The following is a 57,671-nucleotide window of genomic DNA, read 5'->3' on the forward strand; positions in this document are numbered from 1 at the left end:
TTAAAGTTGTTTTACCATGGTCAACGTGGCCGATTGTACCAACGTTAACGTGGGGTTTTGTACGTTCAAATTTTTCTTTAGACATTTATCGTCCCTCAAATGTAATACAAATCGGTGGTGAATCACCACATTAACCAAGTATCATATTTAATATCAATATAATACTAACTTAAAATTAGCTCTGAATGATAACAGATAAAGCCATCGAGTGACAAGCTTTAAAGCAGTCAAATTCGATATTTTTAGAAGTTTAGGAGATTAACAAGAATGGTGCTGATAGGCAGATTTGAACTGCCGACCTCACCCTTACCAAGGGTGCGCTCTACCAACTGAGCTATATCAGCAATTGGAGCGGGCAGCGGGAATCGAACCCGCATCATCAGCTTGGAAGGCTGAGGTAATAGCCATTATACGATGCCCGCATGTTCAAACTCGGCTACCTAAATGCTTCAATTAGCTATTGCTAATATTAGATATGTGGTGGTGGGGGAAGGATTCGAACCTTCGAAGTGTGACACGGCAGATTTACAGTCTGCTCCCTTTGGCCGCTCGGGAACCCCACCCCGAATCTTTATAATTTTGTTTACTTAGGAAAATGGTGCCGGCTGCCGGAATCGAACTGGCGACCTACTGATTACAAGTCAGTTGCTCTACCTACTGAGCTAAGCCGGCCTAAGTGCTGCGCATTATGGACTAGAACATTTAAGCTTGCAAGCAAAAAAATCAAATTTTATTTTGTTTGCTTAAAAAAAAATCAAAAACATAAAAAAAACCTGAAATTTAAGCTATTTCAGGTTTTTATTTAATCAAAAATAATATTTTAAATTATTTCTTCTTAGCGACTTTTTTCTTTGATTCAACTACTACACCTTTAGCGGCAGTATGCATTGCAACATCCTCGCTGATGTCACCTTTATCTTGATATGGACGTCCATAATAAGTATCAAGTAGAATTTGTTTTAATTCAGCAATTAAAGGATAACGTGGATTTGCTCCAGTACATTGGTCATCAAAGGCATCCACAGCAAGTTGATCAACTTGCGCTAAAAATGCTTTTTCATCTACACCAAATTCTTTAATAGAAAACGGTATATCAAGCTCTATTCTAAGTTGATCTAGCCAAGCGATCAGTTTTTCAACTTTCTTCTCATCTTTATCACTTGCGGATGTTAATCCTAAATGGTCGGCAATTTCTGCATAACGACTTACCGCTTTAGGATAACCGTATTGGCTAAACGTACCTTGTTTAGTTGGTTTATCGGTTGCATTAAATCGCACTACATTACTAATAAGCATTGCATTAGCAAAACCATGAGGAATATGGAAAGCAGCGCCAATTTTATGCGCCATTGAGTGACAAACACCTAAAAATGCTTGAGCAAAAGCGACACCCGCTAATGTTGCCGCACTATGCACTTTTTCACGCGCAACAGGGTTTTTCGCACCATCTTTATAACTTGCAGGTAAATAAGTTTTTAACAAACTTAATGCTTGTAATGCTTGACCATCAGAAAACTCACTCGCCATGATAGACACATAAGCTTCTAAAGCATGAGTTACTGCATCATAACCACCCGCAGCACAAAGTGATTTTGGCATATTCATTACTAAATTAGCATCAACAATTGCCATGTTAGGCGTAATGGCATAATCGGCTAATGGATATTTTTGACCAGTTGCATCATCTGTTACCACGGCAAATGGTGTTACTTCAGAACCGGTACCCGATGTAGTTGCTACACAAATTAATTTAGCTTTTTTACCCATGTTAGGGAAGTGACAAGTACGTTTACGAATATCCATAAAACGCAGCGCTAATTCATCAAATTTTGTTTCTGGGTGTTCATAAAGTACCCACATGATTTTAGCCGCATCCATTGGCGAACCACCACCCAAAGCAATAACAGTATCGGGTTGGAAGTCTGTCATTGATTGTGTTCCTTTACGAACAATACTTAAGGTTGGATCAGCTTCAACATCAAAGAAGGTTTCGCAAATTACGCCTTGTGCTTCTAATTGATCAGTAATTTGTTTTGAATAACCGTTATTAAATAAAAATTTATCAGTAACTAAAAAGACGCGTTTTGCTCCTTGCTCAATTATTTCATTTAAAGCAACAGGTAGTGAGCCACGTTTAAAATAGATAGAACTTGGTAATTTATGCCATAACATATTTTCTGCTCTCTTAGCGATGGTTTTCTTGTTAAGTAAGTGTTTCGGTCCAACATTTTCAGATACCGAGTTACCCCCCCAAGAACCACAACCCAATGTTAAAGATGGCGCTAAATCAAAGTTATATAAATCACCAATACCACCATGTGCAGCTGGTTGGTTAATTAAGATACGACACGTTTTCATTTTGCTGCCAAAATAAGCAATTCGCTCACGATTACTATCTTGATCAGTATAAAGAACAGAGGTATGACCCATACCACCCATTTCAACTAATTTTTCGGCTTTTTCGACAGCTTCATTAAAATCTTTTGCTTTGAACATAGCCAATGTTGGTGAAAGTTTTTCATGCGCAAAAGGTTCTGACAAATCAACTTTAGTCACTTCACCGACAAGGACTTTTGCACCTGCAGGGGCTTTAAAGCCAGCCATTTCAGCAATCTTGGTTGCTGGTTGACCAACAATGTTAGCATTTAAAGCACCCTTATCATTTAAAATAATGCCTTGAACGGCTTTAGTTTCTTTAGCATTTAAAACATATGCACCATATTGTGTTAATAAACGTTTAACTTCATCGTACACAGAATCAACAACAACAATCGCTTGTTCAGATGCACAGATCATGCCGTTATCAAACGTTTTAGACATAAGTACAGAGGCAACAGCACGTTTTAAATCAGCCGTTTCATCAATAATAACTGGCGTATTACCTGCCCCAACACCTAGTGCTGGTTTACCTGAGCTGTAAGCCGCTTTAACCATACCTGGACCACCGGTTGCCAAAATAGCAGCAACATCATCGTGATGCATTAATGCATTCGATAATTCAATAGAAGGTTCATCAATCCAGCCAATAATATCTTTCGGTGCACCAGCTTTAATTGCAGCATTTAAGACGATTCGAGCAGCTTCAATAGTTGATTTTTTAGCTCTAGGATGTGGAGAAAAAACAATGGCGTTACGAGTTTTTAAGCTGATTAAAGATTTGAAAATTGCGGTAGAAGTAGGGTTGGTTGTTGGAACGATACCACAAATAATACCTAAAGGTTCAGCTAAGGTTATTGTTCCGTATGGTTCATTTTCTGCAACAACACCACATGTTTTATCATGTCGGTATTTATTTAGAATGTACTCAGCAGCAAATAAATTTTTAATGACTTTATCTTCTACTATTCCCATGCCTGATTCTTCTACAGCTTGTTGAGCTAGTGGGATTCTAGCTGCTGCAGCTGCTGTCGCGGCTGCGACGAAGATTTTGTCGACTTGCTCTTGAGTATAAGTTGAATAAGTTTCCTGTGCTTTTTTAACACGGGCCATTAACTCATTTAACTCATTCATGTTGGTTACTGCCATAGATTTCTCCTTGAAATTAAAAAAATAAATCTGGATCGTTTGGCTTCTTCCTTGAATTTTAAATGCTTCAGCATAACAACTAAACGAAATTGTCGTTATCCTAAATCAGTTTTTTACTTTATACAATAATATTGCACAAAAAATAAATATAGCAGACAAAATGAAAGTGATTAACAGAATAAATAACAACAAATATCGGTTATTTTTTTGATAAAAAACCATTTTTAGACAAAAATGGTCATGAGTTAACAATTAATGTTTAATATTAATAATATAGAGGGGTGTATCGTTATATTTTAGACAATTTATTTAACACATAACTAACTGCAACAAAACCAAAGGTTGCTGTAACGGTTGTAATTGCCCCAAAACCCGATGCACAATCCATTTTTTTCGCGCCATCGGCATCACTTTTGGTAAAGCAAATTTGACCATTTTTAGCTGGATAAGTGAGTTGTTCGGTTGAGAAAACGCAAGGAATTGAATATTTACCTTTACTGTCTTTATTGAGTTTATAATCGTTTTTTAAGCGTTCGCGTAACTTAGCCGCTAATGGATCTTGAATCGTTTTGGCTAAATCAACGATCCTAATTTGGGTAGGATCTTTTTGACCGCCAGCCCCACCAATCGTGATCACCTTTAACTTCTGCCGTTTACAATATGCCAATACCGCAGCTTTATCACGGACACTATCAATTGCATCAATGATATAATCATAACGTGGTAACTGTTTGCTGCCTAAATAGTCGCTAACATTATCAACATTAATAAAATCATCGATCTCATTAACAATGCATTCAGGATTGATCTGCAAAATTCTATCAGCCATAACCGCTGTTTTGGCTTTGCCGATAGTTGTTGTTAAGGCATGAATTTGACGATTGGTATTGGTGACACAAACATCATCCATATCAATCAATGTAATTTGACCCACACCACTACGCGCTAGTGATTCAGCTACCCAAGAACCTACCCCACCTATGCCTATCACGCAGATATGGGCACGAGCAAAAGAAGCCAATGCAGATTCACCATATAACCGCGCAATTCCGCTAAAACGTTGAAAGTAACTATCAGAAAATGTGTTACGCATAATCACCATTGTTATATCGAAATTTTGCAATACTAGCAGTGCATAACGATTAACGCAACTAACGCTGCTATTCTTGTCATTGATGTTATCAGTATTAGACTGGTAAATTAACTATTTACGTCCTAATTTCAATATCTCTTGTACCATTTGTTTAGTATGGGTTTGCATATATTTTACTAAATGGTCATTTTTTTCATTAAGTAGAATGAGATAAAAACGATTACGAGCCAGATGGGTTGATTCATCATAAGTACTGACAATTAAATAACCTATACCATTTTTTGCATCAGTTCCTACGGCATAATAAACGTTACCTTCTTGAGTGACTTTCGGATCAGATGAACGCATTGCGATTTGCAATTTAAAGAGTTTTTGAGCATCTTGAGCATTGGCAACAATATCATCCATAATGATGAAATAATCTTCATAATAGGTTGCTGATTTAGGATCTTGCATGTACATAATTGCACGCTTATCATTAGGATTACCTGAACCACTATCACGACTTTGATTATATATATAATAGGTTTTATTGTGGAAATCTAATTTTTTGGGTAAATCATAAGTTGGTAATTTTTGATTAATTACCGTTAACATCGGACCATAATTGCTAGGTTGATAATTACTTTCTAAGGTCCCACAACCAAACAATAATATTGAGATAAAACTGATTATAACTTTTTTCATTTTGTTTCCTTCATGAGCTAAGTAAAAACACAATAAAATAATAAAATTTTACTACGACTTTACTTACTTGCTGATTTGCTATCCTTTTTTGTTATGGTTTAGAAAATTTGATTAATTCATCTATTAGCTTGGTGGTTTGAATTGGATTTATTGTTTGGTAAAAATCACTATTTTTTGCATCAATATGATACATTAAAGCCTTTATTACAACAAAGCCTTTTGCTTGGTCAAATTGTTGAGTATAGATATAGCGCCCATTTACTTTGAAATCAATACCTTCAACATATTTCACATTTTTGTAAGATTTAATTTCCGGATTTTCATTATCTCGTAGTTTTAATTGCGTTAAAAAAACTGTCATCGCATCTTGTTCATTATTGACAACTTCATACATAATAAAAATCCGAGCATTATCTACATCATTACTATAAAGTACGATCTGTCTTTCATTGGATTGCTGTGTTTTTTCTGTTTTATCTGTTTTTACTTTATTAAAATTCACATTGAAAAATTTTTTTGCTCAGATACTTGAATGGATGGCAATGCTTTATCGGAGCGAAGAATAAAAGTTTTATCTGATTGAGGTGCACTTAATACTTGATTAAATGATATGTTTAATACAAAGCATGCTGTAATAATAATTAAAAATCTTTTCATACACACCATCCTATTTGTTTGTTTAACAAACATACCTTTATGCTGATTATAAACTTTTTGAGTCTGTAAACAATTGATTATTCATTATCACTAAACGAAAGCATTTAACGTAAAATTAGCCGTTTTATTAGTTAACTTTATTTTTATTTTTATACTGAAATGCATATATTTCCTAAAACTTCTTTATAAAAGTACCATCATTGTTTTTACCAATTTGAAAATTGAAATCTTTCTCCCTATGATGAGCAATTGAACGGATATTATTTGCCATTTTACACCATTCAATCGGCGCTTTAACCCGGCTAAAAAATAAAAGGTTTAATCACATATTCGATATCGGTATGTGGCATAGCCACAACATAAGGTTCAGTCAGTAGTACGGTTGAATATAACGATTCTCGTTGCTTAATAGCGAGTAAAAAGGAGTCTTACCCATAGCTTTCTAGTTTTAAAATAGGAAACGTAAAATCAAAAAATTGATCGGCATTGTCGACGCGTTCATCTAACACAATGAAATTTTCAAAAAATAGTTGGTGGTTAGATTTATCTCCCATCTTATCCTCCATATTGTGAAAGCAAATTGCCAAACGCAGGCTTTACTGGTAACTACCTAAATTAAATCAACTTATTTTTTATATAGTTAATTTTAGAGAAGAAAAAATAAGGCTAATTGATTTGTTACCAAATAGTATCCATGTGATTGCTCGTCATAGGGATAACCATAAAAAAGAAAAACAAGAAAATCGCGTTTTAGATTATCAGATGGAAATAATAGACAGAAAGTTATGTGATACCTTGTCTTTTTCGATATACAAGGCATCACAAAATAATCGCTTAGTTTTTGAAGGAGTGAATTGGCGCAGGAATACGGCCGCCACGATTAATAAAATCGCATGAACTATATTTATTAACCGGCATAACGGGAGCATGACCAAGTAAACCACCAAATTCGATATTATCGCCAACCTTTAACCCAACAGCCGGAATAATTCTGACAGCGGTCGTTTTATGGTTGATAACACCAATTGCAGCCTCATCAGCAATGATTGCCGAAATAGTTTCGGCAGGCGTATCGCCTGGAATCGCAATCATATCAAGTCCTACCGAACAAACACACGTCATTGCCTCGAGTTTTTCTAAATTCAGTGCGCCATTATTAACTGCATCTATCATACCAGCATCTTCAGAAACCGGAATAAATGCACCACTTAAACCACCCACATGACCACAAGCCATAACACCGCCTTTTTTAACAGCATCATTAAGCATAGCGAGTGCTGCTGTAGTGCCATGTGTACCAACAACTTCCAATCCCATTTCTTCTAAGATATGAGCAACAGAATCACCAATAGCAGGCGTTGGTGCTAATGATAAATCAACAATCCCAAATTTTACGCCTAAACGCTCAGAAGCTTCTTTACCAACAAGTTGCCCCATGCGGGTAATTTTAAAAGCGGTTTTTTTAATCGTTTCGGCAACGACATCAAAAGATTGGCCTTTTACTTTTTCCAGTGCGCGTTTAACCACTCCTGGGCCACTGACGCCAACATTAATAACACAGTCAGCCTCACCAACGCCATGAAAAGCCCCAGCCATAAATGGGTTATCTTCAACCGCATTAGCAAAAACCACTAATTTTGCACAAGCCATACTGCTATTATTTGCAGTCAAACTAGCTGCTTGTTTGATAATTTGCCCCATCTGCTTAACTGCATCCATATTGATACCAGTTTGAGTTGAGCCCACATTAACCGATGAACATACACGTTCTGTTTGAGCTAATGCTTGCGGAATGGAGTTAATTAAAATTTCATCGCCTTTATGGTAACCTTTTTGCACTAAAGCCGAAAATCCACCAATAAAGTTAACCCCAACAGCTTTAGCTGCCGCATCAAGCGTTTTTGCAAACTCAACATAATCTTTATCGTCACTTGCACCTGCAATTAACGATATAGGTGTAACAGAGATGCGTTTATTGATAATAGGAATACCAAATTCTGAAGTGATCTCATCGCCAACTTTAACTAAATTTTTGGCAAGACGAGTAATTTTTTCAAAGATCTTTTGACGCGCTTTTTCACCATCACTATCAATGCAATCTAGTAGGGAAATACCCATGGTTATTGTGCGGATGTCAAGCTTCTCTTCCTCTATCATTTTAATGGTTTCGAGGATCTGTTTTGTTTCCATTAGTATTATCCTTCAGTAATGAGTATCAAATTTAGATTATAGGCGATGCATAGCATCAAAGATTTCTTCACGTTGAATATTGACTTTAACTTTCAGTTTTTCACCCGATTGAATTAATGCCGTTTTTACCTCATCAAAGCTCACTTTGATTTTAGATAAATCTAACAACATAATCATGGTAAAGTATTCATCCATAATAGTTTGGCTTACATCTAAAATATTAATATCCAATTCATAAAGCTTTTGACTAATACCTGCAATAATCCCTGTTTGATCTTTACCTATAACCGTTAAAATGGTTTTCATAACACTCTCCAGCACAATTTTTACACAGTTAAAAAATATTTATAGCGTTGATTATAATAACATCTTCAAAAATTATCGAAATAGGAGTAGATTGTTTTTTTAGAAATAATAAAGACGATTACAACAAATTGAAAGGGCTGCATTATGGTAAATTTTCAAAAATCAAATAAATTGGATCATGTTTGTTATGATATTAGAGGACCTATTCTCGATCATGCCAAACGTCTAGAAGAAGAAGGACAAACGATTCTTAAACTCAATATTGGAAATCCCGCCCCATTTGGTTTTAATGCGCCTGATGAACTCCTTGTTGATGTAATTCGTAATCTACCAACTTCGCAAGGATATTGTGATTCCAAAGGTCTTTACTCAGCCCGTAAAGCAGTTATGCAACATTATCAAGCAAGAGGGGTTTCAAATATTGATGTTGAGGATATCTATATTGGTAATGGTGTATCAGAATTAATCGTACAATCGATGCAAGCCTTACTAAATAGTGGCGATGAAGTGCTAGTACCTATGCCAGATTACCCATTATGGACAGCTGCAATTAGTCTATCTGGCGGAAATGCCATTCACTATTTATGCGATGAAGAGGCCAATTGGTCACCCGATTTAGAAGATATCAAACGAAAAATCACGCCAAAAACAAAAGGGATTGTTATCATCAATCCAAATAATCCAACAGGTGCGGTTTATAGCAAAGAAGTATTACTAGAAATTGCCGAAATTGCCCGTCAAAATAATTTGATTATTTTTGCTGACGAAATTTATGACAAAATTTTATATGATGATGCAGTCCATTATTCTATTGCTGCATTAGCCCCTGATTTATTTGTTGTCACCATGAGCGGCTTATCAAAAACTTACCGTGTTGCAGGCTTTAGACAAGGTTGGATGGCACTTTGTGGCCCTAAACAACATGTAAAAGGCTATATTGAAGGCTTAAATATGCTCGCTTCAATGCGACTATGTGCTAATGTACCATTACAACACGCTATTCAAGGTGCGCTTGGCGGCTACCAAAGTATTAATGAATTTATTGTTCCGGGTGGTCGACTTTATGACCAGTGCATGTTGGCATGGCGTTTACTTAATGATATACCCGGTGTTTCGTGCACTAAACCACAAGGCGCTTTATACTTATTTCCAAAACTTGATCAACAAAAATTCAATATCCATAATGATCAAAAATTAGTGTTAGACTTTTTATTGCAAGAAAAAGTATTGTTAGTACAAGGAACTGGATTTAACTGGCATAAACCCGATCATGTTAGAATTGTGGCTTTACCTCATACTGGTCAGCTTGAAGATGCTATTGGACGATTTGCTAAATTCTTATCTAGTTATAAACAATAAACAAAATTATCTACTTTAGGATTCTCCCCCCTCTTTTTGCTGCTTGAGAATTAGAGGGGTTAAACAAAAACACTACAATCATATTTAATTAACTTAAAATCGTTTATTAATAAATTTTAATCGACACAAATTATCACTAACTAAATTTATCTATTACGGTTTAAACTTATTGTCTCAAATCTCGTTACACCAGCTGTACTGATACTTGCTCAACAAGATTATTTAAGAAATGATGCCAATATTCACTGCCAATTTATGCTAACGCCAATAAATCAGCTTGCCGCGAAGACTAACATTCTAATTGTTTGAATTAGTTGCTAAAAGAACATCTAAAATAGCATGATGATATAGGGTAATCACTATCAGCAGATTTTGTTAAAAAAGACGCTAAAGTTGAGTTTTTAACTCAATGTATTATAAAAAAAGCGCTATCAAAAGCGCTTTAATCGAAAAATGAATCAAATTTATTTTTTGATTCCAGCAAGTTTTGCACGAATATTTTCTGCACGATCTTTTGACGATGGGTGTGTACTTAAAATTGAAGAACTATCACCTTGAGCAGCTAATTTATCAAATGCAGTAGCAAGTCCTGCTGGATTAATCTTTCTTTTCACTAAGAAATCGAACGAGTAGTCATCTGCAGCGGTTTCTTGTTTTTGTGAAAATTGTGAATTGATAACTTTTGCAGCTAAATCACCTAATTGTGATTGAGAAATTGATGAAACTACACTGTTTCCTGATGCCGCAGCAGCATCACGAGCAATTTCAGTAGTATAAGCCACTTGCATTGCTTTTTTGCTATGACCTAAAGCAACGTGACCTAATTCATGACCGAGTACACCTTCAACTTCATTATCGTTCATCAAGTCCATCAGACCGCTATATACACGCACACAACCATTTGCCATTGCCCACGCATTAACATCTTTAGTTAAATAAACTTTATAATTAACTGGTGTACCCTCAACATTATTACCAAGCGCTTTAGCAATTTTATTGAGTCGTTTAGTATAAGTACTATTAGCCGGTGCAATTTTTGATTGAGCATCCATTTGAGCACAAGCTTCTTGACTTAATTGCTTAACATCATTATCACTTAAAGTTACCGCTTTAAGACCTTTCATCCCCAAATTAACTGCATCATTTGGGTTGATATTACAACCAACTAGAGACATTACTGCAACCAAAGGTAGCGTAACTAATAATGTTTTTTGATGTTTTTTCATATCATTTTCCTTATATTATAAATATATCAACTTTTATCTAATTTTTAGTGAGTTTCGAAAAATTTTAAACTAACTTGCGTAATAATCAATAAATAATTGCTTGTTTTATACTAGAAAAAAGAATTACTTGCTTACCTATATCAGGAAGCTTAGACTATTGGGTCATTTTTTTGAGGTATATAATTATGCAATTATCTGATTTTGACTTCACTCTTCCCAAAGAACTTATAGCCAAGCACCCGTCAGAAACAAGAAGTGCATGCCGTCTGTTATCACTTGATGGTGCAACAGGTCAGATAGAACATGGCGTCTTTTCCGATATTATCGATAAAATCAATCCTGGCGATTTACTGGTTTTTAATAATACTCGAGTAATTCCTGCTCGGGTTTATGGTAAAAAAGCCTCTGGTGGTAAAATTGAGATCTTAATTGAACGATTGTTAGATAATCATCGCGCGCTAGCCCACATAAAAGCATCAAAATCACCTAAAGAAGGCGCTGAATTAATATTAGGCGAAGATGCATCGGTTAATGTAATTATGCTCGCTCGGCACGATAGTTTATTTGAACTACAATTTCCTGATGATGTGCTGACAATCTTAAATAAAATTGGCCATATCCCATTACCGCCTTATATAGATAGGCCCGATGACAGCCATGATCGTGAAGTTTATCAAACCGTTTACAGTAAAATACCGGGAGCGGTTGCCGCCCCGACTGCCGGATTGCATTTTGATCAACCTTTATTAGAAAAATTAAAACAAAAAGGTATTGAGATGGCTTTTGTAACCTTACATGTTGGTGCCGGCACATTCCAACCCGTCAGAGTAGAAAATATAGAATCACATGTGATGCACGCTGAGTATGCACAAGTCCCGCAATCAGTAGTTGACGCTGTTTTAGCATGCAAAGCAAGAGGCAATAAAGTCATAGCAGTTGGAACAACCTCGGTTAGAGCACTGGAAAGCGCGGCACAAAAAACCGGTAAGATTGCACCATTTTTTAATGACACTCAAATATTTATCTATCCTGGTTATCACTTTAATGTTATCGATAGCTTAATTACTAATTTTCACTTACCTGAATCAACATTAATTATGCTGGTTTCTGCGTTTGCTGGTTATCAAAATACAATGAATGCTTATCAAGAAGCTGTCAAACAACAATATCGTTTTTTTAGTTATGGCGATGCTATGTTCATTACTAAACAAAATCAACAATAACAGTTAGAATTATTTCAATCTTTCACCTATTGCCGATTGAATATCAAAATTAGGCAGGTCTTTTTTAACTAAACAAGTTGTCAAAGTTACTTGCCACTCATCTTATCTAAAATATTATTGATACGCTTTAAAGTTGAAGGATGTGAAGCTGGATCTTTTACAGCATGAATAGGCATTTTAGATAACATACCAACTAAACCAATAGGATCAATGTTTTGGTTAACTAATAAGTCAAAAGCATAATTATCTGCCTCTATTTCATGTTGCTGAGCAACAGCTTCTTTTTGGAAGATAACAATTTCATTCACTTTGTCAGCAAGTTCGATGTAAGAAGCTTGTTGAAACGAACTAACAAAATGTTGTAAAGCAATATGAGCCTGTTCATGAGCAATAACTGCTTGTAATTCAGCATCATTTAATAGTTTTATTAAACCACTATTTATGCGAATACAACCATTGGCTGTGGACCATGCATTTGGCTCAGTATCAAGATAGACTTTATAATTTAATTTAATATGATTAATCGTTTGTGGTAATGTTGAGGCGACTCTATTTAATCGTTGGCTCATTTTATGATAACTAGCAGGAATTACTGCTTTTTCATCCATTTCCATACAAGCAAGCTGGCTCATTGCCATAATATCAGAAGGCGATAACCGACTCGCTACATCAGCAGAAATTAATTTTAAGGTACTTTTATTGTGACTTTGACAACCTACCAAACAAAATAGCAATACATAAACGAGCCAAAATAACGACAAAAAACTTTTCACAAACGTCAAAAACCTTCTAAATATTGTCTAATACGGTCAGCCACGCTAAACTAGGCGCCGAAAAATCATAATACAATGACGTATTATATCAATAATTCGCGCCAAACTGTTTATTTGGTCGCAAGAGGTTAACAAAAAAATGAAATTTGAATTAGATAATACCGACGGCTTAGCGCGCCGTGGACGAATGAAGTTCGATCGCCGTGGCGTTGAATATACAGTTGAAACACCAGCATTTATGCCGGTGGGTACTTATGGTACCGTCAAAGGTATGACTCCCGAAGAAGTCGCTGCAACCGGCGCACAAATCCTATTGGGAAATACTTTCCATTTATGGTTAAGACCGGGACAAGCAATTATGCGTAAACATGGTGATTTACATGATTTTATGCAGTGGCCAGGTCCGATTCTAACCGACTCAGGCGGATTTCAAGTATTTAGCCTTGGTGATATCCGTAAAATTAAAGAAGAAGGTGTCTATTTTCGCAATCCAATTAATGGCGATTCTATTTTTCTTTCGCCAGAAATTTCGATGGAAATCCAATATGATCTTGGTTCAGATATTGTCATGATCTTTGATGAATGTGCCCCTTTTCCAGCAGAGTGGGACTATGTCAAAAAATCGATGGAAATGTCTTTACGCTGGGCAAAACGGAGTCGTCAACGCTTTGATGAACTCGGTAATAAAAATGCCTTGTTTGGTATTGTCCAAGGTGGCATCCATCAAGAATTACGAGACATTTCAATTAAAGGATTAACCGAAATTGGTTTTGATGGGTATGCTGTTGGCGGATTAGCTGTTGGCGAGCCAAAAGCCGACATGCATCGAATTTTAGAAGGGACTTGTCCACAATTACCTGCTGATAAACCTCGCTATTTAATGGGTGTGGGTAAACCAGAAGATTTAGTTGAAGGCGTCCGCCGTGGTATTGATATGTTCGATTGCGTCATGCCAACACGTAATGCCCGTAATGGTCATCTATTTGTGACTGATGGTGTGATAAAAATCCGTAATGCTAAATATAAAGATGACACAACACCACTTGATCCACATTGTGATTGTTACACCTGTAAAAATTACACCAAATCTTATCTTCATCATTTAGATAAATGTGGTGAGATTTTAGGCGCTCGTTTAAATACTATTCACAATTTACGCTATTATCAACGCTTAATGGCAGAGATTCGAGAAGCAGTTGCTAACAAACGTTATGAAGAATTTGTTACCGAATTTTATCAACGTATTGGCAAAACACCAGCACCTTTCTCTATATAATTAAGCAAAGCGCATAATTTTTTAATGTAACTATTGACAGTTTATGGTGAGCAAAGTATTATGCGCATCCTAACGGCGAGTAGCGCAGCTTGGTAGCGCAACTGGTTTGGGACCAGTGGGTCGGAGGTTCGAATCCTCTCTCGCCGACCAATTTTAAATAAAAGAGCCTGCTCAATGAGTGGGCTTTTTTTATTATTCGCTTCAGCTTAAAGGATAAGAACCGACGGAGGTTCGAGCCGAGCGCAGCGAGACAACGTTGCTTTAGCAACGGCCCAACGGGCGAGCATAAAATGCGAGTTATCCTCTCTCGCCGACCAATTTTAAATAAAAAAGCCTGCTCAATGAGTGGGCTTTTTTATTATTCGCTTTAGCTTAAAGGATAAGAACCGACAAAGGTTCGAGCCGAGCGCAGCGAGACAACGTTGCTTTAGCAACGGCCCAACGGGCGAGCATAAAATGCGAGTTATCCTCTCTCACTGATCAATTTTTTTATGATCTTCACTTTATAAACTTGCTCTTGATTGAATCACCGGTACTAATGTTGATAAATCAGGTTTTGCACACTCTAGCTGTTTATTTAATCGATTTAACAACATAGCAGCGGTGTATTGACCAATTTGCTTTGATGGTAAAGCCACTGTTGTTAAAGTTGGAAAGCTGACTTGACTAAATTCATTATTACCAAATCCACTTATTGCTAATTGATAAGGCACGCGAATGTGTCGACGTTGGCACTCATACAATACGCCACAAGCTAATTCATCGGTTGTACAAATTAGTGCATCAAGTTCTGGCCAATTAAGTAGCATATCGGGTAATAATTCACTACCAGTAGTAAAGTTAGCCGGTTTAGCCGCATTGATGATGCGATGAGTGGGTAAATGATAAGCTAGCATGGCTTTATGCCAACCATGTAAACGTTGTTGAAATAGTTGATACTGTTGATTCGCACAAAGTAAACCAATATGGCGATAACCTTTTTTTATAACGTGCTCGGTCAATACATACATCGCAAGGCTATCATCTAGGCCAATATGGGCATTGTCTAATTCATCAATTTGTTGTCCTATGTTAACAATTGGTACGGCTTTATTATCAATCACTTGATTAATTAACGCATCATTGTTGATATAAAATAGTACAATCGCTTTAAGATTGTGATTATATAAGGTTTCTAATAATTGTGATTCACGATGGTAGTAATGGCAAGCTTCAATGATTAATGTGGTATAACCCTGTTTGGCTAATTGAATTTGTAAGGTATTAAGTAAAATGTGTGTAGAGTTATCATAGATTTGGTCAGTAACAACTGCAATAACTTGATTATCGGACGCTGATGCTAGCAAGCTAGCTGCCACATTGGGTTTATAACCAAGCGTCTGAACAGATAATTGAATTTTTTGGCGTAGCTTATCAGACACCCTTTCAGGTGTTCGCAGCGCTCGCGATACAGTCATAGCGCCAACACCTGCATGTTTAGCTACATCAAATAAGGTTATTTGTCCTGTACTCCTACGTTTTTTTATATCCTGCATTTCTTATCCCAATTGAATATTATCAAAGCTGTTATTTAACACACGACTCATAACATACTTGTTAACAAAAAAGAGGACATAAGCCCCAATACTATACATAGTAATCTGTCTGAATGATAATTTTATGAGTGTTTAGTTGAAAATGTTATCTACATCACAAAATCAATAAAATTTTACTTAACTTTGATAGCGCTATCACATTTCTATTATTTTTTAATTTTTATTATTTCCCAATATGTTAGTTTGTAAAAAAATACTTAAGGTATCGATTTTAATGGAGGAAAAATGTTAGATAAATGGTTAACTAACCAGACAGTTAATATTGTCGATTCCGTTGATGATTGGAAAGAAGCAATACAACTTTGTGCTAAGCCATTATTAGAAAGTAATGCCATTTCACCTAGTTATATCCAAGCTATTTTTCAACTACACCAATCCATTGGACCTTACTATGTTTTAGCACCAGGTATTGCCATGCCACATGCTAGACCAGAGCAAGGGGTGAATCAATTAGGTCTATCTATGCTATTAGTTAAACAAGGCGTTGATTTTAATTCGCAAGAAAATGATCCCGTCTATTTAATTACTTTATTAGCCGCGAGTGATAGTACCAGTCATATTGAAATGTTAACCCAATTAGCCGCGCTATTTGGCGAATCAAAAGATATGCAGAGAATTTTTCAAGCACAACAACGCGATGAAATTTTGGCTGTAGTTAAACACTATTAACTTTAATAAAAAATAAAAGGATAAACAAAATGAAAATTATGGCAGTTTGCGGTTCAGGCCTTGGTAGTAGTTTTATGGTTGAAATGAATATCAAAAAAGTTCTGAAAAAATTAAATGTTGATGCTGAAGTTACCCATGCGGATCTTGCTTCAGCAACCCCAGATCAAGCAGATTTATTTGTCATGACCAAGGATTTAGCGGCAAGCTCTGGCATTCCAGCGGACAAATTAGTTATTTTAAATAATATTATCGATATCAACGATTTAGAAGCAAAACTCGTTGAACATTTCGCTAAACATTAATGATATTATGAGGACTTGCTATGATACAAGAAATAGTAAAGTTTATTGTTGATATTTTAAAAGTACCTTCAATATTAGTTGGACTTATTGCCATGGTTGGGCTTATTGCTCAGCGCAAATCCTTTGCTGACACCGTCAAAGGTACCATTAAGACCATTTTAGGTTTTTTAGTATTAAGTGGTGGGGCAACCGTACTCATTAGTGCTATTACCCCATTAGGCATGATGTTTGAACAAGCGTTTAAATTACAGGGTATTATTCCAAATAATGAAGCTATTGTTTCAATGGCACTTAACGAGTATGGTGCAGCAACAGCGTTAATTATGGCCTTTGGTATGGTTGCCAATATTATCGTTGCGCGTTTTACTCGTTTAAAATTCATCTTCTTGACCGGTCACCATACTTTTTATATGGCTTGCATGATAAGTATTATATTAACGGTAGCGGGGTTTGAGGGATGGCAATTAGTCTTCACCGGATCATTAGTACTTGGCTTAATTATGGCCTTTTTCCCTGCACTCGCACAACCGCAAATGCGTAAAATAACCGGTAATGATGATGTCGCTTTTGGTCACTTTGGTACATTAGGTTACGTTTTAGCGGGTTGGCTTGGAATGGCAGTTGGTAAAGGATCTCGTTCAACCGAAGAGATGAATCTACCTAAAAATCTAAGTTTTTTACGTGACAGTTCGATTTCAATCTCATTAACCATGATGATTATCTATTTAATTCTTGCTATCTTTGCTGGCTCTAACTACGTCGAAACGACTTTAAGTAAAGGTGATAACTATCTCGTTTATGCCATTATAGAAGCCATTACTTTTGCCGCAGGTGTATTTATCATCCTACAAGGTGTACGCTTAATTCTAGCTGAGATTGTCCCTGCATTTACTGGTTTTTCTGAAAAATTAGTGCCGAATGCTAAACCCGCTTTAGACTGCCCTGTCGTATTTCCTTATGCACCAAATGCAGTATTAATTGGCTTTCTATGTAGTTTTTTAGGTGGATTAGTCGGACTATTTGTACTTGGACAATTAAACTTAGTATTAATTTTACCGGGCGTTGTACCGCATTTCTTCTGTGGGGCAACCGCTGGAGTATTTGGTAATGCAATGGGCGGCCGTCGTGGTGCCATGCTTGGTGCATTTGCCAATGGATTATTGGTAACATTCTTACCTGTGATGTTATTACCAGTTTTAGGTTCACTTGGTTTTTCAAATACTACGTTTTCTGATGTTGATTTTTGTGGTGTCGGTATCATCCTCGGTAATATGGCAAAATGGTTTAATAAAGATGTGATAATGGCAATTATTGTAGCTATCTTCGCTTTACTCGTTATTTTTAACTATACGATAAAACCTAAAAATAGCAAAAACGATAAAGCATAACCAATATGCTTTATTTTATTCAAAAGCTATACCAGACTAAACCATAGTCTGGTATTTTTTTATGGGTGCATTATAGACTTACTAATAATTTATCGCTTATAGTTAATCATTATTACCTTACATTCGGCTATGCACAAAGCACCATGATAAGCTTTTTTTACTATCGATAAGCTATATTTGCCTTGAGTGTTTGACGGTTAGAATAATGACACAGACAATATATTTATAAGAAATAAGGAACAAATAATGACTACTAGCCAAGCTGAGAGTATTTTAGTCAATCCCAATATATTACTAAAAACTGCTAATAATAGTTATGCTAAAGATCTATACAATGTCATTGATTTCAATCGAAACTATTTTAGCCAATTTATGGCATGGCCTAAATTTGTGATAAACGAGTTAGATACAGCTCAATTTTTACAAGAGTGCGAGTTAAAACATCAACAAAATCAGAGTAAAACCTATGTCATTATACAAAATGATAGGGCTGTCGGTATATTGTCTTTCAATCAAATCGATGCTAACAATAAAACAGCTTATATTGGATATTGGCTTGCTAGTCGAGCTGAAGGAAAAGGTGTTATGACTCAAGCAGTCCAAGCGCTTACCAACTACTATGCATCACAAAAAATTATTAAACGGTTTGTTATTAAATGTGCTGTTAGTAATATAAAAAGCAACGCTGTAGCAAAGCGTTGTGGTTTTAGTTATGAAGGAAGATTAAAACAAGCCGAATACTTAAATGGGATTTATCATGACCAAAATATTTATGGACTGATTTCAACTTATATGTAAAACAACAATGAACATCTGTCAGTAAAACTGAAAACTCAACGATTGTCATTTTTAATAAAATAACCGGCAATTGCCGGTGTTGATCAAGTAATAGCCTGTTCGTTTAATATGCACTCATGCAATAATTATTTATTGATGATATAACCACAAATTGCTAACAGCAGTACCACAAATACAGTTGCTATCGCGATGAGGTATTGTGTTTTTGTTCGATATTTTTTCATCTCGCCAAGAGAGAGCTCTCTATTTTTATTTTTGCTATGGTAATAATAGTATAATGGCAACCCAAGTAGAGTAAGTACTATTGATGCTATGCCATTAAACGTTTGATAAACCAACATGCCATAAATAACATAAATTGCACCAATGATCGCCATAATCGGAACTATCGGATAAGCAATCACTTTATAAGAACGCGGTATATCTGCATATTTTTTTCGCGCTATAATAACGCCAATAAACGTCAGCAAATAAAAAACCCATATTGAAAACATGGATATCTCGGATAGACGATCTGCATCAAGCAAGATTGAATATAAAAAGGCAAACACCACTAATACCGAGATCGCATTAACTGGTGAACGACTCGCTTCATCAAGTGTACTAAGATAACGAGCGCCAATAATCGTACCTCGTTCAGCCATACTAAAAATAGTGCGAGATAATGTCATAATATACCCATTAATCCCACCCAAAATTGATACCATTATGCCTACTGCCACTAAATTCCCACCTAAATGACCAAACATTCGTTGTGAGGCAACAGCCGAAGCATCATGGCCAAGGGTGACCATTTCTTGAACTGGAAAAATTTTAAACAGTGCTATATTTATACAAGCATAAACAATAACTAAAAATATGATGCCTAAAATAATTGCTTTAGGTAAAACTTTTGCCGGATTATGAATTTCACCAGCAACCGAAGCAACTTGTGCCCATCCATCATAAGCAAACAAGGTCGCCAAAATCGCTACAGCGAAAGGTGCAAAAGTTTCAATACCCTGTCCACTAGCCCCAAATAAGGCAACTTGACCATTGCCCTTCCATAATCCAAATACAGCTAAGAGTAATATTGGGATTAATTTACAAACTGTAGCTAGCGTTTGTAAATACCCAGCCTGTTTAACACCAATTGCATTAATAAATGCAATAAAGCCTAATACGCCAGCGCTCACCGCCATACGATAACTATCATCTATATTGAATAACAAACAAAAAACTGAACTAAAATAACCAACTAACGCACCAACTAAAGAAGGCGCAAATAACACAGTTATCATCCAGCCATAAAGATGAGCAATTTTAGGGCCATAGATTTTTTCTAAATAAACGAGCATGCCACCTGTTTTTGGAAACATAACCCCCAATTCACACAGCGTTAATCCCCCACAAATAGAAAAAATACCACCAATTATCCAAGCTAGCAGCGCATAATTATAATCACCAGCTACGGCTAATACGGCTGGTGGTTTCATAAAAGCGCCCGCCCCTAATACCATTCCTACAACTAACGACAATGCAGAAACTAAACCAAGATCTTTTCTTAATTTACTTTCTAGATTATGTTCTGACATAACTGTTCCCTTGAATATAAAAATACATCTACAAAATGGGCTTATATTAGGGATTTATTTATAAAACACAAGAAAGATTAATTTTAAAAAATTGGAAAGGCATAAAAATCAAGGTCATAAAAAAGTTAGCTAAACACTAACTTTTTTATTAATTGGTAAAATGAATATTAGTTTTTCTTTTTCATTTTCATATCAACCACCATACGACCGCGAATTTTACCTGCTTTCATTTCTTCGATCATCTCATTGATATCTTCGAGCGGCCTTTTCTCAACAATAGGCACCACTTTACCTTCAGCACTAAAACGAAATGCTTCCGCCAGATCTTCGCGCGTACCAACAAGCGAACCTAATACTTGTATACCATCTAATACTGTTTTGGGAATGCTTAAGTCCATGGTTTCGGAAGGTAAACCTAACGCAACAACTCGTCCTAATGGACGCACAGAATTAATTGCTTGATTAAAGCCTGTTTTAGTTACTGAAGTCACCACCGCACCATGAACCCCGCCATCAGTATGTTCTTTAATATAAGCGCCCACATCGTCAACCTTTTTCGGATTAACCACTAAATCAGCTCCTAATGTTTTACATAACGCTAACTGACTGTCACTATTGCTAATTGCGACAACTTTGTTATTAAAAACTTTTTTTCCATACTCAATAGCAAGTGTGCCTAACCCACCAATGCCAAACACGGCTAACCATTGACCGGGCTTTGTGTCTGCAACTTTAATACCTTTATAAGTGGTAACGCCGGCACAGGTGACACTGGTGGCTTGAGCAGGATCAAGCCCATCGGGGACTTTAACGGCATAATCAGCTTTAACAATGCATTGTTCTGCCATTCCACCATCGACACTATAACCCGAGTTAAGCGCATGGCGACAAAATGTTTCATTACCCGAAATACAGTATTCACATGTACCACAACCGGCATGAAACCATGCAATACTGACGCGATCGCCTATCTTTAAACTTTTTACATCAGGTGCAATTTTAGTCACAATCCCCACACCCTCATGCCCAATAACCCGCCCCGGTTTTTTACCAAAATCACCCGATGCAACATGAATATCGGTATGACAAAGTCCACAATATTCAACATCGACTAAAGCTTCACCTGCTTCTAAAGGGCGAAGAGAAATATCTTTGATGTCAACTTGCCCATCACACTCTTGTCTAATAACAGCAGCTTTCATTATATTCTCCTTGAAAAGTTTTAAGTTTAAAATGTAATGATTTTCATTTTAAACTAAATTTTTTCTAAAAATTTGATTAATTTCACAAATTTGCAAAAGAATAGGATTATTAAATAATCTTTATAAAAAAATGCCATCAAGCCAAATTAGATTAAAAAATGATAAAATAAAGCCGTTAACGTGAGTAGATGAATAAATGGATAAGTTGATAAAAAAGAGGAACAAAACTGTGTTTATTGTTCCTCTAATTTTAAATTGAGAAAAGTGAATATTAAGCAATATCTTTAGCGATATATTTTTGGCTATTATTTTTCATGGATAAATACAAACCAATTAACGCACCTAAGCCAAACAGCCCTACCACATAAATCGCAGGCGCCATTTTGCTAACAAAATCGCTAAAGAACGATATAAATAAAGGTGTTAATCCTCCGGCAATTGCATAGGCCATATTAAACGAAAATGAAACACCACTATAACGAATTTCAGCAGGAAACACTTTAACCATAAAATAAGCAAACGAGCCAACAATACCAACACCAAAACCAGCTAAAGGATAAGTGATTAATAAAAGATGCGGGTTATCTAATGAAAAATAGAAAATTGAAATTATAGTGACAGCAATAAGACAGCCAATAAATAACACTTTACCCATAGCAAATCTGTCCATCATCATGCCATAAAAAGTGCAACTCATGATTAGTCCAATAATAGCGAGTATATTACCTTGCAATGCATCAATAGCGGAAAATCCAAACTGCTTTTGCAATAAAATTGGGGTCATTAACATAATAACCATAATACCTGCCGATAATACCCAAGTAAGTAGCATAGATAAAATAGTTTGAGGTAAATACTGAGTTAATACTGTTATAACTGGAATTTTTTTTGCTAATTCTTGTTGTTTTCGTTTTTGTATTTCTAGAAAAATTGGCGTTTCTTTTAACCAACGACGTAAATACATGGCGATTAAACCAAATATCCCGCCAATAATAAATGGAATCCGCCAACCCCAATCACTCATTTGTTCGGGTGAAATGCTTTTATTCATTACAGTTGAAACCAGTGAACCAAGTAAAATGCCCAAACTTAAACCACTAGTTAATATTCCACAAGCTAAGCCAATTTTATTATTGGGAACATGCTCGGCAACAAACGTCCAAGCACCAGGCACCTCCCCGCCCACAGCAAGACCTTGGCACAGTCGCATAATTAATAACAAAATAGGCGCTAAAATGCCAATATTAGTATAAGTCGGTAAACAACCAATGAATAGTGTAGGTAATGCCATTAAAAGAATGCTTAACGTAAACATCCGTTTGCGACCAAATAAATCGCCAAAATGTGCCATAACAATGCCACCAAATGGACGAATTAAATAGCCTGCCGCAAAAATCCCAAATGTTTGCACTTGACTTAACCATGCTGGCATATCATCCGGAAAAAAAAGATGGCTAATAATAATGGAAAAAAAGACAAATATAATAAAATCATAAAACTCTAATGCACCACCTAGTGCTGATAAAGCCAAAGTTTTATAGTCTTGATTGTTTAAGGTTCGAGTTGGCGTCGCGTTTTGTGCGTATGACATGATTATCCTTGTAAAGTATATTTTACACATAGTCTATTATTGTGTACTAATATACCTCAACACAATTTTTTTGGAAGAAAAATATCAAATAATACGCCAATTTACATTGTATAACGCTTAAAACTAACTTGTGCATATTGCTCTTTTATTGTCCTGATAAAATGATGATAATAAACTGCAATTTATTAAATTATGTATATAATCTAAACTAGCACTAAATGATTAATAAATCGTCGCGAAAAGAAACTACAATCATAAAATCTTTTTAAATGGAGAGTTATAAAATGGGTATAAAACGTATTTCTCGTGGAAAATTCACTCGCATGCAACAGTTATCAAACCAAGATGGCGTTATTGCGGCACTAGCAATCGACCAACGTGGTTCAATGGTAAAAATGATGGAAGCGGCTGTTGGTAAAGATCGTTATAATGTTGAAATGGTCTATGAATTTAAAGAACTTGTTTCACAAGAATTAACAAAATATGTGAGTGCAATTTTGTTAGATGAAGAATATGGCTTTAAAGGTATGGCTAAAAAAAATAAGGATGCGGGATTAATCATTTCTTATGAGAAAACCGGTTATGATGCAAACACGCCTGGCCGTTTACCTGATGTTTTACCTGAAGACTCTCTACAACGATTATTGAAAAAAGGGGCTGATGCAGCAAAAGTATTAGTTTATTATAATCCCGATGATCCTAAAGATATTTTAGAGAAAAAACATGCGTTTCTAGAACGTGTTGGTACAGAAGCCAGAGCTGCCGATATTCCATTATTTGTCGAACCAATTGTCTATGATAATGTCGTGACCGATGATAAAAGCCCTGAGTTTGCCAAAATAAAACCACAAAAAGTGATTAACACCATTAAAGAATTCACTAAAAACCAATATTACATTGATGTACTTAAAGTTGAAGTACCCGTGTTGTTTAAAAATGTAGAAGGATTTAATGATAACAACGTAGTTGTCTATACTCAAAAACAAGCTGCCGATTATTTTAAACAAGCTAGTGATGCGGCAACTCGTCCATTTATCTATTTAAGTGCGGGCGTACCAACAAAAACGTTCCATCAAGAATTAATTTTTGCTGGTGAGAATGGCGCTAAATATAGTGGTATTTTAGGTGGTCGTGCAACATGGTTTGAAGGCGTTGCGGCTTATGCTAAAGACGGTAAAGAGGGTTTAAAACGCTGGTTAGACCAAACTGGTCGTGAAAATGTTGAGCACCTTAACAAAATTTTAAAACAATACGCTACACCTTGGTATGATATCTATGGTGGTAAAGACAGTATTGAAGTAATTGATCTAAAATTAGGTGACTAATTTAAATCAATAAATTAACACTCATCACCTAAACGTGATGAGTGAATTAATGAAAGAACAAAGTTGATAGATATATTCTTCAACCTCTCGTTAAATATCTTCCCTGTTACCAAACTCAGTCAAAATGCCTCATGCTATCGTACTCACTTAGTGATTGATTAAATTGCGCGATCAAAAAATAGATCAACCTGACTCAATTTAGCCATTGCCGTTACATAAGCCAACGTTTTTGGTGGAAAAGATAGATCTTTTACACAGGTTAAATTACGTAATACTGGAAATAGACAAATATCATCTAAAGACAATTGACCATTACACGCTTGTGGTGAAACAATCAAAGGATCTAGTTGTTCAAGCAACTGAGAAACAGCTAAAACCAGTGAACTTGTTTGCGCTAAACATTCATCAAATGATCCCATCTTTTTAGCTTTACTTGCGACAAAACTCTCAATGGCACTTTGTGTAGCAAACTCAGCTAAACCCAGTTTAATATAACGCGGACACTCTAATTTATAATCATACTGCTGTATGTTTTTTATTATCTCGGCAATTTTCGCTGATTTAGGGCCAATCAATATAGGGCTATCGCCATAATTATTATCAACATAATCAACAATATCTAAACTTTCAGGCATATAACTACCATCATCTTTTTGTAAAATTGGCACCATTTTTTCACCAATCATACTTTCAGGTGATTTGTTATCATCACTCAAAAATACTTCTAATTTAACTGGTATGTGTTTTAAACCAAAAATCATTCTTGCTCTGGCGCAAAAAGGACAATGTTCATAAATATACAGCTTCATGTTTTTCTCCTCAAACAATCAACTACCCATAAAAATAAGGCTGAACCTAAAAACAATAAAAAAACCATACCGACAGCAAACAACGCTTTCGGATAGCCTATTTTCACAACATTAATAAAAGGATAAGGATATAAATTAGTATAGTATCCTCTGACAAAAATATATATGCCATAAGCTAACATACAGACTAATGAACCCATTATCACTCGAAAATTAATGCGTCGAAACGGTCCCCAAATTAACCAACTCAAAACACCGAGTAACGGTATAACAACATGTAAACTTTCATTGGTGAATTTTAATAAATCATTTGGCGGTTTATGAATAGCGCGTAACATTAAGTTATAAACGATAGAAGTGATTATCACGCCTACTAGCCCATTTAACCGAATAATTTTAAAGCTAAAACGATGGCAACTAGGATTAAAAAATAGCCATAAACAACTCACCGCCAACATCAAATTCGATAACACAGTAAAAAAACTATAATAAAAAATGATTCGACCAACTGGCGTCGCTGGTTGCCAAGGTTGAAGTTGAGCATGCCAATAAAGATAAGTTTCTATACCAATAACAAAAAAAGCATATAGCCCAATAAAAAGAGGTACAGCGCGTTTTAACATACACATCATCACAAAATAAAATATTAATGCAAATATATATCAGATATTATTAAAAATACAAAAGAGAATCATGTGTTAATTGACTTGCTATAATTAAGTTTGCATAAATCGACCTAAAAACCATTACCCAATAAATATAACAAGGTCCTTTCATTTACATGCCATTACTTGGTCTAAACTGCAACGATCAGCGAGTTGGTATATAATGACGTAAATAAATTGAATATAGAGATGACCATGAATGTCAAATAAAAGTATTGCGACACAAAGTAAAGTGTTAATTGAACAGTTTTTAGATTCATTATGGCTAGAGCGTAATCTAGCAGAAAACACGATAGAATCTTACAAACTCGATTTGTTTGCACTTAGCCACTCATTACAGCAACAAAATGTCACAATGCTAAGCGCGCAGACCATTAATTTACAAAATTTTTTAATGCAGCGCGTGCAAGATGGTTATAAAGCCAGTAGCTCGGCACGTTTATTAAGTGCAACTAAACGTTTTTTTCAATATTTGTATCAAGAAAATTATCGCACCGATGATCCCTCTGCCGTTTTGTCATCGCCCAAATTACCCAAAAAATTACCTAAAGATTTAACCGAATCACAAGTCGATGCGTTGCTTGAATCGCCCAGTACTGATGACCCTATCGAACTACGCGACAAAGCTATGCTAGAAGTGCTTTATGCAACTGGATTACGGGTTAGTGAATTAGTCAATTTAGAAATCAGTGATGTCAGTTTGCGGCAAGGGGTGATAAGGGTAATTGGTAAAGGTAATAAAGAGCGCTTAGTGCCACTGGGGGAAGAAGCCATTTATTGGTTAGAATACTATTTCAAATATGCCCGTAATGATCTTTTAAAATCTGGGCCGATTGACGTGCTGTTCCCTAGCCGATTAGGTAAAAAAATGACTCGACAGACATTCTGGCATCGAATCAAATATTATGCCATACTAACCGGCATTAATATTGAAGCACTCTCACCCCACGTACTGCGACATGCGTTTGCAACACATTTGCTTAACCATGGTGCAGATTTGCGGGTAGTGCAAATGTTGCTGGGTCATAGTAGCTTATCGACAACGCAAATCTATACCCATGTGGCAACAGAAAGATTAAAACAGTTACACAGTAAGCATCATCCTCGAGCATAATGCTTAAAAAATAAGGATAATTGAATGAAAAAATTAGTTTTAGGTTTAGCATTAATTTCAACATCAGTACTGGCAAGTAATGCTGATATTGCCAAAACACTCGGCAAATTAGGTTATACTGAAAAAGACTTAAAAATTGCCGACAGCCCTGTAAAAGGACTAAAAAGTGTTAATACACCTGATGGTATTTTTTATGTTTCTGATGATGGTAAATATTTAACGCAAGGTCCTTTCTATAACTTAGAAGGTAACGAACCGGTTAACATCGCTAATAGTAACAATGTTAAATTAATCAAATCTATTGAGAAAGATGCAATTGTTTATAAAGCACCAAACGAAAAATATGTTATTTCGGTGTTTACTGACTATACTTGTCATTATTGTAAATTACTGCATGAAAATATTGATAAATATTTAGATGCAGGCATTTCAATCCACTATTTTGCGTTCCCACGTGCAGGAGCGGATAGTGAAGTAGGCAAAAACATGCAATCAATCTGGAGTGTTGCCGATCGTAAAGCTGCTTTTGATAATGCCTATAAAGGTAATACGATTTCACCCGCTAGCAGTATGGTACCTTATGTCACTCAACAATTTAATGTTGGTAAGCAACTCGGTATTAGTGGGACCCCAGCTATTGTTTTAGCTGATGGTCAACTGGTGTCAGGTTATGTCCCGGCTGATAAATTGCTTGATATTTTGAATAAAAAATCTGTTAAATAATTAGTCGTTTATCACAACAATTAATATTCGAACTAACCACTATAACAACTTGTGTTAGCGCTTTAGCGCTAACATTTTAAATATGAATAAAAATAGAATAATACATCGACAATTACCACAAACGCTTCCTGAATTCTCGCAAGATATTCCGCCATTATTGCAACGAGTCTATGCCATGCGAGATATCAAATCAATGCAAGAGCTAGACTATTCTACGCGTAATTTGTGCAATTATGATAAGTTAGATGGAACAACCACTGCTGTTGAAATTCTTTATTCTGCAATAAAAAATAATCAACGTATCATCGTTGTTGGCGATTTTGATACCGATGGAGCCACAAGTACCGCATTAACGGTTACTGCACTAAGAAAGATGGGCTGCCAATTTGTCGATTATATCATCCCAGATCGTTTTGAAGATGGCTACGGCTTAAGTGTAGGTGTTGTTGAAAAAGCAATGTCAAGACACGCAGATCTCATTATCACTGTTGATAACGGTATTGCCGCATTAGAAGCCGTAAAATTTGCCAAGCAAGCTAACTTAACAGTGATTATTACCGATCACCATTTATGCCCTGAACAGTTACCTATTGCAGATGCAATAATTAATCCCAATTTACCTAATTGCACTTTTCCATCTAAACATCTTGCTGGCGTCGGTGTTGCATTCTATTTTATGCTGGCATTAAGAGCTAAATTACGCAAAGAAAATTGGTTCCTTAAGAATAATCTAACCGAGTACAATATCGCCAATCTATTAGATTTAGTCGCTTTAGGTACCATTGCTGACGTTGTCAAACTTGACCATAATAATCGAATATTAGTGCACCAAGGCATGAATAGAATACGATCTGGCTATTGTTGTAATGGTATTAAAGCGCTGTTACATATCGCGAAAAAAGAAGCAATTTCCTTCACAGCGATTGATTTAGCCTACTATGTTGCACCAAGACTCAATGCAGCAGGCAGAATGGATAATATGGCACTAGGTGTTGAACTACTACTCTGTGATGATTTTGACTTAGCAGTTCAGCAAGCAACAGATCTTGATATACTCAATACTGATCGCAAGCTAATTGAACAAACAATGCAGAAAGAAGCATTAGCATATATTCAACAGCTTGAAAAACAAGATACATCCATCCCAAATGCTATTGTCGTTTACCACCCACAGTGGCATCAAGGTATTATCGGTATTTTATCGGCACGATTAAAAGATAAATATTATCGCCCGGTTATCTCCTTTGCTTCAACCCAAGATGGGCATTTAAAAGGTTCAGGCAGATCAATTCCAGGTGTTCACTTACGTGATGTACTTGATGAACTGGATCAAAAACACCCGAACTTAATCGTGAGTTTTGGTGGTCATGCAATGGCGGTTGGTTTAACGATTCGTGAACAAGACATCGAGCTATTTAGAGACAGTTTTGAAACGCTATTAAATGACAAATTAAGTGATGAGGTATTACAACCAACAATAGAAACTGATGGTGAGATCGATGGACAAGATTTTAATTATGCAATAGCTTTGCAATTGAAAGAGGGAGGACCTTGGGGTGAGGGGTTTGATGAACCTATTTTTGATGGGGAATTTATTATCCATCAGCAACGCCTATTTGCAGAAAAACACCTTAGATTAGTGTTAGAACCCCAAAATGGTGGTAGTCTGATAGAAGGCATATTATTTAATGCTAATTTGCAACAATGGCCGGATCAATCAATAAAAAAAGTCAAAATTGTTTACCATTTAGTTGTAGATGATTTTCGAGGTAATCAGGCGGCAAAGTTAATGATTCGATATATATGGCCTATCGCATAACGATTTAAAATCGTCTATAATAAACTTTACCTATCGGTGTTGAATCTCATTACCATTCAAAACGACTATAGTGATAAACAATTATTATCATCGATATATTTTATAAAAGTTAAGGATTAAAAATGCGTATTCATATTCTAGGGATTTGTGGCACATTTATGGCAGGAATTGCTTTGATAGCCCGATCACTAGGCCATAAAGTTACTGGTTCAGACAAAAATGTTTACCCACCCATGAGTACTCTCTTACAAAAAGAAAATATAGAGATTATTGAAGGGTACGACCCAGTACAACTCACACCTACACCAGATTTAGTTATTATTGGTAACGCTTTATCAAGGGGTAATCCTTGTATTGAATATATTCTTGATAACAATATCCCTTATATTTCTGCACCACAGTGGCTGCACGATAACGTTTTATGCAACCGTTGGGTCATAGCCGTTGCCGGTACTCATGGTAAAACAACAACAGCAGGTATGGTTAACTGGATTTTAGAAAAGCAAGGTTATAATCAAGGCTTTGTTATTGGTGGTGTACCGGGTAATTTTGATGTATCAGCAAGACTGGGGGAAGGCAACTTTTTTGTTATTGAAGCCGATGAATATGATTGTTCTTTTTTTGATAAACGTTCTAAATTCATGCATTATTGTCCTAAAACCTTGATAATGAATAATTTAGAATTTGATCATGCCGATATCTTTGATGATCTTAGTGCAATTCAAAGACAATTTCATCATTTAGTGCGCTTAGTACCCAGTAAAGGGCTTATCATTTCACCACAAGACGATGTCAACTTAAAACAAGTACTCGCTAAAGGCTGTTGGAGTGAACAAACATTTACTGAATCTGAAAATGGCTGGCTTGCACAACGCATTAATAATGATGCAAGTCATTTTGCGGTTTATTTTAATAATCAAAAAGTCGGTGAAGTGCAATATTCACTTGTTGGCGAACATAATATGCATAATGCATTAATGGCGATTGCAGCTGCGCATAATGTCGGAATTGCGCCTGCTGATGCATGCGAGGCATTAAGCACTTTTGTTAACGCTAAAAGACGCTTAGAGCTGTATGGAGAAGTCAATAATATCGAAATATATGATGATTTTGCCCATCATCCAACAGCAATATTGGCTACATTAGAAGCATTACGTAGCAAAATTGGGGCTAATCGTCGAATATTAGCCGTACTTGAGCCGCGATCAAATACCATGAAATTGGGTGTATCAAAAGATGAATTAGCACCTTCACTAGGACGAGCTGACGAAATTTTCATCTTTCAACCTGAACATTTACCTTGGTTAGTTGCAGATGTGGTTGATGCCTGCATCCAGCCTGCACATTGGTCTGGGGATATCGATCTATTAGTTGAGATGATCAGCAAATCAGCTAAACCGACTGATGCAATTTTGATTATGAGCAATGGTGGTTTTAGTGGCATCCATAAAAAAATTCTAGAAAGTTTAGAAAGGCAGCAACTCAAAGATCAGCAAGAAGAACAATTATTGATCTAAAACAGAAATTAGATTAACTCACCATAATAATTTAGCCACATAATGTGGCTATTTTTTAAAGGCAAGACGGAGGCAGTATGCAATACTTGGTCACCTCATCTGAAATGAAACAATTCGATACTTATACAACTTCGGATGTGGGCTTACCCCCATTGGTACTTATGGAACGCGCTGCCCTTGCTGTTATCAAACAACTTAAATCTGGTGAATTTGATTTAAACAAAGTTGCGCTCCTATGTGGTTATGGTAATAATGGCGGAGACGGTATTGCCGTTGCTCGGCTACTCAAATTACAACAAATTGATGTTGTTATCTATTTAGTCGGTAATGCTGATAATGCTTCGACCGAAACATTACAACAAATCAAAATAGCTCAGCACTATCAAATCCCTATCATGATATCGTTACCTGATTCACTTTCATCTTATACAACAGTTGTGGATGCCATTTTTGGTATTGGTCTTAATCGAGATGTTAGTGGTGATTTTTTGCGAGCGATTGAGCTTATTAATCAAAGCCATGGCGATATACTCGCTATTGATATCCCTTCCGGCGTGTGTGCTAACACCGGTAAAATATTAGGTGCTGCGGTAAACGCGAAACAGACAGTAACGTTTGCCTATGCGAAGCTCGGATTATCTTTTTATCCTGGCATTGAACTAGCCGGCAAAATAACCATTGCCGATATTGGCATTTATGCTGACAAACCAGCAGCGCATTATACCTTTGAGCAAGATGATCTGGATAACTTGTTACCTGTGCGAGCAAATGATTCCCATAAAGGCTCTTATGGTAGAGTATTGACCATAGCCGGTTCGCAAAACATGTCCGGTGCCGCTTACTTTTCGGCTAAAGCCGCCTATCGAGCTGGTGCTGGGTTAGTACGTATTTACACACCAAGTTGTAATAGCGGTATTTTATTATCTCAACTCCCCGAAGCATTATTATCGCCTTTTACGCCGAATCAAGTTAATTTTACTGAACTTGAAACAGGGATAAATTGGGCATCAGTAATTGTTATCGGTCCCGGTATGGGGATATCTGATGATACTTATAAGATTTTATCTTATGTTGTTCACCATGCAACCGTACCAATAATTATTGATGCTGACGGGCTTAATGTTTTATCGCAAGATTTGTCATTACTTGAACAGGCAAAATCAACCCTTATTCTTACGCCACATTTAGGTGAAATGGCGAACTTAACAAAGCTACCTATCGATAAGATTAAAAATAATTTAGTTGCAACAGCAAAAGCATTTTCGCAACAACACAATGTCATTTGTGTGCTTAAAGATGCTAAGACCGTCGTTGCCCACCCTAACAAACCAACCTATATTAATCAATCAGGCAATAATGGTATGGCAACTGCTGGATCAGGTGATGTGTTAACTGGTATTATAGCTGGACTCATTGCCGGTCACTTACCCGCAGCTCAAGCAGCCCCAGTAAGTGTTTACTTGCATGGTTTGGCTGGTAATAAGGCAGCTGAAAAATTAAATAAATACAGTTTATTAGCTTCTGATATCATCGAAGGTTTAACACATATACTACCCAATTAACCCCGATACAATAGGCTCAAAACTCAATGCATTATGTTTATATTGAGGATCACGCATGAATCAAACAACTGAAATTGTTGCAATGTTATGTCGCAGAATTAAATTGGCAAGAATTGAAAAAAATTTATCTCAACAAGAACTTGCTCAAAAATCTGAACTTGGCATAGCAACAATTAAACGTATAGAAAATGGTGAATCCATTACTTTACATACACTAATAAACGTTCTACGAGGATTAGACGAACTTGATCAACTCAATAATTTACTCGCCTACAATGAACTAATGCATAGCACATCAACCAATCAAGCCAAACGAAAAAGAAAGTTACGTTCAATAAAAAGTGAAAAAGTCGATATGCTGGTTAATAATGACTTTTTACGTTCCAAGGCGAATACCATGCGCTGGAAATATTAACTTTGATCGCTTCAATTCGCCAAATTACTAGTCGGCAAATTGAAGGATTAATCTATCGCAGTTAACGGCGAATTAATTACAGTAAACGGTAATTGCCAGCCCGCCTCGTGATGTTTCACGATATTTAGCATTCATGTCTTTACCGGTTTCATACATTGTTTCAATCACCTTATCAAGCGACACTTTGGCAACTGTTGTGCGCCTTAACGCCATTCGAGTCGCATTAATTGCTTTAACAGAGGCAATTGCATTACGCTCAATACACGGCACTTGTACCTGCCCAGCAACCGGATCGCAAGTCAAACCTAAATTATGTTCCATGGCAATCTCAGCGGCCATACAAACTTGCTGTGGATTTCCACCTAAAAGCTCGGCAAGACCAGCAGCAGCCATTGAACAAGCAACACCCACTTCACCTTGGCAACCGACTTCTGCTCCCGATATTGAGGCATTTTTTTGGTAAAGTTGCCCTATTGCTCCGCAAGTTAAAAAGAAACGCATTGAGATTTCAGGCGTAACAGGATTAATAAACTTATCATAATAGGCAAGAACAGCAGGAATAATCCCACATGCACCATTAGTTGGCGCTGTTACCACCCGTCCACCAGCAGCATTCTCTTCACTCACCGCTAAGGCAAACATATTGACCCAATCAATAATCACCATAGGATCGCTAATAATATTATCTTTAGTGGTCGATAATTGACGGTATAGCGAAAACGCACGACGTGGCACTTTAAGTGGACCTGGTAATAGCCCCTCGGTATTCATTCCCCGTTTTATACAATCTAAAATGGTTTGCCCGACATGATGAAAATAGTTTTCAATCTCTTCATAAGAGTGCAGTTCCAGCTCGTTTTTCATCATAATACTGGAAATGGATAACGAATTATCTTCACACGATTTTAATAGCTGCGCAGCAGTCGAGAATGGGTAAGGCAATAAAACTGGATTTTGATCTTGTTGACCAAATTGTGCTTCTTCAACAATTTTGCCACCACCAACAGAGTAATAAGTTTTTTGCAACAGCAAATCATCACCATGATAAGCGCTGAGTGTCATACCATTTTCATGCAATGGTAAAAACTTAGAGTGAAAAATCATACACTCAGCTAGCGGAAAATCAATTTCATAACGATTGTTATAAATCGGTAATCGATTAGTCTGGCTAATTTTTTCAATAAATATCGGGATGTTATCAATATTTACGGTATCGGGTTTTTCACCTGCCAGTCCCATAATAATGGCAATATCGGTTTGATGTCCCTTACCTGTTAATGATAATGAACCATAAACGTCCGCTACAATTCTTGTCACAGACGGCATCAACCCTTTACTTATCAGCTCATCGACAAATGCTTTTCCGGCTCGCATTGGTCCGACTGTATGTGAACTTGACGGCCCAATACCGATTTTAAATATTTCAAATACCGAACTCATATTTTTCCCTTTTCAAAACTCAATGTAACTAAACCACATTGATAGATACTTTATAGATTACTCAATCAAATTAGATAATAAATATCTGTGTTAAACGTTTAACAACCAGCAATTAGGGCAACGCGCCTAATCCTTAAAATGAAAATCAAGATTGATTAAAAACACAACTGATATCAACTCGAAAAATATTGATCCGCCTATTAACCTAAGCGGATTTTTTCTTTAGATGGTCATCATAACGGATAAATTCAAGCTTAAAGCAAATTATAAATAGCTGCTGAAATAGCAATCAATCCCATAATGACAATAAACACATTGCTTAATTTGCCACGATACTTAGCTAATGCCGGTAATTTGTGAATTGCATACATTGGCATTAAAAACAGAAGTATTGCTAAAATTGGTCCACCCAATGATTCAATTAAACCTAAAATACTTGGATTGAGTGTTGCTATTCCCCAAGCAGTGATAAACATAAAACCAATGGCAATTTTATCTAATTTTGCTGGTGAAATTGTTTTATCACAGCTACGTAGTAATTTATTCACCACCCCATTAAAGCCCTCTTTACCCCCTAAATAGTGCCCTAAAAATGATTTAGCCATTGCAATAAACGCAATTGGAGGACCAATATACTCAATCACAGGTGAATTAAATCGGTTTGCCAAATAAGATAATGTCGAAATATTTTGTGCTTTTGCATCCAATAACTCAGCAGGGGTCAAACATAGTGCACAACTAAACACAAAAAACATGACAGTAACGACCATCATTATATTACTTGCTGCAATAATTCTAGAGCATTTTTGTTCAGCATAAACATCGCCATACTCTTTGCGTTTAGCAACAGCTAAAGAAGAGATAATTGGAGAGTGATTAAATGCAAACACCATAACCGGAATAACCAACCACAGCGTCATTAAAATACTTTGACTTCCTTCACTGCCAGCACTGGTGAGTGAAACGTTGGAAAAAATCTCACCATTCCATTCCGGAATTAGAAATAACGCTAAAATCATCAGTACAGCAATAAACGGAAACACCAAAATCGACATCACTTTGACAATCAGCTCTTCACCAAAGTGAACAATCGACATTAAAAAAGCGACCAATATAAAGGATAATAACGCCCTAGGTATCGATGCCATGCCTAATTGATGTACCATAAAGCTATCAACGGTATTGGTGATCCCAACACTATAAACCAATAAAATGGGGTAGATAGCAAAAAAATAGAGCACCGTGATAAAGTTTCCGGCAGTTCGTCCAAATGCCTCTTCAACAACAACGGTGATATCGCCTTCAGGTTTTTTACCCGATAAAACAAATCGACATAATGCTTGATGGGCAAAAAATGTCATCGGAAAGGCAAGCACTAACATTACTAATAATGGAATTAACCCCCCAACACCTGCATTTATCGGTAAAAACAGTACGCCTGCACCGATTGCTGTTCCATACAGACTCAGCATCCATAACGTATCACTTTTACGCCACTTGGGTAATTTTGCCTCACTTTTTACCTCACTAGCTTGTTTATTGGCTATGGCACTATCCATATTACTATTCTCCTATACCTAAAAATTTGTGCGTATGATATCAATTTAAAAACGTTACTAAAGTGATCTACATCACACAAATTAATAAAAAATCAAATATAATCAATAAGATAAAGATATCTCTTTTGATACCTAGCCAACCGCAAAATCGATAAAGTATCAATTTTGATACAAAATACACAAAAAGCATTATTGTCAGTGACTAAATTGGTCAGTTTGTTTACTTAAACTCTTTAGGCTAATTACGCCGATGCTAAAAAATAACAATAAAATTACTTTAGTGTTACGCGCTGTACTGCTAAACTAGCTAACATTTTTATTATATTTATAGATAAATTATTTTTCAGGATAAATGTATGCGAACCAGTAAATATCTTCTTTCCACATTAAAAGAGACACCCGCAGATGCAGAGGTGATTAGCCATCAATTAATGTTACGTGCCGGCATGATTCGTAAAGTTGCCGCTGGATTATATACTTGGTTACCCACTGGTTATCGTGTGCTAAAAAAAGTTGAAAACATTGTTCGCGAAGAGATGAATAAAGCCGGTGCGATCGAAGTATTAATGCCGGTTGTTCAACCTGCCGATATTTGGCAAGAGAGTGGGCGTTGGGAACAATATGGTCCTGAATTATTACGGATAAAAGACCGTGGTAATCGTGATTTTGTTTTAGGCCCAACTCATGAAGAAGTCATCACTGATTTGTTACGTAATGAAGTTAGCTCATACAAACAATTACCACTTAATCTTTACCAAATTCAAACCAAATTTCGTGATGAAGTACGGCCTCGCTTTGGTGTAATGCGTTCACGTGAATTTATTATGAAAGATGCCTACTCGTTTCATACCTCACAAGAATCATTACAAGAAACCTATGATGATATGTATAAAGCCTATAGTGCAGTATTTACCCGTGCGGGATTAAACTTTAGAGCGGTGCGTGCCGATACAGGCTCAATTGGCGGTAACTGGTCACATGAATTCCAAGTATTAGCCGATAGTGGCGAAGATGATATTGTCTTTTCTACTGAATCTGATTACGCCGCTAATATCGAGATGGCACAAGCATTAGCACCAACGCAAAGCCGCTTAGCACCAACTAAGGTGATGGAACGCATTGATACACCAAATGCAAAAACGATTGATGAATTAGTTGCACAATTCAATTTACCAATTGAAAAAACAGTTAAAACACTCATGGTTAAGGCGACAAAAGAGAGTGGGCACCAACTTGTTGCTTTATTAGTTCGTGGTGATCACACGTTGAACGAAATCAAAGCAGAAAAAATTGATATTGTGGCATCACCACTTGAATTTGCAACTGAAGAGGAAATTCGAGCAATTGTCAATGCTGGGCCAGGTTCATTAGGCCCTGTGAATCTTAATATGCCAATCATTATTGACCGCGATGTGGCTGTGATGAGTGACTTTAGTGCCGGTGCGAATATCGACCATAAACATTACGTTAATATCAATTGGGAGCGTGATGTTGCGTTACCAAGAGTTGAAGATATCCGTAATGTGGTGGAAGGCGATATTAGCCCTGATGGTAAAGGGACATTACAGATTAAACGTGGTATCGAAGTTGGGCATATTTTCCAACTTGGTACGAAGTATTCAGAGGCAATGAAAGCAACGGTCCAAGGCGAAGATGGACAAAACCACGTAATGATTATGGGCTGTTATGGTATTGGGGTTAGCCGAATTGTTGCAGCTGCAATCGAACAATGCCATGATGATCGAGGTATTGTATGGCCAGAAGCTATAGCCCCATTTAGTGTGGCCATCATCCCAATGAACATGCATAAATCAGAAAAAGTGCAAGCAACTGCTGAAAAACTGTATTCTGATTTACAAGCTTCTGGCATTGAAGTTTTATTTGACGATCGTAAAGAGCGACCAGGTGTGATGTTTGCCGATGCAGAGTTAATTGGTATTCCACATACTATTGTTATTGGTGAACGTAATCTAGAAAATGGTGAAGTGGAATATAAACATCGCTGTGGTGGTGATAAGCAAATGATAAAAATTAACGATATTGTAGAATTTATCAAAAATCGTCAAAGTAAAGCATAAAACCATTACTGATTTAATCTTAATAATGTTAAAGAAAGCACAACACTTAATCACTCTTAATGTTTGAGTTTAAAAAAATAGGGAGATATTATTGTTGTGTTTTCTAGCATTATCCATAATTGACTATCAATATAAAGTAAAACCTCATTCACAATACCCCAATAATTTTTATCAAATTGGAATAATATTTGTCGATCAAAACAGCCGACTATAAAATAGATACAATATCTGAATAAGCTAGGTTTTAAAACCATAATCAACTTGCGTGTATTGCATAGTGATCGGGATAGCTTGAATAATACCGATCTTACCGAAGTTTGGATTAAGATACGGACTAGTCAGATTACCGACGAAAAATCATTGTAATACTTAAATCCTTTAAACAATCACCAAACCAATATTAGTTCATTGTTGACATGGCAGTGAACTAACTAGCATGACCGGTGCTATATACCGTTTAGTTTTTCAATTGGGTAAAGCTAAAGTTGTTAATCAATTAATGTAGCCTGAATTCGATCATCACTATAATGTGTACCCGAATATTATTAAGTATATAAAACAGTTGATATTGAAAATATTCGCCAAGCAGCATTTCAATAATTTTTCAGTAAATTAGTTTAAAATAACTTTCCCTAAGTAAGTAATTACACGCGTAAGTTAATCTCTTTTTAATATTCGTATTGAATTAAAATTGACAGTGATATTGCGTTTTTTTTCAGCTAAAATAAGACAATTTAATTGTTAATTTAAGTGGTCTAAATAATGTTAAAAAAAGCAATCGCATTGGCACTCACTACCTCATTATTGTTGCAAAACTCACCGTTAGTTTTTGCTGATAACATTAACCTACCTGATATGGGAACCGCTGCTGCATCAACCTTAAGCATCGGTCAAGAGATGGAAATGGGGGATTATTATATGCGTTTGCTACGAGCCGATGCCCCTATCATCAATGATCCCGTACTCAATCAATATATTAATGATTTAGGTAAAAAACTCGTGTCAAAAGCGGAATCAGTCCAAACACCTTTTCATTTTTATATTATGCGCAGTGATGTCTTAAATGCGTTTGCCTTTTTTGGCGGTAATGTGGTGATTCATTCTAAACTGATTTTAGACACTGATAATGAAAGTCAATTAGCTTCAGTTATGGCGCACGAAATCGGCCATGTGACTCAACGTCACTTAGCCAGAGCAATGGAAAACCAAAACCGTAATAGTCCTTATGTTTGGGGTGCAGCATTAGGCTCATTACTACTTACGCTGGCGAATCCTGATGCTGGAATGGCCGCGATGACAAGTACGATGGCAGGTTCTGCACAAAACACAATTAGTTTTACACAAGCTAATGAACAAGAAGCCGATCGCGTGGGGCTTAGAACATTGGCTAAGGCAGGATTTGATCCTTATGCTTCATCCGAATTTTTACAAAAATTAGCTGATCAAACACGTTTTAGCAGTAAACCACCTGAGATTTTACTCACTCACCCACTACCAAATAGCCGTTTATCTGATATCCGTAGCCGTTCTATGCAATATAGTAAAAAAGAGCTACCTCCCTCTCTAAACTACTATTTAGCAAAAGCGCGTTTGGCTATTTTAATAACTAATAATCAAAATACCGGTAAATTATTAATTGAAGATTATAAAAAGCTGAATAATGAACAAAGTAAGATTGCTTTAGTCTATGCTAATGCTCTGTTTGATTATCGCAATAACAATTACCAAAAAGCCAAACAGCAACTTCAACCATTACTAGATAATGATCCAAATAATCTGTGGTACATCGATTTAATGACAGATATTGATCTGGACATGAATAATAATGCAGCAGCGATTAATCGGTTACAAACTGCTTTAAAAAAATCCCCAGATAGTTCAGCATTACAATTAAACTTGGCTAACGCATACGTTAAAAATCGTAACTACCAACAAGCGGTGAGCTTATTACACCGTTATACCTTTGATCATAGTGATGATACAAATGGTTGGGATCTACTAATTACAGCTTATGGTGGATTAAACTCAAGGGCAAAAGAAATGAGTGCAAGAGCTGAACTTGTTGCATTAGAGGGGCAATTTCAACAATCTATTCAATTACTGCAAAATGCCAAAAAACAAACTAATGGCGATCAAACAATGATATCGAAGATTGATGCCAGAATAAATCAGTTACAACAACTTCAAAAACGTTACGCCCCTTATAGTAAAAATAGATAAGTTTACTAATTAGGCTCAATATTTCTCGACTAACGTTATAAAAGGCATTAGTCGAGAAATAAAAATGGGGTAAATTGCTGGTTATTTATCAGCTAAATGATCAACATTATTATAATAGTTAACCGTAAATTTACCTTCAGATTGACCATCTTGTTGCTGATAATTTACTACACTGACACTGGTATTTAACATTCGTGGAAAATAGTCTTCATCCCGATGTAAACGCCAATCACCACCATTTAATACACAAAGTAATAAACGTAACACGGTGCCATGCGAAACAACTAAAATATTACCTTTATCTTCACTGGCATTTTGAGTAATGGTATGCAGTGCACGTTTCATTCGTACCAGTGTATCAAGATAATTTTCACCGTGATTAACAGAAGCATCAAAGTTAGCTGGATCGGTTAGATAAGTATTAAATTCAGGCACTTCTTTTTTCAAATAAGGGACAGATTTTCCTTCCCAAAGACCAAAATCCATCTCACATAAATCGGCTAATTCAAAGGTTGGAATTTTATTATCATTTTCGTGAACGATATAATCACGTGTTTCTTTAGCGCGTAGCTGTGGGCTTGAATAAGCTTGCATAAAAGGAATATGCTTTAAATATTGGCCTGTAATCTTCGCGCCCAAAATACCTTGTTCAGTTAACGGTGAATTTTGCGATCCTTGCATCTGATCTTTAATATTCCACTCGGTTTGGCCATGTCTAATTAAGTATAAATTAAGATCTTTCATTCGTCCTCACTACTTTTTTTCAATTTAAGATTCGGTTTGATGATGCTTTTCTGTTCTAAGATAACTTAAGCATGCTTGTAATTTATCATCCATTGTTGCGCTTAACTGCATATCTTGTAACGTTTTAGGATGAATAAAGGTCACATTGGCTGCATGCAAAAATAATCGATTAAGTTTAGTATTGGCTAATAACCTATCAAATTGGCTATCACCATAACGATCATCAAATGCAATAGGATGATTGGCATATTGAGTATGTACACGAATCTGATGTGTACGGCCTGTAACAGGACTGGCTTTAATCAACGTTGCAAACTTAAATCTCTCTTCAACTTTAAAACGTGTCTCTGAAGGTTTACCTTCTTTATCGACTTTAACCACTCGTTCGCCACTTTTCAAAACATTTTTAAGTAACGGTGCCTGTATAACTTTGCATTCAGAAGGCCAATCACCTTTTACTAATGCTAAATAGTTCTTTTTCATCTGTTTTAGACGCAGTTGTTCATGCAGTGCTTTTAATGCTGAACGTTTTTTAGCAATGAGTAACACACCTGAAGTTTCGCGATCGATTCGATGAACCAATTCCAGGAATTTTGCTTCAGGCCTTAATGCTCGAAGTCCTTCGATGACCCCAAAACTTAAACCACTACCGCCATGAACAGCAATACCCGAGGGTTTATTAATAGCCATTATCACATCATCTTCATAAATAATGGCTTTTTCTAAATCGGCAACTTTATTTAATTTAGTTGAGATTTCAGGTGAGGTTTTTTCTGCTACGCGAATAGGCGGTATACGAATTTCATCCCCAATATTGAGCTTATACTCGGGTTTAATGCGTTTTTTATTAACGCGTACTTCACCTTTCCTCAGTATGCGATAAATCATACTTTTGGGCACACCTTTCAAGTGTGTGATAAGAAAGTTATCAATTCGCTGCGTCGCATTTTCTTCAGTGATGATAACAAATGAGACCTGTAATTTTGTTTGTGGAACGTTTGAATCCATAAGAAATGATTAATCCGCCATCAATAAATAAAAGTCGTTTACATTATTCGAAAATAAACTACACTACCACTAATTAAAAATAAAGACAGATTATTTTCGATATAATTAAAGATAGCTAATTATAGCCGAATATGGAGGAATAAAACAGTATGTTATCGTTACTTAATCAATACTCTCGCGCAAGATTTGCTTGGTTTTTACTCTTCCTCTCAACCCTTATTTTCGAGTTAACTGCACTTTATTTTCAACACAGCTTAGGACTAGCGCCTTGCACACTGTGTATTTATCAACGTTGCGCCATTTTTGGCATCATGTTAGCCAGTATTATTGGCTTAATTGCACCGAGTAATTTTATTTTTAGAATAATGGGGATCGCCATTTGGTTAATTAGTGCATATAAAGGCTTTAACTTAGCAACATTTCACGCCCATTTACAATTCGAACCAAACTTTAGTGACACTTGCGCTATTAATGTTCAGTTTCCATCATGGCTACCTTTAAACGAGTGGATACCGGGCCTGTTTAATGCTTACGGCTCGTGTGCAGATAAAATTTGGTCTTTTTTAACCATTGAAATGTCACAATGGATGATCATTATTTTTGCTTGCTATTTTATAGTTGGATTATTCGTGTTTATTGCCCAATTTTTTGCAGTAAACAAAAATACCTTATGGAAAAATTAGGTGTGCTATAAAACTGGCACTTTTTGTTGAGTTTGTTAGAATGTGTGGCAATTTTATCTTATAAATTGTCATACATAAATGCTTTTGGAATATCATCCCCCTATTGACCCTTGGCTCTCTATCTTATACCAAGATGATCATATTGTTGTTGTCAATAAACAACCCGGTATTTTATCGGTGTCGGGCAACAAACCTCAATTTATCGATAGTATTATTCATCGTTTACAGCAAAAATTTAGCTACGTCGAGTCCGTTCATCGATTAGATATGGCAACCAGTGGCATTATGGTTGCCGCTTTATCTAAACTCGCCGATCGAGAAATAAAAAAGCAATTTCGAGAACGAATCCCCAAAAAAAATTATATTGCCGTAGTTTATGGGCATATTAAAGAGGATAGCGGTCAAGTTGAATTACCGTTGATTTGTGATTGGCCAAACCGTCCACGACAAATGGTCGATTTAGAAAATGGCAAGCCGGCACTGACGTTATATCAAGTCATTTCAAGAAACCCTGATAACACTACTCGAGTTAGCTTATCGCCTTTTACGGGTCGATCACACCAATTACGCGTGCATATGCAAGCACTGGGACATCCTATTTTAGGCGATAAATTTTATGCACATCCTGAAGCCTTTTCTCGGTCTAAAAGATTGTTACTCCATGCGCAATCGTTAACAATTCTCCACCCCAAGACAGGTGAAAGTATGACCTTTAACTGCGATCCCGATTTTTAACGAAACTTATAAATCGAACAACGGTTAACGATAGTTATCAACATAATTTTATGGTAAGGAATTAAAGATGCAAAAAATTGTTTTAGCAACCAATAATCAAGGCAAAGTCAACGAATTGCAAACGCTTTTAGCCGATGCTGGCTTTAATATTGTGGCACAAAAAGAATTTAATGTTCCCGATGTCGATGAAACAGGTTTAACTTTTATCGAAAATGCCATTTTAAAAGCAAGGCATACCGCAAAATTAACAAGACTACCTGCTATTGCTGATGATTCAGGTTTAGTGGTTGATGCCCTTAATGGTGCGCCAGGCATTTATTCCGCGCGTTATGCGGGTTACCATGGTAACGATAAATTAAATAATCAAAAATTACTTTCACAACTACACAATGTCCCAACAGAAAAGCGCACTGCCTATTTTTATTGTGCCTTGGTTTTTATGCGCCATGATAACGATCCAACACCGATTATTTGTTTAGGCAAATGGCATGGATTAATCCTAAATCAAGAGCAAGGAGAAGGCGGCTTTGGCTATGATCCACTGTTTTATATACCAGAATTAGATTGCACAGCTGCCCAACTTAGCAAAGAACATAAAAGCCAGATTTCACACCGTGGTCAAGCGTTAAAACAGTTAATTACTAAAATAAAATCCGAATATTAATAGCAATATCATCGATATATGAAATTGCATCTTATTGAGTAAACGGTATATACTTAAGTTAATTAGCATATTGGAGTTAACATTGTGATTCTGATGATCGTTAGTGGCCGTTCAGGTTCTGGAAAATCGATTGCACTACGTGCACTAGAAGATATGGGTTTTTATTGTGTGGATAACATCCCTGTTGTGCTATTGCCACAATTAGCCGACTCATTAAAAAACAATAATACCCCCGTTGCTGTTAGCATCGATATTCGCAATTTACCGCCAAATTTTGATTTTAACCGCGACATTTTGCAACAACTGCCAAACTCTGTCACACCCGAGATTATCTTCTTTGACTGTAGCCGCAATACCCTAATTCGTCGTTATAGCGAAACCAGACGAATCCATCCCTTGACCAATCAAAAATACTCGCTTGAAGAAGCAATCGATCTTGAAGAAAAATATTTAGAATCATTAAAATCCAATGCAAGTTTAGTCATTAATACTGATAATCTTTCAGTACATCAACTATCAGACATTTTACGAACACGTATTTTAGGTAAAAAAGAACGTGAATTAACCATGATCTTTGAATCCTTTGGTTTTAAACATGGTTTGCCAGTCGATGCCGATTTTGTTTTTGATGTCCGTTTTTTACCTAATCCCCATTGGGATATTGCACTACGTCCCCTAACTGGATTAGATGAGCCAGTAAAAAAATATCTATTTCAGCATGATGAAGTGACTAATTTTATCTATCAAACCGCCAGTTATTTACAGCAATGGTTACCGATGTTAGAAAAAAACAATCGTAGTTATTTAACCATTGCTATTGGTTGTACCGGAGGCCAACATCGCTCCGTTTTTATTGCTGAACAGCTGGCTGAATTTTTCAAAGCACAAAATAAGCAAGTACAAATCCGGCACCGAACCTTAGAAAAAAAATAATTATTCGTTTTCGGTATGATAAAAATGCCAAACTTGATCGCAGCGCTGTTTATATCTGTCCATAATCTCTTTTAACGTTGCTTTTGGCTTTATTGGTTCAGGTTGTGGTGTAACAAGCTCACTGACTTTGATTAATGTTATATCTGAAGGCAATTGCGCTAATTTATTTTTTAACACATTGAGTGTCTGTGGATGAGGATGACCAATGGCAATGGCAACCCCTTTTTTACGAGCAACTTGAATAGCTAATTCAAATTGCTGGCTAATAGCATGTTCATTTTGCTGATCATCTAAAAATACATCACGCACAACTACAGGTATATTATAGGCGCTCGCTGCTGTTTTAACAGCTGTTTTGCCAATCGTTTTACTATCTAAAAAAAACATAGAGTGTGGGCTAAGTGCTTTCATAACATATTGCATACCATTAAGATTGGATGTCATTAAACTACCCATATGATTATTAACACCAATAGCATGAGGTACACGCTCAATAGCATTATTCACAATGCGATTAATCTCAGTTTCGCTCATAGTGGGGAACAATGTATCTTTTTCTAGTGGCTGCTTACCCATTGGTGCCATGGGTAAGTGTATAATCACATCATTCCCCTGTTCATGAGCCATATTAGCGATACGTTTTGCATTAGGTGAATGGGGTAAAACAGCAACTGTTATATCGGTTGATAATTTTATAATTTGCTCTTCATTATGTTGCCGATAACCAAAATCATCAATAACCAGAGCTAATTGTGCCGCAAAAACTAGACTTGGATTAAAAAATAACAGACTAATAAGTATGTGAATGATTAAACGATACATTATTTTAACCAACCTTTAGGATCTAACGCCTTACCATCTCGGCGAATCTCAAAATAGAGTCCTGAACTATTTTGCCCTCCACTTGAACCAACTAAAGCAATGGCCTGTCCAGTGGAGATTTTATCGCCTACATCGACTAAAACACGTTGGTTATAACCATATAAACTCATATCGCCTTTACCATGCTCAAGTGCAACCACAAAACCATAACCTTGCAACCAACTGGCCAGTATCACTCGACCATCAGCGATTGCCTTAACTTGGGTACCATCCTTCGCATTAATTACCATACCTTTCCAATACAGTTCACCTTGCAATGACTCACCAAATCGATGTACGACTGGCCCTGTGACCGGCCAATTAAATTGGTGTTGTGGTTTGCCTATACCACTGACACGTGCCATTAATGCCCGTTCATCAGAATTTAAAGTGTAGTTGGTGTTTTTTTGTTTCTGCTCAATATGTTTTGCCTGTCTTGCTTCTTCTTCGGCTAATCGTCGACTCTCTTTTTCGGCTTGAGCAATTTTTGCTTGTAACTTGGTTTCATTTTCACGCAGTTCAGCCAATCTTTGTTGATTGACCTGCATGGATGATTCGAGCGAAGTAATGGTTTTTTGTCGATCTTGACGGTTTTTTTCAAGACCAACTTGTTCTTGTTTCTGTTTGGTTTGTAATGCTTGCTGTGAAATTTGTTTATTTTGTAACGTTAATTTTTTTTCATTTAACTGTAATTGCGTTTCACGAAGTGCATTAATCAGTTGTTGTCTAGCTTGATTAATATAACCATAATAATTAATCAGCCGTTCATTACGCTCACTTTGTTCACTGGCAAAAATCAGCGATAATCCTGTTGTTTTTCCTAATTTAAATGCGCTTTCAAGTTGTTTAGATAATGCATTTCGCTGTTGTTGTTGCTTAATATTTAATTGTTCAATTTGTTTAATTAACCGATTAATTTCACTATCGATTTTTTTTAAAGTTAAATCGTTTTTCTCAATTGAAGTCAATAATTTTGCAATTTCTGTTTCTTGCTGTTTAAGATCGTTAACTAATTGGTTTCGCTCTTTTTTTTGCTCAGCTAAACGATTTTCTTGTTCTTGAATTGAACGACGCAAAGTCTGTAACTGCTGATTATCATCAGCAGCATACAAAACATTAACTTGTGTAAGTCCAATAAAAATAAACGTTAGAAAATATCGATAAATAGCCATGGCATTATGATAAGTATTGATAACCAAGCAAAAGGGATAAAACACTATACCTAGAAATGCATAAAGATGCAAAACCAAAACTATTTAGATAAGCATTGAGAGTAATTGCAACAGATAGTAATTAGGCATTTCACAAGCTCCAATAAAAAGTATAAAATACAACACTATTTAAATTATCGAACAATCAATTCAACCATAAAGATAACATCATGCAAAAGTTTAATGTCAAAACCTTTCAAGGGTTAATACTAACGTTACAAGATTACTGGGCTAATCAAGGTTGTACGGTGATTCAGCCATTGGATATGGAAGTTGGGGCCGGTACTTCACACCCGATGACGTGTTTACGCGCTCTTGGACCTGAACCCATTAATGCTGCTTACGTTCAACCCTCTCGCCGTCCAACTGATGGGCGCTATGGTGAAAACCCTAATAGGTTACAACACTACTATCAATTTCAAGTTATCTTAAAACCCTCTCCAGACAACATTCAAGAGCTCTATCTGGGTTCATTAAAAGAGTTAGGGCTCGATCCAACCGTTAATGATATTCGTTTTGTAGAAGACAACTGGGAAAACCCTACATTAGGTGCTTGGGGGCTTGGCTGGGAAGTATGGTTAAATGGGATGGAAGTGACTCAATTTACCTATTTCCAACAAGTGGGTGGTCTTGAGTGTAAACCCGTCACTGGTGAAATCACTTATGGTTTAGAACGCCTTGCGATGTATATTCAAGGTGTCGATAGTGTGTATGATTTGGTTTGGAGTGATGGCGCATTTGGTAAAACCACTTATGGTGATGTGTTCCATCAAAATGAAGTTGAGCAATCAACGTATAATTTTGAATATGCCAATATTGATTTTCTATTTTATTGCTTTGAACAACATGAAAAAGAAGCAAAAATGTTACTCGAATTAGAAAAACCGCTGCCACTACCTGCTTACGAACGTATTTTAAAAGCTGCACACTGTTTTAATTTACTTGATGCGCGTAAAGCTATTTCAGTAACTGAACGCCAACGTTATATATTGCGCATTCGAACATTAACCAAAATGGTTGCTGAAGCATATTATGCATCACGTGAAGCGCTTGGTTTTCCAATGTGCCAACATTCACCGTCAAATCAAAGTGCATCAAAGTAGGATTTTAATATTATGCAAAAAACATTTTTAGTGGAAATTGGTACCGAAGAGCTACCACCTAAATCACTCCGCACTTTAGCTGAAAGTTTTGCGGCAAATTTTATTGAGCAACTGGACAATGCCAAGTTAGAACATGGCGAAGTACTTTGGTATGCTTCACCGCGACGCTTAGCATTAAAAGTTCTAAATTTAAATGATACTCAACCCGATAGCCAAATTGTTAAACGAGGACCGGCTGTTAGTGCAGCATTTGATGCTAATGGTAAACCAACTAAAGCAGCTGAAGGCTGGGCTCGTGGTTGTGGTATTACTGTTGACCAAGCAGAGCGTATTCAAACAGATAAAGGTGAATGGTTATCTTATACCCAAAACCAAAAAGGCCAACCTGTTGTTAACCTATTGTGTGATATGGTTAAAGGTGCGTTAAGCAAATTACCTATTCCAAAACCAATGCGCTGGGCAGCTCGACAAGTTGAATTTATTCGTCCGAGTCATACGGTAACGATGTTATATGGTGATGAATTAGTACCGGGCACAATTTTAGACATTGAGTCAAACCGCATCATTCGTGGGCATCGTTTTATGGGTGAACAGGAATTCACCATTGATAATGCCGACCAATATCCAGAAATGTTGGAGCAACGTGGTAAAGTTATTGCCGATTATGACAAACGAAAATCAATTATTAAACAGCAAGCAGAGCAAGCCGCAGCAAAATTAAATGGTAAAGCTGATTTAACCGAAAGCTTGTTAGAAGAAGTCTCGTCATTGGTTGAATGGCCTGTTGTTTTAACGGCTAAATTTGAAGAAAGATTTTTAGATGTACCAGCCGAATCACTGGTTTATACGATGAAAGGCGATCAAAAATATTTTCCTGTTTATGATAAACAAGGAAAATTATTACCGAATTTTATTTTTGTTGCCAATATCGAATCAAAAGATCCGCAAGTGGTCATTTCAGGTAATGAAAAAGTAGTACGCCCACGCTTAGCCGATGCTGAATTTTTTTACAAAACAGATTTAAAACAGCGCTTGGAAGATCGTCTACCTCGTTTAGAAACGGTGTTATTCCAACAACAGCTTGGAACAGTCAAAGACAAATCATTACGAATTGAGTCACTAGCTGGTTTTATAGCCGACAAAATTGGGGCTAATGTCGAACAAGCTAAACGTGCAGGTAAACTTACTAAATGCGATTTAGTCACCAATACTGTTTTTGAATTTCCCGAAACACAAGGAATAATGGGACGTTATTTAGCGCTAAAAGATGGTGAAAGCATTGAAGTTGCCACCGCGATTGAAGAGCAATACAAACCACGTTTTGCTGGGGATGAGTTGCCAAGCACAAATGTATCAAGTGCGGTATCAATTGCCGAAAAAATGGATACGTTAGCCGGTATTTTTGGTATAGGGCAACACCCTAAAGGTGATAAAGACCCTTTTGCTTTACGCCGCGCTGCAATTGGTATTTTGCGTATTATTGTTGAGAATAACTTACCGCTCGATCTTGTCGAATTATCAAATTTTGCTGTTTCATTATATGGTGACAAACTCAACAATAAACAGGTTGTGGAAGATATTGTCAGCTTTATGCAAGGTCGATTCCGAGCCTGGTATCAAGAGCAAGGTTTTACCATTGATACCATACAAGCAGTACTCGCACTTAATCCAACCAAGCCTGCTGATTTTGATGCGCGCATTAAAGCCGTGACACATTTTAGAACACTGCCAGAAGCCTCTTCGCTTGCTGAAGCTAACAAGCGGGTATCAAATATCCTCTCTAAAACAGAATTAATGATACCTGATGCGGTGAATGCCTCACTACTTGAAGCAGGCGCAGAAGGTGAACTTGCTATGCAAGTTGCAGTATTAACCGATAAATTAGCCCCTTATTTTACTCAAGGTCGTTATCAACAAGCTTTAGTAGAATTGTCTGCACTTAAAGCACCTGTTGATGCATTTTTTGCCTCAACCATGGTCATGGCAGATGATGAAAAAATTAAACTTAATCGGTTAGCATTGCTGAAAAAATTGCAAAATTTATTTTTAAAAGTTGCGGATATTTCATTACTACAATCGTAATTTGTAATTTATTTATCACTATAGTGGTAACCAATTAGGTTACCACCTTATTAGTAGGAACGAGACATGCAAATCGAAGTATCTTTTTCTCAAGTATTTAATCAAACAACTAATTTTGTCAAAAACCGTTTTTTACAACTCGTTATTATCAGTTTTATCGTCAGTTTAATTACAACATGTATCAGTAGTTATTTAATTGATCCACAAATGTTTAAACAATTATCGAGCACGACTATGACAGTCGATCAATTATTAATGTATGTATTAAAACCTGCGTTAATTAGTTTGGTCATCACTTTCATCATGCAAGCGATACTACTTGCTGTTGTTTATAACTATTCAATCCACGATAAATTCGATTTTAATCTTATCTTATCTCGAATGTTACCAAATGCGCTCAATATCATAAGTTTTTACCTAACTTATTTATTTATCATTCTGTTTGCTATGATATTTTTAACATTGATATTTATGATGTTGCAATTTATTTTACCCGCTAAAATGGTAACGTTTTTGTTTGGTGTATTAATCATTGCCGCAATATTGCTGATAGTAACAATTTCTTATTATTTTCAAGGTTCAATTATTGCACCTTCAACAAAAACGTTTATTCAACATTTTGTAGAAAGTCATAAATATGCCATTTCTTATTGGCGTTTAACCGTTCCAATGGTTTTAATTTATTGCACGGTATCAATTCTCTTTTCTATTGTCGATAGTGCACTTAATAACCTTGTAATAAATATCATCAGCTCAACTTTGCAAATACTCACAAGTATTTTTTGTATTTGTTTCTTCTATCGTCTAACTATTCTGTCAAAGAATGAGCAACTATCACATAACACACCTGAGCAAAATAATAATTTAACTATCTAACATTATTTACGCTTATTCTTAATCACTCTATTAACAAATGTGAATAGAGTGATTAAAATTAGACAATCATTTCTATTATCTAATTCTTTTGGAAAACACGATGACGCCCGCAATTGACCAACTAAAAAAATTGAGAATTCCATTCAAAATTCATCAATATGATCATGATCCTAATCAGACCCATTATGGTCAAGAAGCAGCAAATAAACTCGATCCAAGTTTACACATTACATCCAACCAAATATTTAAAACTTTAGTCGTAACTTTAAATGGCAATGATAAAACATTAGCAGTTTGTGTTGTACCTGTTGATTACCATTTGGATCTAAAAAAAGCGGCAAAAGCATTAAATTGTAAAAAAATAGAGTTGGCCGATGCCCATTTAGCGCAAAAAATCACGGGGTATTTGGTAGGAGGAATCAGTCCATTGGGACAAAAAAAACAGCTCACCACACTTATTGATCTTAGTGCTAATGATCTTAGCTCAATGTTGATATCTGGCGGTAAAAGAGGTCTCGAAATCGAAATTAAACCACAAGATCTTGTTAACGCATTACCTGCACAATTGGTTGATATTAAAGCCTAATTTGCTGATCATATCATGTTGGGTTAGTTTAATATTTATATGGTGATTTAAAACTTAAAATAGAATGATGGGAAAATACAAAGACCTTAAGGGATTACCTTAAGGTCTAAAATACCCTGTCAAAAGTAAATATCGACAGAAAAAAATTATTTAATTGCTTCTTTCAAGCTTTTACCTGATACGAACGCTGGTACTTTGCCTGCAGCAATTTTGATTTCTTTACCTGTTTTAGGGTTACGGCCGATACGAGCATTTCGATGATTAACTTTGAATGTACCAAAACCAACTAATTGCACTGGATCTCCAGCTTTTAATGATTCAGTAATAGCTGCTAAAGTTGCTTCTAATGCAGTTTTAGCTGCAACCTTAGTAATATCCGCTTTGCTAGCAATTGCATCTACAAGTTCTGTTTTATTCATGGAGATATCCTTACATAATTATTTTATTGTTAAAGTTAACATTATAAGCAATGTCAATAACCGACTTTGCCCCTGTAAACAATGTTTAGATTACATTGATGTTAAATGTAGTCTATATTCATCCAATGTTAAAGAAAAATTTAGTAAAAAATAAAAAAATAGGGCATTCAGCGGCTTAATCGCTCAAAAAAACACCAATATTGCTTATTTGAGCCGCCCTAATATCGTCTTTTAAACCCTTTATTAGATCAATCTTGTCATGAGATTCTTCGCGCAATAATCGAAATATTTCCCATTGCAAATCAAATTCTTCAATCACACCCGGTAAATTTAACTGTTCATCTTTGGAAAGATAGGTATCTAATTTTGTCATTTCGAATTCAGCTACCGTGGTTGCCGATATACTACTAACTTTTGCTGTATGTTCGGCAATATCATCCGTTAGATGAGCATGTATAAGCTCACTTAAGGCCTGACAAGCATCAATCGCAGGATAGATCATATAAGCGCTATCTTCGTTCACAGTGGGAATAATCGCCTCTAATTTTTCTAATTGTAAATCAAAATTAATTTTAACTTTCTCAACTAATAATGACTCCCACATTAAATCAAGAATGTTTTTATAGCTTTTAGCATCATCTTCATTATGCTGTTGCTTGGTATAATAGACATAATTTGGGTACATTCGTTCACATAAGCAAACCATAAATAAATATTGTTGCCATGGTGCTAATTTTTCAACTCTTAACTGAACTGGATTTTTAATCATAATGAAACCTTTTAGACCGCTCGTGTACAGCCTCAATTAAATATTGTACATGTTCTACGGGAATATCTTGGTGAATACCATGCCCTAAATTAAAAATATGACCATTATGGCATCCAAATTCATTAAGCACAGCTTCAACATTTGATTCTATTGTTAACTTTCCGGCATACAACACAGATGGATCTAAATTGCCTTGTACCGCAATGCGTCCTTTTTGGGCAATATGGCTCAAATTCACAGTCCAATCAACACCAATTGCATCACATCCTGTATTCACAATACTATCTAACCATAACCCACCACCTTTGGTGAAAAGTGTGACTGGCACATAGGACGAAATAGCTTGAGTTTTATGACCTCGTTTTAATTTTGATAAAATTAACTGCATATAATGCAGTGAAAACGTTTGATAACATTGATGGCTTAAAACGCCACCCCAAGTATCAAATATCATGAGCGATTGAGCGCCCGCTTCGATTTGGGCATTTAAATATAACGCGATGCTTTCGGCAAGCTTTTCAAGAAGTAAATGTAAAACTTTCGGTTTGCTATACAGCATTTTTTTTATTTTAGTAAACGTTTTACTACTTCCCCCTTCAATCATATAAGTTGCTAATGTCCATGGGCTACCCGAAAATCCAATCAACGGAACTTTACCATTAAGTTCTTTTTTGGTTAGGCTTATTGCATCCATCACATATCTTAATGAATCATTTGGATCGGGAATAGGTAACTGCTCAATATCAGACAAGCTCGATATTGTTTGACGAAATTTTGGTCCTTCACCCGGCTCGAAATACAGACCTAATCCCATTGCATCAGGTATGGTCAATATATCAGAAAAAATAATAGCCGCATCAAGATCAAAACGCGTTAAGGGTTGTAAAGTCGCTTCACATGCCAGTTCTGGTGTTTGGCACATAGTCATAAAATTACCCGCCTTTGCGCGCAACTGTCTATACTCAGGTAAATAACGCCCAGCCTGACGCATCATCCAAACAGGGGTATAATCAACAGGTAGACATTGTAATGCGCGTAAATAACGATCATTTTTTAATTGGCTCATGATATCCGCTCTTTAAGTAACTATTATATTATGTCAAGCAATGCAACGTTAACATCACGTATCAGTAAAAAATCATAGCGTTTATTTGTGTTCTTGAGGTTGTGATAATGTGAGCTTAGCATAACGAATTAAAGTTTCAGAAATATTTTGCATTACACTACTTTCTGGCGCAAAACGATGCCAATAGAGCATACGTCTTTGATACAAGCCTTCGGTTAAGTTAACTAATTCACCATTTTTTAACTCTTGTTCAACTTGTAACATAGGAATCATACAACAGGCTGAACCTTGTTTAGCAAGTTGTACAAACGCTTCTGATGAACTGGTAATATGACAAATTACACTACCCGGTGTTAAGTTAAAATTTTCCTGTAAAAAAGCTTGATGCATATCATCTAAATGGTCAAAAGCAACAGCTGGTGCTTTGAGTAAAGATGATCGTGTCACACCATTTGGAAAGTATTTTTTGGCAAAATCAGGCGAAGCGACAAAAATGTAGTCGAGAGCACCCAGTAAATCAGATAAACAACCAGGTAAAGGATTAGCTTGAATGCTAATAGCAGCAACGACCGTACCTAAACGCAACAGCTCTAAAGTATGCTCTTCATCTTTAATTTGTATATCAAATCGAAGAATATTTTTATCTAAAACTGGTTTTAAAGCCGGTAACACCCATGTAGCCAAAGAATCTGCATTAATCGCAATAGACAATGACAAAGGCGTGGTATTTTGTTCATTATCGCCTAACCATTGTTGTTCTAATAATTCGACCTGATGCAATAATCCTAACAGATGCTCCCCTTGTTTAGTTGCCTTTGGGGGGATTGTTCTCACTAATAGTTGTTGACCAAAAAAGCTTTCTAACTGTTTAATACGTTGTGACACCGCAGGTTGTGTGATACACAATTTATCTGCCGCTCTCTCAAATCCTCGCTCTTTTATTACTGCATCTAAGGCTTGTAATGCTCTATAATCTGGACGCTTCATAATCTCTTTATTAATAAATTGCTCATTGCTTGAATAATCGAGCTATTTTAATTGGCAAAGTTTTAAATAGATCTAAAACTTAAAATATTTTCTAAAAAATACTAATGATTTTTGCTTTCCAATTGGTTACTATGCCATATCTTCAATCATTTTGCTTTTAAAATTTTATTTTTTCGAGAAAATTATATTCTAAATACGGTGATACCATGACACAGGATGAATTAAAAAAAGCCGTCGGCTTTGCAGCGTTAAAATTTGTCAAACCCGATTCATTAGTTGGTGTAGGCACAGGGTCAACTGCATCATATTTTATTGATGCCTTAGCAACAATAAAGGATCAGATTAGAGGAACGGTTTCTAGTTCCGAAGCATCAACCCAAAAATTAAAAGATTATGGGATTCCCGTATTGGATTGTAATGAAGTTGATAGTTTAGATGTATATGTAGATGGTGCCGACGAAATTAATCATCTGTTGCAGATGATAAAAGGTGGAGGAGCCGCGTTAACGCGTGAAAAAATTGTCTCAGCATTATCCAAACAATTTGTGTGTATTGTTGATGAATCAAAAGTTGTCGATGTGCTTGGCAAATTTCCATTACCGGTAGAAGTGATCCCTATGGCGCGTTCTTATGTTGCACGTGAACTATTTAAACTCGGCGGTAAACCAATTTATCGTCAAGGTGTAATCACTGATAATGGCAATGTTATCTTAGATGTTCATGATCTTATCATTGCAAAACCAATGGAATTAGAAAATCGAATTAATAATATTGCTGGCGTTGTAACAGTAGGTCTATTTGCCAACAAAGGGGCTAATGTAGCACTGGTTGGAACCCGTTCAGGTGTAAAAGAAATTACACCGAGCTATTAGTTATCGCTTAGCTAATACGTTAATTTAAAAAATAAAAATATAACAATAAGCAGCAATAGATATGCTTAAATAAAGAGAGGAAAAAAATGGTTGTTCAGGCGTTAAGCAAAGATGATAATAAATTTTTATTACTCGAAGGTGTCCATCAAAGTGCAATTGATACATTAAAATCTGCAGGCTTTACCAACATTGAATATCATAAAGGTGCCCTATCGCCATCGGAGCTTCAACAAGCAATAAAAGATGCGCGATTTATTGGAATCCGATCAAGAACGCATTTAACCAAAGACATCATAGATGCAGCACCAAAACTTGCCGGAATTGGTTGTTTTTGTATTGGTACCAATCAAGTCGATCTAGATACAGCTGCCGTTAAAGGTATTCCGGTATTTAATGCACCATTTTCTAATACTCGATCGGTTGCTGAGCTGGTATTAGCCGAGGCAATTTTATTACTTCGTCGTGTACCCGAAGCCAATGCTAAAGCACATCAAGGAAAGTGGAATAAGATTGCAACTGGTTCTCATGAAGCTCGTGGTAAAAATTTAGGCATCATTGGTTATGGTCATATTGGCAGTCAATTAAGCGTTTTAGCGGAATCTTTAGGGATGAACGTCTATTTTTACGATATTGAAACCAAATTACCATTAGGTAATGCCAAACAAATTTCAACCATGAAGGAGTTGTTGCAATTAAGTGACATTGTTAGCTTACATGTCCCCGAAAATTCAACAACAATTAATATGATTAGTCAAAATGAAATTGATATGATGAAGTCCGACGCCATTCTTATCAATGCCTCTCGTGGTAAAGTTATCGATCTTGATGCATTAACTCAAGCACTACAAAGTCATAAATTAAGTGGCGCGGCTATCGATGTGTTTCCTACTGAACCGGCCACCAATAGCGATCCATTTGAATCACCTTTGTGCAAATTTGATAATGTCATCATAACGCCTCATATTGGTGGTTCAACCACTGAAGCTCAAGAAAACATTGGTATTGAAGTGGCAACAAAACTGGCTAAATACTCCGACACAGGTGCTACCTTGTCCGCTGTAAATTTTCCTGAAGCATCATTACCGATTCCGGCAAAAGGATCTAGCCGTTTTATCAACATACACAATAACCAACCCGGCGTATTGACAGCAATTAATACATTATTTGCAGAACAAGGATTGAATATCTCGGCTCAGTATTTACAGACCGATCCCAAAATTGGTTATGTTGTTATTGATATTGAAAGAGTAGAACAAAATAAAGCTGAGGAATTATTAGTTAAACTCAAAAGTGTACCGGGCACAATTAGAGCAAGATTACTCTTTTAAATAACTAAATAGACTCATAACGTGCTTAGAATAAAATATAGTCTATTTATAGTATAAAGGGGAT

At 36.2% G+C, this 57,671-nt stretch carries 52 protein-coding genes, 5 tRNA genes and 2 other RNA genes; 29 read left to right on the forward strand and 30 right to left on the reverse strand.

Going from position 1 to position 57,671, the window contains the following annotated elements:
- The 12 genes from J3U56_RS09545 to J3U56_RS09600 all read right to left on the reverse strand — a co-directional run.
- On the reverse strand, positions 1 to 85 hold an 85-nt coding region (locus tag J3U56_RS09545; RefSeq protein WP_010312103.1), incomplete at its 3' end, for a GTP-binding protein.
- Positions 86 to 268: 183 nt separating this feature from the next.
- Positions 269 to 344, reverse strand: a tRNA-Thr gene (locus tag J3U56_RS09550).
- Between the two features lie 3 nt (positions 345 to 347).
- A tRNA-Gly gene (locus tag J3U56_RS09555) sits at positions 348 to 422 on the reverse strand.
- Between the two features lie 56 nt (positions 423 to 478).
- Positions 479 to 563 (reverse strand) — tRNA-Tyr (locus J3U56_RS09560).
- A 33-nt stretch (positions 564 to 596) separates the two neighbouring features.
- Positions 597 to 672, reverse strand: a tRNA-Thr gene (locus tag J3U56_RS09565).
- A gap of 153 nt (positions 673 to 825) precedes the next feature.
- The gene (adhE, locus tag J3U56_RS09570) at positions 826 to 3,525 is read right to left on the reverse strand and encodes a bifunctional acetaldehyde-CoA/alcohol dehydrogenase (RefSeq protein WP_267344653.1); all 2,700 of its coding nucleotides are present in this window, start codon (positions 3,523 to 3,525) and stop codon (positions 826 to 828) included.
- 289 nt (positions 3,526 to 3,814) lie between these two features.
- A complete protein-coding gene (tcdA, locus tag J3U56_RS09575) occupies positions 3,815 to 4,618 on the reverse strand; it encodes a tRNA cyclic N6-threonylcarbamoyladenosine(37) synthase TcdA (protein ID WP_267334326.1) in 804 nt (267 codons plus the stop codon).
- A gap of 111 nt (positions 4,619 to 4,729) precedes the next feature.
- Complete coding sequence (locus J3U56_RS09580; RefSeq protein ID WP_267334325.1) at positions 4,730 to 5,305, reverse strand: hypothetical protein; 576 nt, start codon at positions 5,303 to 5,305, stop codon at positions 4,730 to 4,732.
- A 91-nt stretch (positions 5,306 to 5,396) separates the two neighbouring features.
- Positions 5,397 to 5,807, reverse strand: coding sequence for a hypothetical protein (locus J3U56_RS09585; protein WP_267367489.1), 411 nt, complete (start codon positions 5,805 to 5,807; stop codon positions 5,397 to 5,399).
- 583 nt (positions 5,808 to 6,390) lie between these two features.
- Positions 6,391 to 6,516, reverse strand: a complete 126-nt coding sequence (locus J3U56_RS09590; protein WP_267367491.1) for a hypothetical protein — start codon at positions 6,514 to 6,516, stop codon at positions 6,391 to 6,393.
- 280 nt (positions 6,517 to 6,796) lie between these two features.
- Complete coding sequence (locus tag J3U56_RS09595; RefSeq protein WP_065634041.1) at positions 6,797 to 8,152, reverse strand: PFL family protein; 1,356 nt, start codon at positions 8,150 to 8,152, stop codon at positions 6,797 to 6,799.
- Positions 8,153 to 8,188: 36 nt separating this feature from the next.
- Entirely contained in the window at positions 8,189 to 8,458 is a 270-nt protein-coding gene (locus J3U56_RS09600) for an ACT domain-containing protein (RefSeq protein ID WP_065634040.1), read from the reverse strand.
- 144 nt (positions 8,459 to 8,602) lie between these two features.
- Between J3U56_RS09600 and J3U56_RS09605 the strand changes: the two genes are divergently transcribed.
- A complete protein-coding gene (locus J3U56_RS09605; RefSeq protein ID WP_267334322.1) occupies positions 8,603 to 9,817 on the forward strand; it encodes a pyridoxal phosphate-dependent aminotransferase in 1,215 nt (404 codons plus the stop codon).
- A 464-nt stretch (positions 9,818 to 10,281) separates the two neighbouring features.
- On the opposite strand, the gene J3U56_RS09610 is transcribed toward J3U56_RS09605, so the two are convergent.
- Positions 10,282 to 11,043, reverse strand: a complete 762-nt coding sequence (locus J3U56_RS09610) for a M48 family metallopeptidase (RefSeq protein WP_267344659.1) — start codon at positions 11,041 to 11,043, stop codon at positions 10,282 to 10,284.
- 185 nt (positions 11,044 to 11,228) lie between these two features.
- Here J3U56_RS09610 and queA point away from each other — a divergent pair, with 185 nt between their 5' ends.
- Positions 11,229 to 12,266: a tRNA preQ1(34) S-adenosylmethionine ribosyltransferase-isomerase QueA gene (gene queA, locus J3U56_RS09615; RefSeq protein WP_267344661.1), complete on the forward strand. Its 1,038-nt coding sequence runs from the start codon at positions 11,229 to 11,231 to the stop codon at positions 12,264 to 12,266.
- A gap of 86 nt (positions 12,267 to 12,352) precedes the next feature.
- On the opposite strand, the gene J3U56_RS09620 is transcribed toward queA, so the two are convergent.
- The gene (locus J3U56_RS09620) at positions 12,353 to 13,039 is read right to left on the reverse strand and encodes a M48 family metalloprotease (RefSeq protein ID WP_267367493.1); all 687 of its coding nucleotides are present in this window, start codon (positions 13,037 to 13,039) and stop codon (positions 12,353 to 12,355) included.
- Between the two features lie 139 nt (positions 13,040 to 13,178).
- Here J3U56_RS09620 and tgt point away from each other — a divergent pair, with 139 nt between their 5' ends.
- The 4 genes from tgt to J3U56_RS09640 all read left to right on the forward strand — a co-directional run bounded on the left by tgt (position 13,179) and on the right by J3U56_RS09640 (position 14,798).
- Positions 13,179 to 14,315, forward strand: a complete 1,137-nt coding sequence (gene tgt, locus J3U56_RS09625) for a tRNA guanosine(34) transglycosylase Tgt (RefSeq protein WP_267334318.1) — start codon at positions 13,179 to 13,181, stop codon at positions 14,313 to 14,315.
- Between the two features lie 73 nt (positions 14,316 to 14,388).
- Positions 14,389 to 14,465, forward strand: a tRNA-Pro gene (locus J3U56_RS09630).
- 42 nt (positions 14,466 to 14,507) lie between these two features.
- Positions 14,508 to 14,632, forward strand: a non-coding RNA gene (locus J3U56_RS09635) — RtT sRNA.
- Between the two features lie 41 nt (positions 14,633 to 14,673).
- Positions 14,674 to 14,798, forward strand: a non-coding RNA gene (locus J3U56_RS09640) — RtT sRNA.
- 20 nt (positions 14,799 to 14,818) lie between these two features.
- On the opposite strand, the gene J3U56_RS09645 is transcribed toward J3U56_RS09640, so the two are convergent.
- Complete coding sequence (locus J3U56_RS09645) at positions 14,819 to 15,850, reverse strand: LacI family DNA-binding transcriptional regulator (protein WP_267367495.1); 1,032 nt, start codon at positions 15,848 to 15,850, stop codon at positions 14,819 to 14,821.
- A 285-nt stretch (positions 15,851 to 16,135) separates the two neighbouring features.
- Here J3U56_RS09645 and J3U56_RS09650 point away from each other — a divergent pair, with 285 nt between their 5' ends.
- From J3U56_RS09650 to rimL, 4 genes are all read left to right on the forward strand, one after another.
- Positions 16,136 to 16,579 (forward strand): PTS sugar transporter subunit IIA, encoded by a 444-nt coding sequence (locus J3U56_RS09650; RefSeq protein WP_267344666.1) that lies wholly within the window; start codon positions 16,136 to 16,138, stop codon positions 16,577 to 16,579.
- 29 nt (positions 16,580 to 16,608) lie between these two features.
- Entirely contained in the window at positions 16,609 to 16,881 is a 273-nt protein-coding gene (locus J3U56_RS09655) for a PTS sugar transporter subunit IIB (protein WP_065634032.1), read from the forward strand.
- A 20-nt stretch (positions 16,882 to 16,901) separates the two neighbouring features.
- A complete protein-coding gene (locus tag J3U56_RS09660) occupies positions 16,902 to 18,269 on the forward strand; it encodes a PTS ascorbate transporter subunit IIC (RefSeq protein ID WP_267344668.1) in 1,368 nt (455 codons plus the stop codon).
- A gap of 246 nt (positions 18,270 to 18,515) precedes the next feature.
- The gene (gene rimL / locus J3U56_RS09665) at positions 18,516 to 19,067 is read left to right on the forward strand and encodes a 50S ribosomal protein L7/L12-serine acetyltransferase (RefSeq protein WP_267367498.1); all 552 of its coding nucleotides are present in this window, start codon (positions 18,516 to 18,518) and stop codon (positions 19,065 to 19,067) included.
- Between the two features lie 125 nt (positions 19,068 to 19,192).
- Here the strand turns inward: rimL and J3U56_RS09670 are convergent, their stop codons facing one another.
- The 3 genes from J3U56_RS09670 to J3U56_RS09680 all read right to left on the reverse strand — a co-directional run bounded on the left by J3U56_RS09670 (position 19,193) and on the right by J3U56_RS09680 (position 23,434).
- Positions 19,193 to 20,641 (reverse strand): APC family permease, encoded by a 1,449-nt coding sequence (locus tag J3U56_RS09670; RefSeq protein ID WP_267334313.1) that lies wholly within the window; start codon positions 20,639 to 20,641, stop codon positions 19,193 to 19,195.
- Positions 20,642 to 20,808: 167 nt separating this feature from the next.
- Complete coding sequence (adhP, locus tag J3U56_RS09675) at positions 20,809 to 21,843, reverse strand: alcohol dehydrogenase AdhP (RefSeq protein WP_267334312.1); 1,035 nt, start codon at positions 21,841 to 21,843, stop codon at positions 20,809 to 20,811.
- Between the two features lie 271 nt (positions 21,844 to 22,114).
- A complete protein-coding gene (locus J3U56_RS09680) occupies positions 22,115 to 23,434 on the reverse strand; it encodes an MFS transporter (RefSeq protein ID WP_267367501.1) in 1,320 nt (439 codons plus the stop codon).
- A gap of 290 nt (positions 23,435 to 23,724) precedes the next feature.
- Here J3U56_RS09680 and J3U56_RS09685 point away from each other — a divergent pair, with 290 nt between their 5' ends.
- Positions 23,725 to 24,759, forward strand: a complete 1,035-nt coding sequence (locus J3U56_RS09685) for a tagatose 1,6-diphosphate aldolase (protein WP_416379612.1) — start codon at positions 23,725 to 23,727, stop codon at positions 24,757 to 24,759.
- A 158-nt stretch (positions 24,760 to 24,917) separates the two neighbouring features.
- On the opposite strand, the gene grxB is transcribed toward J3U56_RS09685, so the two are convergent.
- Positions 24,918 to 25,568, reverse strand: coding sequence for a glutaredoxin 2 (grxB, locus tag J3U56_RS09690; RefSeq protein WP_267349059.1), 651 nt, complete (start codon positions 25,566 to 25,568; stop codon positions 24,918 to 24,920).
- Entirely contained in the window at positions 25,565 to 26,191 is a 627-nt protein-coding gene (locus J3U56_RS09695) for a Pr6Pr family membrane protein (protein WP_267334308.1), read from the reverse strand. Before J3U56_RS09695 ends, grxB begins: the two co-directional genes overlap by 4 nt.
- A 241-nt stretch (positions 26,192 to 26,432) precedes the next feature.
- Here J3U56_RS09695 and xerD point away from each other — a divergent pair, with 241 nt between their 5' ends.
- The 6 genes from xerD (at position 26,433) to J3U56_RS09725 (ending at position 33,383) form a co-directional block, all read left to right on the forward strand.
- Positions 26,433 to 27,347 (forward strand): site-specific tyrosine recombinase XerD, encoded by a 915-nt coding sequence (gene xerD, locus J3U56_RS09700; protein ID WP_267349061.1) that lies wholly within the window; start codon positions 26,433 to 26,435, stop codon positions 27,345 to 27,347.
- A gap of 24 nt (positions 27,348 to 27,371) precedes the next feature.
- Complete coding sequence (dsbC, locus tag J3U56_RS09705; RefSeq protein WP_267334306.1) at positions 27,372 to 28,070, forward strand: bifunctional protein-disulfide isomerase/oxidoreductase DsbC; 699 nt, start codon at positions 27,372 to 27,374, stop codon at positions 28,068 to 28,070.
- Between the two features lie 82 nt (positions 28,071 to 28,152).
- A complete protein-coding gene (gene recJ / locus J3U56_RS09710) occupies positions 28,153 to 29,889 on the forward strand; it encodes a single-stranded-DNA-specific exonuclease RecJ (protein ID WP_267344676.1) in 1,737 nt (578 codons plus the stop codon).
- A 122-nt stretch (positions 29,890 to 30,011) separates the two neighbouring features.
- The gene (mpl, locus tag J3U56_RS09715) at positions 30,012 to 31,406 is read left to right on the forward strand and encodes a UDP-N-acetylmuramate:L-alanyl-gamma-D-glutamyl-meso-diaminopimelate ligase (protein WP_267334304.1); all 1,395 of its coding nucleotides are present in this window, start codon (positions 30,012 to 30,014) and stop codon (positions 31,404 to 31,406) included.
- 77 nt (positions 31,407 to 31,483) lie between these two features.
- Positions 31,484 to 32,968 (forward strand): NAD(P)H-hydrate dehydratase, encoded by a 1,485-nt coding sequence (locus tag J3U56_RS09720; RefSeq protein WP_267367504.1) that lies wholly within the window; start codon positions 31,484 to 31,486, stop codon positions 32,966 to 32,968.
- A 55-nt stretch (positions 32,969 to 33,023) separates the two neighbouring features.
- On the forward strand, positions 33,024 to 33,383 hold the full coding sequence (locus tag J3U56_RS09725; protein WP_267334302.1) for a helix-turn-helix domain-containing protein: 360 nt from the start codon (positions 33,024 to 33,026) through the stop codon (positions 33,381 to 33,383).
- A 72-nt stretch (positions 33,384 to 33,455) separates the two neighbouring features.
- Here J3U56_RS09725 and J3U56_RS09730 read toward each other — a convergent pair whose 3' ends face one another.
- The gene (locus tag J3U56_RS09730) at positions 33,456 to 34,823 is read right to left on the reverse strand and encodes an L-serine ammonia-lyase (protein WP_267334301.1); all 1,368 of its coding nucleotides are present in this window, start codon (positions 34,821 to 34,823) and stop codon (positions 33,456 to 33,458) included.
- Between the two features lie 254 nt (positions 34,824 to 35,077).
- Positions 35,078 to 36,382, reverse strand: coding sequence for a serine/threonine transporter (locus J3U56_RS09735; protein ID WP_267367507.1), 1,305 nt, complete (start codon positions 36,380 to 36,382; stop codon positions 35,078 to 35,080).
- 356 nt (positions 36,383 to 36,738) lie between these two features.
- Between J3U56_RS09735 and proS the strand changes: the two genes are divergently transcribed.
- Complete coding sequence (proS, locus tag J3U56_RS09740) at positions 36,739 to 38,460, forward strand: proline--tRNA ligase (protein WP_267367509.1); 1,722 nt, start codon at positions 36,739 to 36,741, stop codon at positions 38,458 to 38,460.
- Between the two features lie 762 nt (positions 38,461 to 39,222).
- Complete coding sequence (locus J3U56_RS09745; protein WP_065798965.1) at positions 39,223 to 40,680, forward strand: M48 family metalloprotease; 1,458 nt, start codon at positions 39,223 to 39,225, stop codon at positions 40,678 to 40,680.
- A gap of 81 nt (positions 40,681 to 40,761) precedes the next feature.
- Here J3U56_RS09745 and J3U56_RS09750 read toward each other — a convergent pair whose 3' ends face one another.
- Positions 40,762 to 41,424: a histidine phosphatase family protein gene (locus tag J3U56_RS09750; protein WP_267334298.1), complete on the reverse strand. Its 663-nt coding sequence runs from the start codon at positions 41,422 to 41,424 to the stop codon at positions 40,762 to 40,764.
- Between the two features lie 24 nt (positions 41,425 to 41,448).
- The gene (rluC, locus tag J3U56_RS09755; RefSeq protein ID WP_267334297.1) at positions 41,449 to 42,432 is read right to left on the reverse strand and encodes a 23S rRNA pseudouridine(955/2504/2580) synthase RluC; all 984 of its coding nucleotides are present in this window, start codon (positions 42,430 to 42,432) and stop codon (positions 41,449 to 41,451) included.
- A gap of 149 nt (positions 42,433 to 42,581) precedes the next feature.
- On the opposite strand from rluC, the gene dsbB reads away from it, so the two are divergent.
- From dsbB to rapZ, 4 genes are all read left to right on the forward strand, one after another.
- Positions 42,582 to 43,115: a disulfide bond formation protein DsbB gene (gene dsbB / locus J3U56_RS09760; RefSeq protein ID WP_267349067.1), complete on the forward strand. Its 534-nt coding sequence runs from the start codon at positions 42,582 to 42,584 to the stop codon at positions 43,113 to 43,115.
- A gap of 78 nt (positions 43,116 to 43,193) precedes the next feature.
- Positions 43,194 to 43,850, forward strand: a complete 657-nt coding sequence (gene rluA, locus J3U56_RS09765; protein WP_267334295.1) for a bifunctional tRNA pseudouridine(32) synthase/23S rRNA pseudouridine(746) synthase RluA — start codon at positions 43,194 to 43,196, stop codon at positions 43,848 to 43,850.
- Positions 43,851 to 43,917: 67 nt separating this feature from the next.
- Entirely contained in the window at positions 43,918 to 44,514 is a 597-nt protein-coding gene (locus J3U56_RS09770) for an XTP/dITP diphosphatase (protein WP_267367511.1), read from the forward strand.
- An 84-nt stretch (positions 44,515 to 44,598) separates the two neighbouring features.
- Positions 44,599 to 45,447: an RNase adapter RapZ gene (gene rapZ, locus J3U56_RS09775; RefSeq protein ID WP_065634009.1), complete on the forward strand. Its 849-nt coding sequence runs from the start codon at positions 44,599 to 44,601 to the stop codon at positions 45,445 to 45,447.
- Here rapZ and J3U56_RS09780 read toward each other — a convergent pair whose 3' ends face one another.
- Positions 45,448 to 46,269, reverse strand: a complete 822-nt coding sequence (locus tag J3U56_RS09780; protein ID WP_267344685.1) for a divergent polysaccharide deacetylase family protein — start codon at positions 46,267 to 46,269, stop codon at positions 45,448 to 45,450.
- On the reverse strand, positions 46,269 to 47,480 hold the full coding sequence (gene envC / locus J3U56_RS09785) for a murein hydrolase activator EnvC (protein ID WP_267367513.1): 1,212 nt from the start codon (positions 47,478 to 47,480) through the stop codon (positions 46,269 to 46,271). Before envC ends, J3U56_RS09780 begins: the two co-directional genes overlap by 1 nt.
- Before the next feature lie 209 nt (positions 47,481 to 47,689).
- On the opposite strand from envC, the gene glyQ reads away from it, so the two are divergent.
- The 4 genes from glyQ to ybaK all read left to right on the forward strand — a co-directional run bounded on the left by glyQ (position 47,690) and on the right by ybaK (position 52,166).
- A complete protein-coding gene (gene glyQ, locus J3U56_RS09790) occupies positions 47,690 to 48,622 on the forward strand; it encodes a glycine--tRNA ligase subunit alpha (RefSeq protein WP_267334291.1) in 933 nt (310 codons plus the stop codon).
- A gap of 9 nt (positions 48,623 to 48,631) precedes the next feature.
- Positions 48,632 to 50,704, forward strand: a complete 2,073-nt coding sequence (glyS, locus tag J3U56_RS09795) for a glycine--tRNA ligase subunit beta (RefSeq protein ID WP_416380346.1) — start codon at positions 48,632 to 48,634, stop codon at positions 50,702 to 50,704.
- A 66-nt stretch (positions 50,705 to 50,770) separates the two neighbouring features.
- Positions 50,771 to 51,580: a hypothetical protein gene (locus J3U56_RS09800; RefSeq protein ID WP_267334289.1), complete on the forward strand. Its 810-nt coding sequence runs from the start codon at positions 50,771 to 50,773 to the stop codon at positions 51,578 to 51,580.
- Positions 51,581 to 51,680: 100 nt separating this feature from the next.
- Positions 51,681 to 52,166 carry a Cys-tRNA(Pro) deacylase gene (gene ybaK / locus J3U56_RS09805; protein ID WP_267334288.1) on the forward strand — a complete coding sequence of 162 codons (486 nt, stop codon included), beginning with the start codon at positions 51,681 to 51,683 and terminating at the stop codon, positions 52,164 to 52,166.
- A gap of 146 nt (positions 52,167 to 52,312) precedes the next feature.
- On the opposite strand, the gene J3U56_RS09810 is transcribed toward ybaK, so the two are convergent.
- From J3U56_RS09810 to J3U56_RS09825, 4 genes are all read right to left on the reverse strand, one after another.
- The gene (locus J3U56_RS09810; protein WP_065634002.1) at positions 52,313 to 52,585 is read right to left on the reverse strand and encodes an HU family DNA-binding protein; all 273 of its coding nucleotides are present in this window, start codon (positions 52,583 to 52,585) and stop codon (positions 52,313 to 52,315) included.
- Positions 52,586 to 52,760: 175 nt separating this feature from the next.
- The gene (locus J3U56_RS09815; RefSeq protein ID WP_267367518.1) at positions 52,761 to 53,354 is read right to left on the reverse strand and encodes a YjaG family protein; all 594 of its coding nucleotides are present in this window, start codon (positions 53,352 to 53,354) and stop codon (positions 52,761 to 52,763) included.
- Complete coding sequence (gene hemE / locus J3U56_RS09820; protein ID WP_267334286.1) at positions 53,347 to 54,420, reverse strand: uroporphyrinogen decarboxylase; 1,074 nt, start codon at positions 54,418 to 54,420, stop codon at positions 53,347 to 53,349. The genes J3U56_RS09815 and hemE overlap by 8 nt, the downstream gene beginning before the upstream one ends.
- 81 nt (positions 54,421 to 54,501) lie before the next feature.
- Positions 54,502 to 55,407 carry a LysR family transcriptional regulator ArgP gene (locus J3U56_RS09825; protein WP_267334285.1) on the reverse strand — a complete coding sequence of 302 codons (906 nt, stop codon included), beginning with the start codon at positions 55,405 to 55,407 and terminating at the stop codon, positions 54,502 to 54,504.
- A gap of 206 nt (positions 55,408 to 55,613) precedes the next feature.
- On the opposite strand from J3U56_RS09825, the gene rpiA reads away from it, so the two are divergent.
- Together rpiA and serA are read left to right on the forward strand one after the other, a co-directional pair.
- Positions 55,614 to 56,279, forward strand: a complete 666-nt coding sequence (rpiA, locus tag J3U56_RS09830; protein WP_267334284.1) for a ribose-5-phosphate isomerase RpiA — start codon at positions 55,614 to 55,616, stop codon at positions 56,277 to 56,279.
- Positions 56,280 to 56,365: 86 nt separating this feature from the next.
- Positions 56,366 to 57,607, forward strand: coding sequence for a phosphoglycerate dehydrogenase (gene serA / locus J3U56_RS09835; protein WP_267334283.1), 1,242 nt, complete (start codon positions 56,366 to 56,368; stop codon positions 57,605 to 57,607).
- Positions 57,608 to 57,671: the final 64 nt, after the last annotated feature.

Source organism: Gilliamella sp. B2824, from assembly GCF_026536245.1.
GTDB lineage: Bacteria > Pseudomonadota > Gammaproteobacteria > Enterobacterales > Orbaceae > Gilliamella.

Coding starts and splice junctions, on each gene's coding strand:
- J3U56_RS09800 (WP_267334289.1), top strand. CDS start 50,771: ATGCAAATCGAAGTATCTTTTTCTCAAGTATTTAATCAAACAACTAAT.
- glyQ (WP_267334291.1), top strand. CDS start 47,690: ATGCAAAAGTTTAATGTCAAAACCTTTCAAGGGTTAATACTAACGTTA.
- dsbC (WP_267334306.1), top strand. CDS start 27,372: ATGAAAAAATTAGTTTTAGGTTTAGCATTAATTTCAACATCAGTACTG.
- J3U56_RS09735 (WP_267367507.1), bottom strand. CDS start 36,382: ATGGATAGTGCCATAGCCAATAAACAAGCTAGTGAGGTAAAAAGTGAG.
- J3U56_RS09655 (WP_065634032.1), top strand. CDS start 16,609: ATGAAAATTATGGCAGTTTGCGGTTCAGGCCTTGGTAGTAGTTTTATG.
- J3U56_RS09590 (WP_267367491.1), bottom strand. CDS start 6,516: ATGGGAGATAAATCTAACCACCAACTATTTTTTGAAAATTTCATTGTG.
- J3U56_RS09780 (WP_267344685.1), bottom strand. CDS start 46,269: ATGTATCGTTTAATCATTCACATACTTATTAGTCTGTTATTTTTTAAT.
- xerD (WP_267349061.1), top strand. CDS start 26,433: ATGTCAAATAAAAGTATTGCGACACAAAGTAAAGTGTTAATTGAACAG.
- J3U56_RS09605 (WP_267334322.1), top strand. CDS start 8,603: ATGGTAAATTTTCAAAAATCAAATAAATTGGATCATGTTTGTTATGAT.
- J3U56_RS09650 (WP_267344666.1), top strand. CDS start 16,136: ATGTTAGATAAATGGTTAACTAACCAGACAGTTAATATTGTCGATTCC.
- J3U56_RS09680 (WP_267367501.1), bottom strand. CDS start 23,434: ATGTCATACGCACAAAACGCGACGCCAACTCGAACCTTAAACAATCAA.
- tgt (WP_267334318.1), top strand. CDS start 13,179: ATGAAATTTGAATTAGATAATACCGACGGCTTAGCGCGCCGTGGACGA.
- hemE (WP_267334286.1), bottom strand. CDS start 54,420: ATGAGCCAATTAAAAAATGATCGTTATTTACGCGCATTACAATGTCTA.
- J3U56_RS09750 (WP_267334298.1), bottom strand. CDS start 41,424: ATGAAAGATCTTAATTTATACTTAATTAGACATGGCCAAACCGAGTGG.
- queA (WP_267344661.1), top strand. CDS start 11,229: ATGCAATTATCTGATTTTGACTTCACTCTTCCCAAAGAACTTATAGCC.
- envC (WP_267367513.1), bottom strand. CDS start 47,480: ATGGCTATTTATCGATATTTTCTAACGTTTATTTTTATTGGACTTACA.
- tcdA (WP_267334326.1), bottom strand. CDS start 4,618: ATGCGTAACACATTTTCTGATAGTTACTTTCAACGTTTTAGCGGAATT.
- dsbB (WP_267349067.1), top strand. CDS start 42,582: ATGTTATCGTTACTTAATCAATACTCTCGCGCAAGATTTGCTTGGTTT.
- J3U56_RS09825 (WP_267334285.1), bottom strand. CDS start 55,407: ATGAAGCGTCCAGATTATAGAGCATTACAAGCCTTAGATGCAGTAATA.
- J3U56_RS09730 (WP_267334301.1), bottom strand. CDS start 34,823: ATGAGTTCGGTATTTGAAATATTTAAAATCGGTATTGGGCCGTCAAGT.
- mpl (WP_267334304.1), top strand. CDS start 30,012: ATGCGTATTCATATTCTAGGGATTTGTGGCACATTTATGGCAGGAATT.
- adhE (WP_267344653.1), bottom strand. CDS start 3,525: ATGGCAGTAACCAACATGAATGAGTTAAATGAGTTAATGGCCCGTGTT.
- J3U56_RS09770 (WP_267367511.1), top strand. CDS start 43,918: ATGCAAAAAATTGTTTTAGCAACCAATAATCAAGGCAAAGTCAACGAA.
- J3U56_RS09660 (WP_267344668.1), top strand. CDS start 16,902: ATGATACAAGAAATAGTAAAGTTTATTGTTGATATTTTAAAAGTACCT.
- J3U56_RS09810 (WP_065634002.1), bottom strand. CDS start 52,585: ATGAATAAAACAGAACTTGTAGATGCAATTGCTAGCAAAGCGGATATT.
- ybaK (WP_267334288.1), top strand. CDS start 51,681: ATGACGCCCGCAATTGACCAACTAAAAAAATTGAGAATTCCATTCAAA.
- proS (WP_267367509.1), top strand. CDS start 36,739: ATGCGAACCAGTAAATATCTTCTTTCCACATTAAAAGAGACACCCGCA.
- J3U56_RS09745 (WP_065798965.1), top strand. CDS start 39,223: ATGTTAAAAAAAGCAATCGCATTGGCACTCACTACCTCATTATTGTTG.
- J3U56_RS09595 (WP_065634041.1), bottom strand. CDS start 8,152: ATGGAAACAAAACAGATCCTCGAAACCATTAAAATGATAGAGGAAGAG.
- J3U56_RS09610 (WP_267344659.1), bottom strand. CDS start 11,043: ATGAAAAAACATCAAAAAACATTATTAGTTACGCTACCTTTGGTTGCA.
- J3U56_RS09645 (WP_267367495.1), bottom strand. CDS start 15,850: ATGCAGGATATAAAAAAACGTAGGAGTACAGGACAAATAACCTTATTT.
- grxB (WP_267349059.1), bottom strand. CDS start 25,568: ATGAAGCTGTATATTTATGAACATTGTCCTTTTTGCGCCAGAGCAAGA.
- J3U56_RS09815 (WP_267367518.1), bottom strand. CDS start 53,354: ATGATTAAAAATCCAGTTCAGTTAAGAGTTGAAAAATTAGCACCATGG.
- J3U56_RS09670 (WP_267334313.1), bottom strand. CDS start 20,641: ATGTCAGAACATAATCTAGAAAGTAAATTAAGAAAAGATCTTGGTTTA.
- rpiA (WP_267334284.1), top strand. CDS start 55,614: ATGACACAGGATGAATTAAAAAAAGCCGTCGGCTTTGCAGCGTTAAAA.
- J3U56_RS09725 (WP_267334302.1), top strand. CDS start 33,024: ATGAATCAAACAACTGAAATTGTTGCAATGTTATGTCGCAGAATTAAA.
- J3U56_RS09600 (WP_065634040.1), bottom strand. CDS start 8,458: ATGAAAACCATTTTAACGGTTATAGGTAAAGATCAAACAGGGATTATT.
- J3U56_RS09580 (WP_267334325.1), bottom strand. CDS start 5,305: ATGAAAAAAGTTATAATCAGTTTTATCTCAATATTATTGTTTGGTTGT.
- rluC (WP_267334297.1), bottom strand. CDS start 42,432: ATGGATTCAAACGTTCCACAAACAAAATTACAGGTCTCATTTGTTATC.
- rimL (WP_267367498.1), top strand. CDS start 18,516: ATGACTACTAGCCAAGCTGAGAGTATTTTAGTCAATCCCAATATATTA.
- J3U56_RS09695 (WP_267334308.1), bottom strand. CDS start 26,191: ATGTTAAAACGCGCTGTACCTCTTTTTATTGGGCTATATGCTTTTTTT.
- adhP (WP_267334312.1), bottom strand. CDS start 21,843: ATGAAAGCTGCTGTTATTAGACAAGAGTGTGATGGGCAAGTTGACATC.
- J3U56_RS09720 (WP_267367504.1), top strand. CDS start 31,484: ATGCAATACTTGGTCACCTCATCTGAAATGAAACAATTCGATACTTAT.
- rluA (WP_267334295.1), top strand. CDS start 43,194: ATGCTTTTGGAATATCATCCCCCTATTGACCCTTGGCTCTCTATCTTA.
- recJ (WP_267344676.1), top strand. CDS start 28,153: ATGAATAAAAATAGAATAATACATCGACAATTACCACAAACGCTTCCT.
- serA (WP_267334283.1), top strand. CDS start 56,366: ATGGTTGTTCAGGCGTTAAGCAAAGATGATAATAAATTTTTATTACTC.